Source organism: Lentimicrobiaceae bacterium (assembly GCA_020636745.1).
Classification (GTDB): Bacteria; Bacteroidota; Bacteroidia; order Bacteroidales; family Lentimicrobiaceae; genus Lentimicrobium.
Map to the genome: position 1 here is coordinate 1 of JACJXH010000008.1, position 57,671 is coordinate 57,671.

The 57,671-nt window shown below is 45.3% G+C and carries 46 protein-coding genes and 2 tRNA genes; 34 read left to right on the forward strand and 14 right to left on the reverse strand.

The window, feature by feature from the left end:
* Positions 1-192: 192 nt before the first annotated feature.
* From H6541_11930 to H6541_11955, 6 genes are all read left to right on the forward strand, one after another.
* Entirely contained in the window at positions 193-795 is a 603-nt protein-coding gene (locus tag H6541_11930; protein ID MCB9016499.1) for an archaeosortase/exosortase family protein, read from the forward strand.
* A 903-nt stretch (positions 796-1,698) separates the two neighbouring features.
* Positions 1,699-2,880, forward strand: coding sequence for a DegT/DnrJ/EryC1/StrS family aminotransferase (locus H6541_11935; GenBank protein ID MCB9016500.1), 1,182 nt, complete (start codon positions 1,699-1,701; stop codon positions 2,878-2,880).
* Positions 2,881-3,429: 549 nt separating this feature from the next.
* Positions 3,430-4,161 (forward strand): hypothetical protein, encoded by a 732-nt coding sequence (locus tag H6541_11940; protein MCB9016501.1) that lies wholly within the window; start codon positions 3,430-3,432, stop codon positions 4,159-4,161.
* A gap of 1,822 nt (positions 4,162-5,983) precedes the next feature.
* Positions 5,984-7,885, forward strand: a complete 1,902-nt coding sequence (locus tag H6541_11945) for a polysaccharide biosynthesis protein (GenBank protein MCB9016502.1) — start codon at positions 5,984-5,986, stop codon at positions 7,883-7,885.
* 378 nt (positions 7,886-8,263) lie between these two features.
* On the forward strand, positions 8,264-9,478 hold the full coding sequence (locus H6541_11950) for an ATP-binding protein (protein MCB9016503.1): 1,215 nt from the start codon (positions 8,264-8,266) through the stop codon (positions 9,476-9,478).
* 844 nt (positions 9,479-10,322) lie between these two features.
* Positions 10,323-11,924 (forward strand): hypothetical protein, encoded by a 1,602-nt coding sequence (locus tag H6541_11955; GenBank protein MCB9016504.1) that lies wholly within the window; start codon positions 10,323-10,325, stop codon positions 11,922-11,924.
* A gap of 96 nt (positions 11,925-12,020) precedes the next feature.
* Here the strand turns inward: H6541_11955 and H6541_11960 are convergent, their stop codons facing one another.
* The 3 genes from H6541_11960 to porU (H6541_11970) form a co-directional block, all read right to left on the reverse strand.
* Positions 12,021-12,485, reverse strand: a complete 465-nt coding sequence (locus H6541_11960; protein MCB9016505.1) for a DinB family protein — start codon at positions 12,483-12,485, stop codon at positions 12,021-12,023.
* A gap of 104 nt (positions 12,486-12,589) precedes the next feature.
* Entirely contained in the window at positions 12,590-16,405 is a 3,816-nt protein-coding gene (gene porU / locus H6541_11965; protein ID MCB9016506.1) for a type IX secretion system sortase PorU, read from the reverse strand.
* A gap of 28 nt (positions 16,406-16,433) precedes the next feature.
* On the reverse strand, positions 16,434-20,249 hold the full coding sequence (gene porU, locus H6541_11970) for a type IX secretion system sortase PorU (protein ID MCB9016507.1): 3,816 nt from the start codon (positions 20,247-20,249) through the stop codon (positions 16,434-16,436).
* A 440-nt stretch (positions 20,250-20,689) separates the two neighbouring features.
* Between porU (H6541_11970) and H6541_11975 the strand changes: the two genes are divergently transcribed.
* From H6541_11975 to H6541_12030, 12 genes are all read left to right on the forward strand, one after another.
* Positions 20,690-21,685 carry a type IX secretion system membrane protein PorP/SprF gene (locus H6541_11975; protein MCB9016508.1) on the forward strand — a complete coding sequence of 332 codons (996 nt, stop codon included), beginning with the start codon at positions 20,690-20,692 and terminating at the stop codon, positions 21,683-21,685.
* Positions 21,686-21,718: 33 nt separating this feature from the next.
* A complete protein-coding gene (gene gldJ, locus H6541_11980) occupies positions 21,719-23,209 on the forward strand; it encodes a gliding motility lipoprotein GldJ (protein ID MCB9016509.1) in 1,491 nt (496 codons plus the stop codon).
* Between the two features lie 210 nt (positions 23,210-23,419).
* Complete coding sequence (locus tag H6541_11985; GenBank protein ID MCB9016510.1) at positions 23,420-24,718, forward strand: UDP-N-acetylmuramoyl-tripeptide--D-alanyl-D-alanine ligase; 1,299 nt, start codon at positions 23,420-23,422, stop codon at positions 24,716-24,718.
* A 3-nt stretch (positions 24,719-24,721) separates the two neighbouring features.
* Positions 24,722-25,792 (forward strand): anhydro-N-acetylmuramic acid kinase, encoded by a 1,071-nt coding sequence (locus tag H6541_11990; GenBank protein ID MCB9016511.1) that lies wholly within the window; start codon positions 24,722-24,724, stop codon positions 25,790-25,792.
* Positions 25,793-26,149: 357 nt separating this feature from the next.
* Complete coding sequence (locus H6541_11995) at positions 26,150-26,566, forward strand: hypothetical protein (GenBank protein MCB9016512.1); 417 nt, start codon at positions 26,150-26,152, stop codon at positions 26,564-26,566.
* Positions 26,567-26,614: 48 nt separating this feature from the next.
* Positions 26,615-28,768: a TonB-dependent receptor gene (locus H6541_12000; protein ID MCB9016513.1), complete on the forward strand. Its 2,154-nt coding sequence runs from the start codon at positions 26,615-26,617 to the stop codon at positions 28,766-28,768.
* A 32-nt stretch (positions 28,769-28,800) separates the two neighbouring features.
* On the forward strand, positions 28,801-29,613 hold the full coding sequence (locus H6541_12005) for a hypothetical protein (GenBank protein MCB9016514.1): 813 nt from the start codon (positions 28,801-28,803) through the stop codon (positions 29,611-29,613).
* 203 nt (positions 29,614-29,816) lie between these two features.
* The gene (gene upp / locus H6541_12010; GenBank protein ID MCB9016515.1) at positions 29,817-30,467 is read left to right on the forward strand and encodes a uracil phosphoribosyltransferase; all 651 of its coding nucleotides are present in this window, start codon (positions 29,817-29,819) and stop codon (positions 30,465-30,467) included.
* A gap of 209 nt (positions 30,468-30,676) precedes the next feature.
* Entirely contained in the window at positions 30,677-31,918 is a 1,242-nt protein-coding gene (locus H6541_12015) for an ABC transporter permease (GenBank protein MCB9016516.1), read from the forward strand.
* Positions 31,919-31,939: 21 nt separating this feature from the next.
* On the forward strand, positions 31,940-33,262 hold the full coding sequence (locus tag H6541_12020) for a polysaccharide deacetylase family protein (GenBank protein MCB9016517.1): 1,323 nt from the start codon (positions 31,940-31,942) through the stop codon (positions 33,260-33,262).
* A 315-nt stretch (positions 33,263-33,577) separates the two neighbouring features.
* Complete coding sequence (locus H6541_12025) at positions 33,578-33,892, forward strand: acylphosphatase (GenBank protein MCB9016518.1); 315 nt, start codon at positions 33,578-33,580, stop codon at positions 33,890-33,892.
* A gap of 222 nt (positions 33,893-34,114) precedes the next feature.
* Positions 34,115-34,648 (forward strand): UpxY family transcription antiterminator, encoded by a 534-nt coding sequence (locus tag H6541_12030; GenBank protein MCB9016519.1) that lies wholly within the window; start codon positions 34,115-34,117, stop codon positions 34,646-34,648.
* A gap of 258 nt (positions 34,649-34,906) precedes the next feature.
* Here the strand turns inward: H6541_12030 and H6541_12035 are convergent, their stop codons facing one another.
* Positions 34,907-36,625: a M23 family metallopeptidase gene (locus tag H6541_12035; protein MCB9016520.1), complete on the reverse strand. Its 1,719-nt coding sequence runs from the start codon at positions 36,623-36,625 to the stop codon at positions 34,907-34,909.
* A gap of 256 nt (positions 36,626-36,881) precedes the next feature.
* Here H6541_12035 and H6541_12040 point away from each other — a divergent pair, with 256 nt between their 5' ends.
* Entirely contained in the window at positions 36,882-37,379 is a 498-nt protein-coding gene (locus H6541_12040; protein MCB9016521.1) for a hypothetical protein, read from the forward strand.
* A gap of 232 nt (positions 37,380-37,611) precedes the next feature.
* Positions 37,612-38,835, forward strand: coding sequence for a type IX secretion system outer membrane channel protein PorV (gene porV / locus H6541_12045; GenBank protein MCB9016522.1), 1,224 nt, complete (start codon positions 37,612-37,614; stop codon positions 38,833-38,835).
* A gap of 151 nt (positions 38,836-38,986) precedes the next feature.
* On the opposite strand, the gene H6541_12050 is transcribed toward porV, so the two are convergent.
* The 10 genes from H6541_12050 to H6541_12095 all read right to left on the reverse strand — a co-directional run bounded on the left by H6541_12050 (position 38,987) and on the right by H6541_12095 (position 44,411).
* Positions 38,987-39,955, reverse strand: coding sequence for a hypothetical protein (locus H6541_12050; protein ID MCB9016523.1), 969 nt, complete (start codon positions 39,953-39,955; stop codon positions 38,987-38,989).
* Positions 39,952-40,446 carry a 2-C-methyl-D-erythritol 2,4-cyclodiphosphate synthase gene (locus H6541_12055; protein MCB9016524.1) on the reverse strand — a complete coding sequence of 165 codons (495 nt, stop codon included), beginning with the start codon at positions 40,444-40,446 and terminating at the stop codon, positions 39,952-39,954. Before H6541_12055 ends, H6541_12050 begins: the two co-directional genes overlap by 4 nt.
* A gap of 546 nt (positions 40,447-40,992) precedes the next feature.
* A complete protein-coding gene (locus H6541_12060) occupies positions 40,993-41,268 on the reverse strand; it encodes a GIY-YIG nuclease family protein (protein ID MCB9016525.1) in 276 nt (91 codons plus the stop codon).
* A 248-nt stretch (positions 41,269-41,516) separates the two neighbouring features.
* The gene (locus H6541_12065) at positions 41,517-41,792 is read right to left on the reverse strand and encodes a GIY-YIG nuclease family protein (GenBank protein MCB9016526.1); all 276 of its coding nucleotides are present in this window, start codon (positions 41,790-41,792) and stop codon (positions 41,517-41,519) included.
* A 249-nt stretch (positions 41,793-42,041) separates the two neighbouring features.
* Complete coding sequence (locus tag H6541_12070) at positions 42,042-42,317, reverse strand: GIY-YIG nuclease family protein (GenBank protein MCB9016527.1); 276 nt, start codon at positions 42,315-42,317, stop codon at positions 42,042-42,044.
* Positions 42,318-42,421: 104 nt separating this feature from the next.
* Positions 42,422-42,697 (reverse strand): GIY-YIG nuclease family protein, encoded by a 276-nt coding sequence (locus tag H6541_12075; GenBank protein ID MCB9016528.1) that lies wholly within the window; start codon positions 42,695-42,697, stop codon positions 42,422-42,424.
* Between the two features lie 103 nt (positions 42,698-42,800).
* A complete protein-coding gene (locus H6541_12080) occupies positions 42,801-43,076 on the reverse strand; it encodes a GIY-YIG nuclease family protein (protein MCB9016529.1) in 276 nt (91 codons plus the stop codon).
* A 103-nt stretch (positions 43,077-43,179) separates the two neighbouring features.
* The gene (locus H6541_12085; GenBank protein MCB9016530.1) at positions 43,180-43,455 is read right to left on the reverse strand and encodes a GIY-YIG nuclease family protein; all 276 of its coding nucleotides are present in this window, start codon (positions 43,453-43,455) and stop codon (positions 43,180-43,182) included.
* Between the two features lie 104 nt (positions 43,456-43,559).
* Positions 43,560-43,835, reverse strand: coding sequence for a GIY-YIG nuclease family protein (locus tag H6541_12090; protein ID MCB9016531.1), 276 nt, complete (start codon positions 43,833-43,835; stop codon positions 43,560-43,562).
* A gap of 501 nt (positions 43,836-44,336) precedes the next feature.
* A tRNA-Val gene (locus H6541_12095) sits at positions 44,337-44,411 on the reverse strand.
* Positions 44,412-44,723: 312 nt separating this feature from the next.
* Between H6541_12095 and H6541_12100 the strand changes: the two genes are divergently transcribed.
* The 14 genes from H6541_12100 (at position 44,724) to H6541_12165 (ending at position 57,654) form a co-directional block, all read left to right on the forward strand.
* A complete protein-coding gene (locus H6541_12100; protein ID MCB9016532.1) occupies positions 44,724-47,102 on the forward strand; it encodes a BamA/TamA family outer membrane protein in 2,379 nt (792 codons plus the stop codon).
* A 15-nt stretch (positions 47,103-47,117) separates the two neighbouring features.
* Positions 47,118-48,566: an AAA family ATPase gene (locus H6541_12105; protein MCB9016533.1), complete on the forward strand. Its 1,449-nt coding sequence runs from the start codon at positions 47,118-47,120 to the stop codon at positions 48,564-48,566.
* A 123-nt stretch (positions 48,567-48,689) separates the two neighbouring features.
* A complete protein-coding gene (locus H6541_12110) occupies positions 48,690-49,709 on the forward strand; it encodes a D-glycero-beta-D-manno-heptose-7-phosphate kinase (protein ID MCB9016534.1) in 1,020 nt (339 codons plus the stop codon).
* Positions 49,710-49,795: 86 nt separating this feature from the next.
* Positions 49,796-50,566, forward strand: a complete 771-nt coding sequence (locus tag H6541_12115) for a PorT family protein (protein ID MCB9016535.1) — start codon at positions 49,796-49,798, stop codon at positions 50,564-50,566.
* A 92-nt stretch (positions 50,567-50,658) separates the two neighbouring features.
* On the forward strand, positions 50,659-52,218 hold the full coding sequence (locus H6541_12120) for an FAD-dependent oxidoreductase (GenBank protein ID MCB9016536.1): 1,560 nt from the start codon (positions 50,659-50,661) through the stop codon (positions 52,216-52,218).
* Positions 52,215-53,036, forward strand: coding sequence for a hypothetical protein (locus H6541_12125; GenBank protein MCB9016537.1), 822 nt, complete (start codon positions 52,215-52,217; stop codon positions 53,034-53,036). The genes H6541_12120 and H6541_12125 overlap by 4 nt, the downstream gene beginning before the upstream one ends.
* A 166-nt stretch (positions 53,037-53,202) precedes the next feature.
* A tRNA-Glu gene (locus H6541_12130) sits at positions 53,203-53,274 on the forward strand.
* Between the two features lie 19 nt (positions 53,275-53,293).
* Positions 53,294-53,548 (forward strand): 30S ribosomal protein S20, encoded by a 255-nt coding sequence (locus H6541_12135; GenBank protein MCB9016538.1) that lies wholly within the window; start codon positions 53,294-53,296, stop codon positions 53,546-53,548.
* A gap of 97 nt (positions 53,549-53,645) precedes the next feature.
* The gene (radC, locus tag H6541_12140; GenBank protein MCB9016539.1) at positions 53,646-54,344 is read left to right on the forward strand and encodes a DNA repair protein RadC; all 699 of its coding nucleotides are present in this window, start codon (positions 53,646-53,648) and stop codon (positions 54,342-54,344) included.
* A 22-nt stretch (positions 54,345-54,366) separates the two neighbouring features.
* Positions 54,367-55,518 carry a UDP-N-acetylglucosamine 2-epimerase (non-hydrolyzing) gene (wecB, locus tag H6541_12145; protein ID MCB9016540.1) on the forward strand — a complete coding sequence of 384 codons (1,152 nt, stop codon included), beginning with the start codon at positions 54,367-54,369 and terminating at the stop codon, positions 55,516-55,518.
* Between the two features lie 168 nt (positions 55,519-55,686).
* Complete coding sequence (locus tag H6541_12150) at positions 55,687-56,052, forward strand: 30S ribosomal protein S6 (protein ID MCB9016541.1); 366 nt, start codon at positions 55,687-55,689, stop codon at positions 56,050-56,052.
* A gap of 27 nt (positions 56,053-56,079) precedes the next feature.
* Positions 56,080-56,352 (forward strand): 30S ribosomal protein S18, encoded by a 273-nt coding sequence (locus H6541_12155; protein ID MCB9016542.1) that lies wholly within the window; start codon positions 56,080-56,082, stop codon positions 56,350-56,352.
* 13 nt (positions 56,353-56,365) lie between these two features.
* On the forward strand, positions 56,366-56,815 hold the full coding sequence (locus H6541_12160) for a 50S ribosomal protein L9 (GenBank protein ID MCB9016543.1): 450 nt from the start codon (positions 56,366-56,368) through the stop codon (positions 56,813-56,815).
* 68 nt (positions 56,816-56,883) lie between these two features.
* On the forward strand, positions 56,884-57,654 hold the full coding sequence (locus H6541_12165) for an RNA methyltransferase (protein MCB9016544.1): 771 nt from the start codon (positions 56,884-56,886) through the stop codon (positions 57,652-57,654).
* Positions 57,655-57,671 lie beyond the last annotated feature (17 nt).

The window sequence follows — 57,671 nt, forward strand, 5'->3', positions numbered from 1 at the left end:
CACCTATTTTCCCGAATACAGGGTGGTGATTGACGAATAAAGCGGCCACCTGACAGCCGGGCCGGACAACAAAAAAGAATATGAACGAACAGCATGGCAGCCTGTGGGTCGCGGGGCAGCGCCATGTGCAGTTGTTAACAGCAGCTTGCCGGTGAACCATAAAACCGTAAATTTGTCACAAACCCCGAAACGATGAAAGAAAGAGTAAGCCGGTTTTTGGCGCTGCGCCATCAAAAACGCTACCAGCCCCTGTTTGATGTGGGCATATTTGCCCTGTTGCTGATATTTGTGCACTACACCTATATCTGGTGGTCGTCGGCCGGATTTCCGCCTGTGCGGGCGCAGGTCGATCAACTGTTTGTATGGGCATCGTCGGTACTGTTCGACCAGAGTGTATGGGTATTGCAGCACATTTTCGGGGTAAATATAAGCACCGAAGGGCAAACAATATACGTTGCAAGCCGCGACGGTTCATTGGGTTATGTGGGGGTAGAGCCGGGCTGCACCAGTCTGAAGCAGTGGACACACTGGATAGTGCTGATGCTGCTGTTTCCGGGCCCGTGGCGGCACAAGCTGTGGTATGTACCACTGGGGGTGGTAGTCATCCACTTTGTTAACCTGATACGGGTAACAGGCCTGGCCCTCACCCTGATACCATGGCCGCATCACTTTGCCTTTTTCCATAACTATATATTTAAAACCTTTTTTTACTTTATGATATTTGTGATGTGGGTGGTTTGGGTGGAATATTTTAAAAACAGGGGAAACAGTGAACAGTTAACAGTTAACAGATAACAGATAACAGTGAACATTTATCGTTTGACCGTTCGGCGTTCGGCGTTTGGCGTTTGGCGTTCGGCGTTTGGCGTTTGGCGTTGCGCGTTGCGCGTTCAGCGTTCGGCGTTTGGCGTTTGGCGTTCATCGTTCATTGTTTGGCGTTTATCGTTGACCGTTAGGCGTTAGGCGTTTAGCGTTCATCGTTCATTGTTTGGCGTTTATCGTTGACCGTTCGGCGTTTGGCGTTTAGCGTTTAGCGTTCATCGTTCATCGTTCAGCGTTGGGCGTTCGCGCGTTGCGCGTTCATCGTTCATCGTTCATTGTTTGGCGTTTATCGTTTGGCGTTTAGCGTTTGGCGTTCGGCGTTCATTGTTCAGCGTTGGGCGTTCATCGTTCATTGTTTGGCGTTTGGCGTTTAGCGTTCATCGTTCATCGTTCGGCGTTCATCGTTCAGCGTTGGGCGTTCGTGCGTTGCGCGTTGCGCGTTCATTGTTTGGCGTTTATCGTTGACCGTTCGGCGTTGGGCGTTTATCGTTCATCGTTCATCGTTTATCGTTCATCGTTCATCGCTGGTTGGCTTTTCTCTTTCAGCTATGCCTCAGTTCTGTTCCTGTTGTTTTTTTTCTCTGTGAGCCTCTGTGACTCCTCAGTGAACCTCCGTGTAACTTCGCGCAAGCCGGGGAAGTCCCGAAACTTCGGGGAAGTCCCGAGCATTCGGGGTTGAATCCTTGTCCCGATAGCTATCGGGAAAGTCCCGAGAATTCGGGATGAACCCTTGAACGCGCGAAGCGCATTGAACCTTTGGAACGCCCGCAGGGCATTGAACTTTTTGAACGCGAAGCGCCTTGAATCCTTGAATCTTCCTACCTTTGCTGCCTGAAATATCATCAACGCAACTACGCGTCAAAAAAAAACATACAAATGAGCCATACAGCTAAAATCTGGTTATCGTCACCGCATATGGGCGGAGCCGAACAAAAATACGTTACCGAAGCATTTGATACCAACTGGGTATCGCCCTTAGGGCCGAATGTAAATGGTTTTGAGAAAGATTTGGTGCAGTACACCGGCTCGCCGCATGCTGCAGCCCTGAGTGCAGGCACAGCCGCCCTTCACCTGGCGCTGGTACTGCTCGGTGTAAAGCCCGGCGATTTTGTGATTTGCCAGAGTTTTACCTTCTCGGCTTCGGCCAACCCCATTGCCTACCAGGGAGCCATTCCAGTATTTGTCGACAGTGAAACGGCCACCTGGAATATGAGCCCTGCGCACCTCGAACAGGCGATAAAAGCGTGTATGTCGGGCCAAATCAGCTATAAAGGACAGCAAATGCCGGCAGCCAGGCCCAAAGCCATTATACCGGTGCACCTTTACGGGATGCCTTCGATGATGGGGGAGATTATGGCCATAGCCGATAAATATGAGATACCGGTAGTGGAAGATGCCGCAGAAGCGCTCGGATCTTCCATCAACGGCCGTAAGTGCGGCACCTTTGGCAGGCTGGGGGTGTTGAGCTTCAATGGCAATAAGATTATCACCACCAGCGGGGGAGGTGCCCTGCTGTCGGAAGACGAAGCCCTGATTGCCCAATCGAGGTTTCTGGCCACGCAGGCCCGCGACCAGGCGCCACATTACCAGCACAGCCACATAGGATACAACTACCGCATGAGCAACATAGTGGCAGGGGTAGGCCGCGGACAGATGGAGGTATTGCCGCAGCGGGTAGAAGCACGCCGGGCCAACTATGCGCGTTACCGCGATTACTTTGCCACCCTGGGCAGCCGCGGATACGAAGTGCATCTGCAGCCCGAGCCGGAGGGGCACTATTCCAACCGCTGGCTAACGGCCATTGCGCTTAATCCGGCGCGCAACCGGGGCATCAGCCGCGAAACGCTGCGCCTGGCATTTGAGGCAGAGAATATTGAAACGCGGCCCTTGTGGAAACCCATGCATTTGCAGCCTGTATTTGCGGGGTCGCCGTTCTTTGGCGATGGCAGCAGTGAGCGGTTGTTTGACGAGGGCTTGTGTTTGCCCTCAGGCTCCAACCTGACAGAGGCTGATTTTGAAAGGATCTTTGCCGTGCTGGATAGGGTGTTTGGCGTTTAGCGTTCGCGCGTTGCGCGTTTGGCGTTTGCGCGTTGCGCGTTTGGCGTTTGGCGTTTGCGCGTTCGCGCGTTCATCGTTCGGCGTTTGGCGTTTGGCGTTTAGCGTTTGGCGTTTGGCGTTTGGCGTTCGGCGTTTGGCGTTCATCGTTCATTGTTTGGCGTTTATCGTTGACCGTTCGGCGTTGGGCGTCGCTTTATTTTTTCCTCTGTGAGCCTCTGTGACTTCTCAGTGAACCTCTCCCGAATGCCCGGGATGCACGTGTAACTTCGCGCAAGCCGGGAAGGTCCCGAGACTTCGGGAACGTCCCGAGTATTCGGGATTGAACCCTTTGGAACGCCCGCAGGGCATTGAACTTTTTGAACGCGAAGCGCCTTGTATCTATCAGGCTGCGGGGATGCATCGGGTTCGTTGATTTTTTACATTTGGGCTGGTTTTAAAAAAAGTTTAACTTTACACACCGCACACTCATCACATCAAGTGTACAGGAACGTGCAGTTAAATCAAAATGTTCCAACAAATTAAGATTAGGACTAACGTAAAACAGAAACTATGGAATATGCAGTACTCAAGGTAGAATCGAAATTGTTTGGCCGCAAGGTATTGGTGCTTGACGCTGAAACCACACCTGAAGAATATGTGGCAGGGCTCGATAAACTGATAGCCGATGAGCAACCCTGGTACATGAACCGTTTGTGTGAAGCCAACGATTTAAGCACCATTCACGCCTTTGAAGATCTGGGATTTCGTTTTGTGGAGTTGCGTATGTTTCGCGATTTGCGGATAGAGAACATGCAGATGGGATCTCATTCGTTTTTCCCTTATGAAGCCGTGTTGCTTGATGAGGAATCGTTGCCGGCCATTTATGAAATCATCAGGGGCTATCCTGCCGACGATCGCTTTTCGCGCGATCCGCTGATACCGGCAGGCACCTCGCTCAAAAGGCTGGAGCTGTATATGAAAAAGTCGATCACCAACACCCGCAATGAGTTTATTTACGGGTTGGTGAATCATCACACCGGTGAGTTGGCCGGTTTCCGCAACGGAGAATTTACCTCTAAAAAAACGGTGCGTTACTTCTATCGTTTTATGGCGCCCACACACAACACCCCTGCCTATGCTTCAATGCTGGAAGCGGCGGTGATCGATGCCCTCGTAAAGCGCGGTGCAGGTATGGTGGAGGCCATTACCAGTGGTTTGAATGTTGAGGAGATCAACGAGGCATTCAGTACACTTGGATTCAGGGCCCAGAAAACCATGGTGCTGCTCCGTAAAATTTTCTGAATATAGCTGATGCATAGCAGTTTGCTGACTTCACTATGGGTGAAGCAGTTTGCGCGTTCGCGCGTTCATCGTTCAGCGTTTGGCGTTGCGCGTTGCGCGTTCATCGTTCATCGTTCGGCGTGTAGCGTTCATTGTTTGGCGTTTATCGTTGCGCTTTGCGCGTTGCGCGTTTGGCGTTTGGCGTTTATCGTTCATCGTTCAGCGTTCGGCGTTTGGCGTTCGGCGTTTAGCGTTCATTGTTTTGCGTTTATCGTTGACCGTTCATCGTTTGGCGTCGCTTTATTTTTACCTCTGTGAGCCTCTGTGACTCCTCAGTGAACCTCTCCCGAATGCCCGGGATGCACGTGTAACTCCGCGCAAGCCGGGGAAGTCCCGGGAATTCGGGAACGTCCCGAGACTTCGGGAAAGTCCCGGGCGCAGCAGATTCAACTGAGCCCATCAAAAAATCCATATCGTTTTACAAATCTTAAATCGTGGCAGGAGCGTTTGGCGTTCGCGCGTTGCGCGTTGCGCGTTTATCGTTCGGCGTTTGGCGTTCATCGTTCATCGTTCATTGTTTGGCGTTTATCGTTGACCGTTCATCGTTTGGCGTCGCTTTATTTTTCTCTTTCAGCTATACCTCAGTTCTGTATCTTTTGTTTTTCACCCCTTGGGGGTTGCCGCACATTTTGGGTTGGGTGATGTTCTTTCGTTTTAACCGTCCATCGCCTGCTATCTTCTCTCTTTCAGCCAGGCTTTGGTTCTGTTTCTTTTACTTTTCACCCCTTGGGGGTTGCCTTACTTTTTGCTTGATCAAAAAGTAACAACTAGCGGAGCGATTTCAAGCGCACCTTTAAAAACAAGAGAGTTTGCGCTTAAAAAATCAAGGCTTACTAAAAAAGGCTAAAAACCAGCGCGCGATCTTGGTAGAAAATAAACGAGGTTGACTCATTTTTCCTCTGCTTTACTCTTTTGTACACTTATTACCCGAGCGCTGCTACGCTTCGTCGGTTGCGTTTCTTCTTTCGTTTCCCGATAGGGAATCTGGTTTTTCCTGTGTTGGAGGTTTAATGTTTCCCATCGGGATTGGTGTAAGTAATAAATCATTTCGCAAACTCATGATTTATAACTTACACTCATCATGCGGCTGGTTTTCTTAACGCCTTTTTTAGTAGGCCGGTCCGCTCAGGGTTCGGGTTTATTTGTGGCTTTGGGTTGGGTGATGTGCATGCGTTTTGTCGTTAACCGTTCATCGTTCAGCGTCGCTTTGTCTTTCTCTTTCAGCTATACCTCGCTTCTGTTCCTGTTGTTTTTTTTCTCTGTGAGCCTCTGTGACTCCTCAGTGAACCTCTGTGTAACTTCTCAGTGAACCTCTGTATAATTGTGCTTTAGCCATGGGAGGACGATAGTTAACCGGAAAGTCCCGAGACTTCGGGAAAGTCCCGAGTATTCGGGAAAGTCCCGAGTATTCGGGATTGAACCTTTGGAACGCGCGCAGCGCCTGTCCCGCCTTTTTTGCCGGAGAAAGCAGCAGAGCTCCTCAATTCCTGCACGGGAACCCCGCCATGAAAGTAAAATAATTATACACCACCTCAACATCAATTCAGGCCACGGCGCGCCATCTTATTGGTTTTGCCTGTTTTAAATAAGCATCTTTCCATAGAAAGCGGACTCAGGTTTTTAAAAAAGATTAAAAATAAGGCAATCCCTATCTTTCTGAAAAATAGCTCATTCTTTAAAAGTTACAAAGCTTTTTAACTGACATTAATTGTATCTTTGTTTCCTTTTTGAAGGTATAGGATAGTCGCTTATTAAAATCAGGATTCAGCACATGATACATAAAATATTTTTATCCTTCTCACATCGTTTTGTTTCGCGCAGGGTTATCTTTCTTAAAGATCTTATTTTTCTGATTATTGCGCTGGTGGTGGCTTATTTGCTCCGCTTTAACTTTGCCCTTACCCCCGACTTGCGCGAAAACTTATTTCACCATATCATCGGCAGCACCCTGGTAGCAGCTGTCAGTTTCCTCATATTTAAACCCTATGCAGGCATCATCAGGCATACCGGCATTGAAGATGTATTGCGTCTGGCAAAAAGCTTTTTGTTGATATTGGTGTTGCTCCTGGCTTTAAACTGGGTGAGCAGTGTTTATCCCACTGACTATTATCCTGTGATACCCTTGTCGGTGCTGATTATATACCTGATGGTAGGGGCGTTTATGCTGCTGGTTACACGTTTGGCCGTGAAGCTGCTTTTTATGACGATGTCGCGCAGTGGCGAACCCCGCGAAAACATTTTGATTTTTGGCGCCGGGCAGGCTGGCATTACCACCTGTAATGTAATTTCCAATGACAAAAACTCTACCCTCAAGGTGGTGGGCTTTATTGATGAAAACCCTTTGTTGATTGGCAAAGTACTGATGGGGGCCAAGGTGTATAAGCCTTCAGATATCAACGAAGATTTTCTGAATAACCTGAAGGTAAAAGACATCATTTTTTCGGTACAGAACATCGATGCTGATGATAAACGCAACCTGATTGAGGATCTGATTGCCCGTGCCCCTGTGGTGGTGCGCGAGATTCCGCCGGTAGGCAGCTGGATAAACGGCGAACTTACCGTCAAACAGATCAATAAGGTAAAGATTGAAGATTTGCTGCAGCGCCAGCCCATTCAGCTCGACAAAGCACCTGTGCTTGAAGAAATCAGGAATAAAGTGGTGCTGGTAACCGGTGCTGCAGGCAGTATTGGCAGCGAACTGTCGCGGCAGTTATGCCGGCTGGGCGCCGCCCGCCTGGTGTTTCTCGATCAGGCTGAATCTCCTTTGTACGATTTGCAGCAGGAGCTCAAGGTGTCGTACCCGTCGCAGGCTTCCAAATTTGAATTTGTGATAGGCGATGTGAGCAATGCCGAAACTGTTGAGCGCGTGTTTCGCATTCACAAACCACACCTGGTATACCATGCAGCAGCCTACAAGCATGTGCCCCTGATGGAGCAAAACCCGTTTGAAGCGGTGCGTGTAAATGTGTTTGGAACCAGGCTGGTAGCCAACACGGCCTCGAAATACAGGGTGCAGAAGTTTGTGATGATCTCCACCGACAAAGCAGTTAACCCTTCCAATGTGATGGGGGCTTCCAAAAGGGTTGCTGAAATCTACATTCAGAGTTTGAACCTTAAAAAAGACAACCGGACCGCCTTTATAACCACCCGTTTTGGCAATGTGCTGGGGTCGAACGGTTCGGTTATCCCCTTGTTTGAGCGGCAGATAGCCAAGGGCGGGCCGGTAACGGTTACCCATCCCGACATAATCCGCTATTTTATGACCATTCCCGAAGCCTGTTCGCTGGTATTTGATGCCGGTGCCATGGGGATGGGGGGCGAAATATTTTTGTTCGACATGGGCAATCCTGTAAAGATTAACGATTTGGCTATCAATATGATCAGGCTGTCGGGACTTAAGCCGGGCAAAGACATCAAAATAGAATACACCGGTTTGCGTCCGGGCGAAAAGCTGTATGAAGAGCTGCTCAACGATGGTGAAAACAACCTGCCCACGCACAACAAGAAAATCACCATAGCGCAGGTGCGGCATTATCCGCCTTATGAGGTAGATGCCATGTTTCTCGATTTGGAAGATTCGTTCAATACCTACGACAGGGTAGAGGTGGTGGCGCAACTCAAGCGCATCGTACCTGAATTCCGCAGCAATAATTCTGAATATCAGTTACTCGACCGTACAGCGTAAATAACGGGGCGTTCGCGCGTTCGCGCGTTCATCGTTTGGCGTTTAGCGTTTGGCGTTCGGCGTTCAGCGTTTATCGTTTATCGTTCATTGTTTAGCGTTTGGCGTTTGGCGTTCGCGCGTTCGGTGTTCAGCGTTTGGCGTTCATCGTTTGGCGTTCAGCGTTCGGTGTTTAGCGTTCGGCGTTTGGCGTTCGGCGTTTGGCGTTTGGCGTTCGCGCGTTTAGCGTTCAGCGTTCAACAAATCAGAGAAAATTCCGGCTGAAAAACCGCAGTAAAAAAATAAATCATCCAACCGGGCGCAGCGGAGCTTAGCTTTTTATGTTTATAACCCTAAAAACATGCGAATATTTATTATATTTGTGGTTATACTCCTAAAAAAATGATTGCACGCCCCATATACACAGAGCAGCTTAAGCCATTCATCAACAAGCCGCAAATAAAGATCATAACCGGCATCAGGCGATCGGGTAAATCAACAGTTTTACAATTGTTGAAAGAAGAGTTGTTGAAAGCCGGAGTTAGTGCAGAGCGCATTATTTCGGTAAATTTTGAAAGTTTTGCCTTCTCTGAGTTTACCACAGCACAGAAACTGTATGAATATATAAGGGGAAAAATACAGCAGGGTCAAAAATACTATCTGATACTGGACGAAGTTCAGGAAGTAATTGGATGGGAAAAGGCTGTCAACTCTTTTTTGGCCGATTTCGATACAGATATCTATATTACCGGTTCCAATTCTCATTTACTCTCCTCCGAACTGGCCACATATCTGGCAGGCCGGTATGTTGAAATTCCGGTATTTACACTTTCCTACCGTGAATATCTGAACTTCAGAAAGCACTACTTTCCTGAAGAGCAGATCCAAGCCAACTCTTTTACAACCTATCTTCGCAAAGGAGGTTTCCCGGTCATACATACGGTAAACTACGACGAAGAAACAGCATACAAAGTAGTCAGGGATATATATTCTTCGGTTATATTGCGCGACACTGTTCAGCGTTACAAAATAAGGGAGGTGGAATTGCTTGAGCGTGTGATTCGCTATGCATTTGACAATATCGGGAACACATTTTCGGGCAAAAATGTGGCCGATTATTTCAAAAATCAACAACGCAAAACGGACATCAACACCATTTACAACTATCTGTATGCGCTTGAAGGGGCGTTTATCTTATATCGTGTTCCGCGTTATGATATCAAAGGCAGGGAAATACTGAAAACACAGGAAAAGTTTTATGCAAGCGACGTTTCACTGATTTATGCAACAATGGGTTTCAGAGATCGGATGATTGCGGGCATATTGGAGAATGTTGTTTTTCTGGAGTTAAAAAGGAGAGGATACCAGGTATATATAGGAAAGCTGGATAACAAAGAGATAGACTTTATTGCCGAAAGGCAGGGCGAAAAGATTTATATACAGGTGGCTTATAAGCTGGAAAATAAACAAACCCTTGAACGGGAGTTTGCGCCTCTTTTATCAGTGGATGATCAGTATCCCAAATATGTGGTCACGATGGATGATTTCTGGAGAGATTCAATTGAAGGGGTAAAGCATTTATATATTGCTGACTTTTTGCTCTCCGATAAATGGTAGTTCTGTTGTTTACTTTTTGCTTCATCATTATGTGTCATCCGCAAGCTTTAAAACCCCGGTAATTTCTATGTTTACCTTCGCGGTAATTGTGGCAGGCTGTGTAGTATTTCTCTTAACCCCCGAGGTGGGATGTGATGAACGCAGCAGATTCAACTGAGCCCATCAAAAAATCCACATCGTTTTACAAATCTTAAATCGTGGCAGGAGCGTTGGGCGTTTAGCGTTCGCGCGTTCGGCGTTTGGCGTTTATCGTTCATCGTTTAGCGTTCAGCGTTTGGCGTTTATCGTTTTGCGTTCATCGTTCGGCGTTTGGCGTTTATCGTTCATCGTTTAGCGTTCAGCGTTTGGCGTTTATCGTTTTGCGTTCATCGTTCGGCGTTTGGCGTTATTCGTTCGCGCGTTCGGCGTTTAGCGTTTGGCGTTTGGCGTTCGGCGTTTAGCGTTCATTGTTTGGCGTTTATCGTTGACCGTTCATCGTTTGGCGCCGCTTTGCTTTTCTCTTTCAGCTATACCCCGGTTCTGTTTTTTTTGTTTTTACCTGTGTGTAACTCCGCGCAAGCCGGGAACGTCCCGAGAATTCGGGAACGTCCCGAGACTTCGGGAAAGTCCCGAGACTTCGGGAAAGTCCCGAGACTTCGGGAAAGTCCCGAGACTTCGGGAAAGTCCCGAGACTTCGGGATGAATCCATGTCCCGATACTATCGGGGAACGTCCTGATAATTCGGAGTGAATCTTTGAATCAGCGCAGCGCATTGAATCTTTGAATCAAAATGGAGAAAAGATGTTATTTTTGAAGCTGCATTTATTTTTACCCATCTCACTACGTATTAATCAGCCTGTTTGATATGAATCAAAATCTACCCCGTTTTTTCCTGCTCTTTGTAATAACCATCACTGGCTTAACGCTGAAGGCGCAGCCACAGGCACTATATTTTGAACAGGGCCTCAGGTTGCAAACCGAACAGGCACTGCTCAGCAGTGGAACACTGCACTCTGTTTGGCCATACACGGCCCATGATTCGGCCACCAGCCGGCTTTACGCCGATATAAAACCCCTGCAGGGCAGGTTTCCGTCAACCTGGGTTGGCCGAAAACTTTTAAGCGAATCGCTGATTAAGGTCAATACCAATGACTTTAGCCTGAGACTCGACCCGCTGGTAAACTTTGAGGCGGGGCGGCAAACCTCGCGCGACCGCAACACCTGGGTAAATACACGTGGCTTCAGGGCCGATGGTACCATTGGCCGCGATTTTTCATTTCATACCGCTTTTTACGAAAGCCAGGCCGTGTTTCCCACCTGGGTCGACAGTGTTTCGCGCCAGCTGGCAGTAGTGCCCGGACAAGCTTATTACAAGCCTTTTCAGGAGGGTAAGGGCTTCGACTATGCCTTTGCCGAAGGCCATATCAACTGGGCGCCTTCAAAGTATTTCAACTTCAGGTTCGGGCATGGCAAAAACTTTATCGGCGACGGTTATCGCTCGCTTTTTCTGTCCGATGCAGCCTTCAACTATCCTTACCTCATGATCAATACCAACATCTGGCACATTCAGTACACCAACCTGTATGCTCAGTTTCAGGACCTGAGCAGGCCTGCCGGCGGCGGATCGTGGACACCCTGGAATAAGAAATATGCCACCATGCACCACCTGAGCTGGAATGTAACGCCCTGGTTCAATGTATCGTTTTTCGAAGCCATAGTATGGAAAGCAGCCGACAGTACCGGTCAGCGCGGCTTCGATGTCAATTACCTCAATCCGGTGATTTTTTACCGGCCGGTGGAGTTTTCGCTGGGTTCGCCCGACAATGCGCTGCTGGGAGGAAGTGTGCGTTTTACCATCCGCAAAAAGTATATGTTGTATGCCCAGCTGTTGCTCGATGAGTTTAAGCTGGAGCACGTGGTAAAGGGCGATGGCTGGTGGGCCAACAAGCATGGTTTTCAGCTGGGTGCCAAAGCCTGGGATTTGTTCAACGTGCCCCATTTGTTTGTGCAGGCCGAATACAACCATGTGCGCCCCTACACCTATGCCCACAACGAATCGCTGCAAAATTACGGGCACTACAATCAGCCTCTGGCACATCCGCAGGGCGCCAACTTTCGCGAGGGTAACCTGCTGGCCTCCTACAGGCTGCAACGCTGGCAGGTGGGCTATAAGCTGGTGTACTGTACCTATGGCGCCGATACCGCGGAGCTGAATTTCGGCAAGGACATTTATAAATCCTATTACACCTATGTAAATGAGTTTGGCAACGAAATAGGGCAGGGGCTGAAAACTACACTTATTCAGCATGATTTGAATGTTTCGTGGCTGGTGAATCCCGCAACCAACCTGCAGATTAGGGCTGGTATTACCGCACGTTCACTAAACAATGCCGTAGCCGGTAAGTCGGAAATGCTGGTGTGGTTTGGCTTGCGCTCCGCCTTGTTTAATCAGTATTACGATTGGTAGAAGATGATGAGGGTGGAGGACTTATGTTTTTGAAACGAATGATTACAGCGCTTCGTGTGTGATGATAGCGGTTTGGGTGTATCTGCCATCATGATTCTACTGGTCAGTTAATTCCTGAATCTCGTTAAAATGCAACTCCATATGTTCTGAATATCCCTCAATCATTTGCCGAAGAGTTACGCTGATGTTCCCGAAACTTTGCCACGAATTGTCAAGTTTAGTTTTGTCGACCGATTTTATCACCTGTATCATGTGCAAATTATAATATTTCCACAGCTGAATCGTGGTGTTCCAGTCGGCATGCTGATAATCCTGCAGGGCAATCCACAGGTCGTTATCTTGCTGATAATCGGGGAAGTCAAGTTTATCATTATACTGCAATCGAATCATACGTTGATGATTGTTGGCAGCAGAATCAATCAGATGTCCGAGAATCTGTTTGATGGTTCTGTTTTGTTTATTTCTCTTGTTTGTAATTGTATCAACAGGTAAATCAATCAGTTTCTGCTCCCATGTATCCACGTACATGAGAATTCTGTTTGTAACATTTGAAAAATCCATTTTAACCCGCCTTTAGACTGTGATACGGTTTCGTTTTGCATGCAGCCCGGCCTCAAGGCATAACCTCAAGGCTTAACTTTAATCCTGACGCTTGCGCGCTTATCTTACCGGGCAAGAATAACCTTCACCGTATTGCTGGTGGTGTTGTTGTTGCGGTCGCGTACTCTCAGTTTGCACAGATACAGTCCGTTGCGTGCCACTTCGCCGCCTGCCGTTCTGCCGTCCCATTTAATATTTCCGGCCATATAGCCTTCTGAGGTAACAGTGAGCGGCCCTATGGTTCTGACCAGCATGCCCGACAGGGCGTAAATTTCCATATCCACCGTAAACACCCCGTCAAACTGGTTGTGGCCGAATGAGAACCACACATCGCCCGATGAAGGGTTGGGGGCAGCTTTTACTTCATCAACCGACAGTTGAATATTGCGTTTTACATTGAATGTGATACTGGCACTTGCCGAGTTGTTAAACACGTCCCATGCCTTCAGGGTAAGGGTGTGCTCACCATCAGAAAGGTTGAAGTACTGGTAATTGACCACACCGCCCTGGTAACTGTCAAGGTTGGCTACATAGTAATCGTTGAGCACAACCGACGAATAGCTGTCGCCGTCGATGGTAGCCACAATGTCGTGTCCGATGCCATTGCCTACGGTATTGATGCCGTCCTTGTCGAAAAGATGGGCAATCAGTTTGGGGTTTTCGTTGGTAAAGTCACCGTCAACAAAAGAGGTATCGTTGACAAACAGGCTGATTTGCGGCCCTTCCTGGTCGGGATCGTCAGGGGCTACCGAGCCGCCGATGATAATATTGCTGTAATATCCGTGGGCATCTTCGGTGCCATTGGTGGCATAATAGCTTATTTTGCCCCTGCCAAAACTATAGTCAATGTCGCGTGGCACCGGGAAGGTAAAGGTGAACAAACCATTGTTTACCGAAGCTTTGCCCTGATAGATGATGCTCTTCTGCACCATAAAATCTACCGCGTAACTTTCGTTATCCTGTCCCAGGGTGCGCACTTTCGAGGGTTTATCGTACACCTTGATATAGATGGTGCCGTTGAAGTCGTGAATAACCTGATCGTTGGCTCCGCGTACTTCGCCCTGGACAGTTACTTTGCTGTTGGCATACAGGGTGTCGGAGGGTTGGCCATTGGCCATGATATTTACCGAAGTGGTTGCTACCTGATGTTTGGGATAGGGCAGGCTGATAGACGGGTCGCCAAACAGGGTGATGTGCCGGTTGTTGGGCGAAAGCTGGTTGTCGTTTTTGGTATAGCGCAATACATCGCCCAGCTTGGGATAAACTCCTTCTTTTGATTTCAGTACGGTATCAATAAAACTGAGATTAATGGCTGCATTATACGAAGCAAAGGCCAGTCGGGTAGTGGTAATCATCGACATGGCACCGCCCTTTGGATTCAGAAAAACAAGCTCGCCGGCCGAAGTATGGGCGGGGTTGTCGAAGCGCGAAAACTCGCAGGTAGCGGTAAAAAACATCCCCATGCGATCGTAGTTGGTCCAGTTCTGTATGTCCTGAATCTCCAGCACCCTTTCGTCGGCCCAGCCTACCTCACCACCGTGTCCTACATAATTGGTAATCAATGCTCCCTTCTCAACGCGCGTAACAATTTCGCGGTTTACATCGGGGTAGCGGCTTCCACCGGGTGTTGAAATTTGCTTATAGGCATCAAAATATATTTTTTCAATATTATACACCGGAAACATTCTTCCGCTTCCGTTGATAAGACCTTCGGCCTGGTCGAGGTGCAGGTTTTTGTTTTCGTCGTCGGCAATTATCAGCAGTGTATTGCGCCAGTCGCCCTGTGTGGCAGCGGGATTGTTGAGATAATGCTCAATTTTGTCAACAACTGTTTTGGCCTGTTCGACTGTCCTTACCGGGAAACGGCCCGAAGCCACATCTACCAGCCCGCTTACATCGTTGGTGCCTTCGCCGTCGTCAAGCAGTCCGAAATAATCATCGGAAAGGAAAGAGTTGACCAGACTGATGGAGTTGTCGCTCTGGTAGGTCGGCACAAAGTTGGAATTGCCGGTAATGCGGTCTTTCACATCGTATGAAGCATTGCCAAACATCAGCATATACTGAGGTTTGCCCTGTTCCATGCCACGGTCGTACAGCATCTTCATAAAGTCGCGGATGGCCGTAATGTCCTGAATGCCTGATGAGAATTCATTGTAAATTTCGGGCAGCGAAATAACGGTGGCCGATATGTCGCCCTTGTTGTTGTGCAGCATGGCCAGGCGTTGGGCTTCATCGGCAAATACAGGGGGCGCAATGATAATCAAATCGTAGTTGCCGGTGGCATGCAGGTTTTGATTGGCTACTTTTTCGCCGGGTGTAACCTGCATAAATGAGGTGCCGTCAAATGCCACAAATTCTTTCAACACAGGGGTCGCTACCTTAAACGTAAACTGATCGCCGTTTTTAACCACAGGCACCATGCTTACATTGGTAAAATCGGTTACATCCCATATTTCGGTGTTGTCGGAGGCATTGGTCATGGTAAAACCGGTAATCTTACCGGGGCCGGCCGAACGAGGATCGGCAAAAGCCATTTGCCCGCCTTTAAAGCGCAGGTTGCAGCGCACGTTCAGGGCAATATAGTCGAGCCATAACAGGGCTGTATTGTTGGGCGGGTTAAATTTTACCTGAACATTCAGCGTGTTTGAAGTGGCTGTGTATGATGCCGAGGTGTATAGTTCGCGGGCATAATTGTTTGAACCCGAAGGGATGCCGGCCATCGTGTTGGTGGTTACGGTTTCGCCGTTGATAAGCAGATTGTAGGATAATTGCGAAGTGGCCCGGCCTGCAAACCCATAACGGATTTGGACTGGTTGCGACAAATCCATGTCGGGAAATTCATAAACCGGTAAATTGAGTGTACGCGTGTAATAATCAAACTTGCTGGTGTACCATTTGCGGCCACTCTTTATCAGGTTCAGATTGTCTTCTTCATACACGGTTCTGTCAGAATAGGAGGATGAAGTGTAATTGGCTGCTTCGGCTGGCGGGGTGGCCTGCTGAATTCTTTTGCCGGGCTCGGGGCCAATGGTGATAAAATAGCAGGCATCGTCGGCATAGTAATGCTTGGTGTGATCGAGCCTGACAATCAGCGGGTTCAAAGTCCACTTGATGGTTCCCTTGCCGTAAAACAGAAAATAGTCGCCGGGTGCAAATACGCCTGCATTAGCTGTTACCACTTTGATGGCATTTTCGGCCAGGTCGTCAATTCTGTCGGCGCCGGCCGATTCGCTCAGCACATTTCCACCATTGCCAAAAACACGAATCATATCAGGGTTCAGCCCGGTCATATTGATGCCCAGGTTGCGCAAATCGTCATAAGTTACTTTGTAAATTCCCGATTCCCTGATATAGACTTTATACCAGTCGCCCGATGCAAGTACTGAATTGGATGCATAGGTATGTTCGGTTTTCAGGTTGGCTGTTTGGGCGGTATAATCTATATAAAAGGTAAAGGATGCAATTTTGGAAAGCTGGCCGGTTGCAGGGTCGGTGCCGAAAGGTGTAAGGGTGAAAACAGCCTGAGGTTTACCCCGCTCAAGCATAACCTGCACGGCAGGCACTGCTTCCTGTGGAATGGGGGTAGTGCCCAGCAGCAGGCGATCGGTGGCGGTTAACGGGGTATATACTATTTGGTCAATGCGCACTTCGGCAGTTTTAACGCCGGCAGGCAGCGCCATGCGCTGAAAATAGGACGGCAGTATGTTTTCGGGAAGCCCGTTGAATTGCGCACCGGCAAACGAGGGCGCTTTTACAGCGGAATCGTTGCCCATGGCAAGCGCAGCCGGAGCTCCCCAGTTAAGATTTACCTTTTGCTGTATCTGGGCAAATGTAACAGAGGTAATAAAACTGAATAATAGTGCAAAAATTGAATAGCGCATTTTCATGGATGAGTTGTGTAGTTGATATCTAACGGGTAATCAAAATTTTAACAGATTTATCAGCCTGAAGTCCGGCAGAAGTGCTGATTTTAAGCCTGCCGATGTAAAAGCCTGACGTAAGTAAATGACCATCGCTTCCGCGACCGTCCCAGTCAAACAGGATGGTACGGAATCCTGATGCAAAGATATGCTTGTTCAGGCTTGCAACCCTGTTTCCGGCCAGAGAATAAATATCGAGTTGCGCATCAAGCTCCTGTCCGGCCTGGTTGTGGTCAAAAGCAAAGGTGGTTTTGTCGCGCATGGGGTTGGGCCATGCCATCAGGTTTTCAAGCAGCAATTCGTCGGAACTGGCTACCACAAAGGTGGTGGATGCTTCTGATGAATTGTTGTTTACGTCCCACACTTTCAGCCTCAGGGTATGAAGCCCCGGCGACAGATTGTGAAACGGGAAGGTGATGACCCCGCTTTTGTAAGTGTTGAGGTCCGACAGGTAAGAGTCGTTCAGGATATAAGGGCTGTCGGTTTGCTCGTCGAGGATAGCCACAATATCATGTCCGATGCTGTTCCCGATGGTGTTGATGCCGCTTTCGTCGTGCAGGTAGGCCAGCATAACGGGGTTTTCATCGGTAAAGCCGCCACTGCGGAAGTTTTCGTCGTTCATATACAAATCAATCTGCGGGCCATTGTGGTCTTCAATCTGTTTCTGGCTGAAGCCTCCTACCACCAGGTTGTCGTAATAACCGGCCGCATCTGTCACGCCATCGGTGGCGTAATAGCTTATTTTGCCCTGTCCGTATTGATAGGAAATGTCGAGGGGTACAATAAATGAAGCGGTGAAACCTCCGTTTTCTACCTTTACCTTGCCCTTGTATATGATGCTGCGGCGAAGTCCGAAGGTCATAGGCGATGAGCCGTCAGAGCCAAAGGTTTTGATGCTGCTTTCCTTGTCAAAAACAATCACACTCACCTCACCGTTAAATTGGTTTAATGGGTTGTTGTTTTCATCGGCAATGAGGCCGGTGATGGTAATTTCGCTGAGTGCTTTCAGGGTGTCGGCAGTCTTGCTGATTTCAAAGCCGTTGATGCTGCTGGTGATGACTTTGTATTGCGGATAAGCCATTTTTAAAGCAGGATCGCCCAGCAGTACAAACTTTTTGCTGTTGTTGTCGGTGCCCGATACTCTTTTAGAGATGCGGATAAGGTCGCCCAGGCGCGGCATTTCGCCATTGAGCGGGCTCAGGGCAATGTTGTAGAAGCTGCGTGCCAGGCTGAAGTTGGGAATGCCAAAGGTAGGGCGTGCGGTGGTAAACAGGGCAATGCCCCCGCCTTTGGGGTTGAGAAATACCAGCTCGCCGGCCGAAACCCTGAGCGGATCGTCAAAACGGCTGAACTCGCAGGTGGCGGTCATAAATACCGGCAGGCGGTCGTAGTTGCTCCAGTTGTTGATGTCGCTGGTTTCAAGCACCCGCTCATGCGCCCAGCCAACCTCACCACCGTGCCCGGTGTAGTTCACAATAAGGGCGCCCTTGTCGAGCCGCTGATTGATGGCCCGTGTGGCATCGGGGATACGCTGTCCGCCGGGGGTGGAAATCTGTTCGTAAGCGTCGAAATATATCTTATCAATATTGTAATTCCTGTAGGTGGTGTCAATCATGGTGGCTATCATGTCGGCCTGTTCCATGTGGTCGTTGCCATCCTCATCATCGGCCACAAAGGCAATTATATTGCGCCAGTCGCCATTCACTTTGTCGGTGGCGGTGGCGTAATGTATCATTTTATCAACTGCCATTACCGCTTCTTCATGAGTTTGAACAGGCAGGCGTCCTACGCCGATGTCAAGCACATCCGACGATTGTCCGCCTTCGTTGTCGTCAATACAGCCGAAAAAGTCGTCGGTAGCATAGGAATTGACCGGGTGCAGCGACTCCACCGACTGAAAAACAGGGATAAAGTTGCTGTTTCCGCTGATGCGTTCCATGGGGTCGTAGGAGGCATCGCCAAACAGCAGCAGATAGCGGGGCTGGCTGCCGGGGCCTGAGCGGTGCCACATCATTTTTACAAAATCCCTGATGGCGCTGATGTCCTGTGTGCCCGAGCTGAATTCATTATATATGGTCTGGGGTTGTACCACCAGCACACTCATATTGTCGTGCTGCGCATGGAAAGTGGCCAGCCGTTCGGCCTGGTCGGCAAACAACGGATGGGTCACAATAATCATGGTGTAAGGTTGCAGGCCATGCAGGTTCTGATTGGCTGTTTTTTCAACAAAAACAGGCTTATAGTAAGCTCCGGCTTCACAAAGGGTGTATTCGCGCAGCTCGTCGGCTAAGGCTTTAAATTTCAGATTCCCCGAAACTGCTGAAGCCTGAATATAACCTGTATTCAGCGGGTCGGTCACATCCCACAGCTGCACGCTGCTGTTTACCTGGCCTATGTGGTATTCAACCACTCCCTGCTGCCCGGTGCGCCTGAAGCCAAATTGTCCGCCCGGAAAGTTCAGTTTGCCCGTGGCATTGACTTCTATAAAGTTTAGCCATCCTTTGGATGAGCCTGTGGTTTGGTTGTACCTGAGTGTAAACTCAAGTGGAAGGGATGGTTGGCCAATGGTGAAAATATCGTTGCCGGCCACAGCAAAGGCGGTGTTCGACTGGGATGAAATAGCCGAAACAGATCGGGTAAAGGTTTGTCCGGCGCCTGTAAGGGTAAAACTGCTGGCTACTGCTGAACGTGCAGCTACACTCAGCCTTACATTAACCGGGGCGCTGAGGTCGGCGTCAAAATTGCTGAAATCATATTTGCGCGAATCAATCACGTCAAAAACGTCGCCATACCATTCCTTGCCCGAAATAATCAGGCTGTACTCATTGGGCTCGTAAGCATCATACCAGTTATAGGTATTAATTACAGCCGGATTGCTGCTGACTGGTTGCGGGAATTCCTGCATACGTTTACCGCTCTGCCCTGGTGAGCCGGAGGTGACAAAATAATAGGACTTTTCTGAATAAAGATGATCTTCATGTTTGAAGATATCGGCCTGTGCATCAAAACTCCATTTACGGGGGCCTTTGGCGTAAAAAAGGAGGTAGTCGCCGGCATCAAATTGTCCGTCGCCACCATCGCTGACCATCACAGATAATTCGGGGATATCGTCGTATCTGACATCGCCGGCTCTTTCGGGCAGCATGCCGCCCCCGTAGCCATGCACCCTTAATTGCGAAGAGCTGAGGCCCTGCACATTCATGCCCATCGCTGCCAAATCGTTGTAAGTGAGCTGGTAAATGCCATCTTTTTCAATAGCCAGTCTGTACCAGTCGCCGGTGCTGAGCACCGAAGCCGTAGCATAAGTGGGGGCGTCGCCTGATTTCAGCAAGCGCTCACTGCTGTAAAGGATGTTGATTTTGCACGAAACAAGTTTTTCAATCAGGCCGGTGACCGGATTTTTTCTGAGCGGTACAAAAGAAATGCTTGCCCGGGCTTCACCTCTGTCGTAAACTGTTTCTGTAACAGGAACAATCATTTCGGGAAGGCTGCCGGCTGCTATGGGCAGTGCCCTGGTTTCGGTTTCGCTCAGTGGCTGGTATACCGCTTGTAAAAGGCTGGCCTGCTGTATTTCATGATTAGCCGCTTCGGTATAGCTGTACATGGGAAGACCGGTAGAGGCATCGGTATAACATCCTTCGCAGTGGAGCCAGGTTTGAGTGGAGCCATCGCTGTTTGTTTGAACGTAGGGCGGTAACCATTTCAGCACAAGAGGCTGCTGGGCAAAAGCCTGTCCCGCGCCTGAAAAAAGAATGGCCAAAATAGCGGTGCAAAATATGCTGTAGGGTCTGTTTTCAGACATCATATTGATCAGTATTATGGATTACAGCCGGCAAAATAACCGGAAGCAAGGTAAAAAAGCAAACAGTAAAACGGACTAATTCAGAAATATCAACATAAATAACACACAATAGGTTCAAATATTGTATCTTTGCCCATGGATATCAGATTCTCCGGTATTCTTAGCTGTATAATAACGGCGGCATTTTATCGTTATTGCAGTTAAATTACAATTTATAATAACTTTTGAAGCGCAATAATCTGTTTTTTGTTTGAGGTTGATAAGCCTGCATCTATCGGGATTTTAACATGCAGTGTTTAGGCAAGTTGTTGTTTAGTAAACCGGTAAGTGACGGCAAGGTATGTAAAAGTGGTTGGTTGTTGAAAAATAATTGACTGACTTTTGCAGGGATACAACCTGAAATAAAAAATATTCGTAATATTGGCTGCTTAAAATCCTTTTACATGAAGCTTAAGATTAGCCTGGTACTGCTACTGATATCGCTTGTTTGTTTTGTGCGTGCACAGGATGCATCCTTCTCACAGTATTATGGTAATCCCATGTACCTGAACCCTGCGCTGGCCGGTTCAAAGATATGTCCCAGGCTCACCCTCAACTACCGCAATCAATGGCCATCCATCCCCGGAAATTTTGTGACCTATGCGGTGGGCTTCGACCGTTTTGTAGATGCCGTTTCGGGTGGTGTAGGCCTGATGGTGATGAGCGAAAATATGGCTGATGGTATCCTTACCAATACATCGGTAAGCGGAATGTACTCTTACAGGGTTAATCTGAGCAAACTGGTTACCATGAATGCAGGGATTGAAGCCACCTATATGCAGAATAAACTGAACTGGGGCAAATTGATATTTGCTGACCAGCTGAATAACTGGGACGGAACAGCCAATAACCTGCCTCCAACCAGTGAAACCCCGCCAGACCGGCTCAGCCTTGGCCTTGTTGATTTTTCGGCCGGCCTGCTTTTGGGTTACCGTGAAAGAGTGTATGGAGGTGTGGCCGTGAATCATCTTACACAGCCCGATAACTCATTTTACAGTAACGGAGCCAGCAAATTGGATATGAAAATGACGGTACATGCCGGAGCCCTTATTGATATGCGCGACGGAATCCGCTCGGGCGATGTGGAAGATTTAAGTATCTCCCCCAATATTATGTATCAGCAGCAAGGGCAGTTTCATCAGCTGAACCTAGGTTTGTATTTAAATGTATACCCCTTCGTTATCGGAGGCTGGTTCAGGCATAACTTCGAAAATCCCGACGCCGTAATTGCATTGGTGGGCTTTCAGCATGAAAAATTTAAAATCGGATACAGTTACGATTACACAGTTTCGCGATTAACCAATATTACAGGTGGTGCTCACGAGGTGTCATTTGCATGGCAATTTGACTGTGGTCAAAAAACCATTAAACAAAGGGCAATAAAATGCCCCCGTTTTTAGTTAATATAAATCAATAAACAATAAATCCCAGAAATGATCAGCTACAGCAACATCTATCTGAAAATTGCACTTTTTGCTTCCGTTGCATTCCTCCTTGCTTCCTGCTCCAAAGAGTCATCGCGCACTACCGGATGGGAATACAACAATCCGAAAAACGGAGGATTCCAGGTAAACACCAAATACGCCGGACAGAACATCGGGCCGGGTCTCGTGATGATCGAGGGTGGTACCTTTACCATGGGACGTACTTCTGACAATCCGATGTATGACTGGGACAATATCCCCCGCAGGGTGACCGTGCCTTCATTCTACATCGACCAGACTGAAGTAGCCAACATCGACTATGTGGAGTATCTTTACTGGATTAGCCGCGTTTTTGGTACCGATTATCCTCAGGTGTACCGCAAAGCCCTGCCCGATACCCTCGTATGGCGTGAGAAACTGGCTTACAACGAGCCCCTCGTTGAAACCTATTTCAGGCATCCTGCTTACCGCAATTACCCTGTGGTAGGTGTGAGCTGGGTACAGGCCAATGAATACTGCCTGTGGCGTACCGACCGCGTGAACGAAATGATGTTAATCCGTGAAGGTATCCTCGATTTTGACCCTGACCAGAGAAACGAAAATAACTTCAACTCCGAAGCATATCTGGCCGGTCAGTACGAAGGTCTGGTTAATAAACCGCTGAAAGACCTTAACCCCAGTGGTACCGGCGAACGCCGTGCCCGCCTCGAAGATGGTATCCTCGTACCTAAGTACAGGCTCCCAACCGAAGCCGAATGGGAATTTGCTGCCCTCGGTCTTGTTGGAAATACCCTGTATGAACGCGTAGTTGAACGCCGCGTTTATCCATGGAACGGTACCATTGTTCGTTCTGATCAGAAAAAATATTATGGACAATTCCTTGCCAACTTCAAACGCGGACGCGGCGACTATATGGGCGTTGCCGGCAGCCTTAACGATGGCGCCGACCTGCCCGCCGAAGTGGCTTCATACTGGCCTAACGATTATGGCTTGTATAACATGGCCGGAAACGTGGCCGAATGGGTTCTCGACGTATATCGCCCCCTCTCTTTCGAAGATATGGCCGACTATTCGCCATACCGTGGCAATATCTTTACAACCAAAGTAACCGACGAAGAAGGATTCCTCGCTACCAAAGACAGCCTCGGCCGTATCCGTTACCGCGAAGTAACCCCCGAAGAAAGCAAAGACCGTTTCAATTACCGCAGTGCCAATCAGGTGAATTATGTGGACGGCGACTACCAGTCAACCATTAACCCCGACTGGACAACCGCTCCTGCTGATACCATCAATACCACCAATATGATGTATGAGTATGGTAAAACCTCACTTATCAGCGATAAATCAAGAGTTTACAAAGGTGGTTCGTGGAGAGACCCCTCATACTACCTGAGCCCTGCTGCCCGTCGTTATCTCGACGAAAACCAGGCAACCAACTTTATTGGTTTCCGCTGTGCCATGGGCAGAGTAGGTGGTGCCTATTCAGGCAAAAGAAAATAACAGTCAGTTTCTGTAGTGGCAAACCCCGTTTGAGTATTCAAACGGGGTTTGTTGTTTGATAGCGTAAATATTTTCAGGACAGTGACCGGTGGGCGCCCGCTGGCCCTGATTCTTCCATAAGCATGAAAGATTGTGTGCTATCTGGTATAAATTATGTAAATTCGGATTTCCTATTTTTAAACTTTATTTACCTCTTATTTCAGGTTTATTATGCAGAAAATCAGTCCGGAAGAGCTATACAGAAAATTCTGTCTGCATCCGTATATCAGCACCGATTCGCGCAAGGCACTGGCAGGTAGTCTGTTTTTTGCGCTTAAGGGCGAAAATTTTAATGCCAATATGTATGCTGCGCAGGCCCTGGAAAATGGGGCAGCTTATGCTGTGATTGACGATGAGGCTTTCTTTACAGGGGAGCAAACGCTGCTGGTTGATAATGTTTTACAGGCCTTGCAGCAACTGGCTTCCGATTATCGGGCACAAATCCGGATTCCTGTGATTGGCATTACAGGTACCAATGGAAAAACAACCACCAAAGAATTAATGGCTACTGCCTTGTCGGCGCGCTTTCACACCCATGCAACCGTTGGAAACCTGAATAACCATATTGGAGTGCCTATCACTATTCTCAATATCAAACCCGAAACTGAAATTGCCGTAATTGAAATGGGCGCCAATCATATCGGCGAAATTGCAGCACTTTGTCAGATTGCCAGACCAACACACGGTCTGATAACCAATATCGGCAAAGCGCACCTCGAAGGTTTCGGAAGTGCCGAAGGGGTGATAAAAGCCAAAAGCGAGCTGTATGATTATCTGCGCAATCATGGCGGACGGGTTTTTGTAAATGCGGATAATGCGCTGCTGATGTCGCTTACCGAAGGCATGGAACGTATTTTATACGGAAGTTCGTCTGAAGCGGATTTGCACGGATTTGTTTCAGGTAAAGGGCCAATGCTTGAAGTGGTGCTCGATACAGAAAATGATTTGCATGTGAAAACCCGTCTGGCCGGGAATTATAATTTTGAGAACCTGATGGCTGCGATGTGTATTGCCGGCCATTTCAGGGTTGATTTGGGCGAAGCTGTAAAAGCGGTTGAAAACTATGAGCCTCGCATGAATCGTTCACAGATAATTGAAAACGGACGGAACACCATTATTATGGATGCCTACAATGCCAATCCCTCCAGTATGCGGGTGGCACTGGCCAACTTTGCTACCGTGGAGAGTGCTCAAAAGGTACTGATACTGGGCGATATGTTTGAGCTGGGCAACGAAGCACCCGCCGAACATACAGCCGTGCTGCAGCAGGCAGTGGAGTTTGGTTTTGATGTCATACTTACTGCCGGTCCTTTGTTTGAAACAGCCGCAACAGAATTTGGCAGGGTGCGCGCTTTCAGCGATGTGCCTGAGCTGAAGGCTTATCTTGAACAAGCGGATATCACAGGGGCGCATATTCTGGTGAAAGGTTCAAGAGGAATGAAACTGGAAACTATCACCGACAGTATCTGATATATGAAAGCCGATTATGAAGCATTGGGTTTGATGTCGGGCACTTCGCTGGATGGTCTGGATGTGGCACTTTGCCGGTTTGAGGTTGAAAACGGCCAATGGGCCTACTCTATTGCCGCTGCCGAAACCATCAGCTATTCCGAATCATGGACGCAACTGCTTTCGTCACTGCCTCAGGCTGGTGCGCTTGAAATATCGCTGGCTCACCATGATTATGGTAAATGGATGGGTCAGGTGTGCAGGGACTTTATTGCCAGGCACAAAGCCCGGCCTTCGCTCATTGCCAGCCACGGTCATACCATTTTTCACCGGCCCGAAAAAGGGACAACCCTGCAGATAGGCAGTGGTGCGGCCATTGCAGCTGAAACCGGATTAACCACTGTGTGCGATTTCCGAAGCCTGGATGTGGCCTTGCACGGACAGGGAGCCCCGCTGGTGCCGGTGGGCGACCGCCTCTTGTTTGGCTCTTATAATGCCTGTGTGAATATTGGTGGGTTTGCCAATATCTCATTTGAATCGGATAACAGAAGACATGCTTTTGATATTGGCCCGGCCAATATTTTGCTCAACCGGCTGGCAGCCCTCCTGGGGAAGCCATACGACGAATCGGGCAGCTTTGCCGGTAGCGGAAAGGTAATTCCTTCGCTGCTGGCCCGACTCAATCATCTTGACTATTACAGCCAACCGGCTCCCAAATCGCTGGGGCGCGAATGGGTTGAAAAACAGGTGCTGCCCTTGATTCAAACTGAGTTATATGAAATTACCGATTTGCTGGCCACCATTACCGAGCATGTGGCTGTTCAGATTAGCCATGTTTTGCCGGCCGGTAAACAGGCCACTGCCCTGCTAACGGGTGGCGGCGCCCACAATCTTTATCTTACCGATAGAATAAAAGCACTGTCGTCATGTCAAATCGTTATTCCTGATAAACTTACCATCGATTTTAAAGAGGCACTGATTTTTGCTTTACTGGGGGTGCTGAGGATCAGAGGTGAAGTCAATTGCCTGGCCGAAGTAACAGGAGCTGTGAGAGATAACTGTGGCGGCGCTGTGTATCAGGGAGCTAAGCTTTAACACAAACACTGCAAAGCTGCCTTTTTAATGATGGGCTGTTTGCAAATGCTGATTTTATACCCGTGTTTTCTGCCAGCACAAATTACATTGAACAGATGGTTAAATAAGATTAAACCATTGGTTTTAATCCTGATAGCTGATAATAAACAAGGGGTAAAATGTAAGTAAGGCTGTTGTTTTTTGTAACTTTGTAAAAATGGCAGAGTTCAGGTCAGGTTGGCGATGAAGGGTAGATGCTGAAAAACAAAATTTATTTACTGATGGCCTTAAAACGCAGGATGCACCTTACTGTATAAACATACCACAAGCCTGATGCGCAATTCCTGACAATTGTTTAACGTTTAAAAATTGTTCATCATGAAAACAGCTATTCCGAGTAACGACGGCGAAAATATTTCTGTAAATTTTGAAAGAAGCAGGGGGTTTATTATTTTTGAAACACATGGAGGTGCTATTCTGAAGGAGGAGTTTCGCGACAATAACACACTGGGTATTACCATTGGCCATTTTAAACGCGTTGCGGGGAACGAAGATTGTAAGGAATATGCACGCCGGCCATTGCCTTCAGCCCTGAGCGATTGCGACGCAGTGGTTACAAGTGGTTTAGGGCAATGTGCTATTACCCATCTTCGTTCGGCTGGCAAAAAAGTGTTCTTTACCAGTGAACGGAATGCGCGGAAGGCATTGGAGCTCTTGACAAAAGGGCATCTGAATTGCAATGAAGATTTTAGAATGCGAAGCAAAAAACGGAAAAATACCGGTGAAAACATATAGTGCTATCGGCATCCTGGTTATATAGTGTTTACGGATAAATAAAATGTAATGATTGTCAGATTAAAAACAAATGTGCTGGCATTGCTGGCTGTAACTTTTTTATTAGCTTCTCCCAAAACCGGAAAATCGCAGAATCTTCACGATACCATCATCAGGCTTCCGGCAGTTGAAATCCGCGATAGCCTGCTTATGCGCATGACCCCGCGGAGTACCATCGAAACAGAAATGCTTGAGCGTTCATCTTCCGCAGATCTGGGCGAAATCCTCCGTACAGAACCCAACATCAGTGGAATCCGCAAAGGTGGATATGCTGTTGACCCGGTTGTGAGGGGCTTCAGGTATTCGCAGGTGAATATCCACCTGGACGAAGGTATCCATATTGAAGGAGGCTGCCCCAACCGCATGGATCCTGTTCTTTCTCATGTTGAACCTGAGGAAATTCAGCGGATTGAAATCATCAGGGGGCCTTATATGCTCCAATACGGGCCTTCGCCAGCGGCCAGCATCAGGGTAATTACCCGTCAGGATAACCCTTTTGGTGCAAAAAAACTGAGTGTCCTCTCGTTAACCGGCTACGATGCCAACCGCAATGGCATCCGACAGCATCTGGCAGTTTCAGGCTCCGGTAAAAATGTATATTACCGCCTGGCAGGCAGTTTGAAGGATTTTGGCAATTATACCGATGGCAACGGAAAGGAGTGGGCTTCTTCATATAAAAAACGGTCGGCATCGGCTGATGTGGGATATAAGTTAAGTGCAACGGAAACGCTTAACATTTCATACAAGGGCACTTTTGGCCGCGATGTTTTGTTTCCGGCCTTGCCAATGGATGAAGTGGCCGATAATACCCATATTTTTTCAGCTTTATATACACTCCTGAATCCTGAGAAGCCGGGTAGCCGGTTTGAGTTCTCGGCATTTCACTCCCGTGTATATCACGAAATGGATAACCATAACCGCCCGCAGTATTCGGCAGTGGTGGCACCATATACTGGTCTGATGCAGGCGGTGGCCAAAGTAAATACCCAAACCACCGGCACCAGGCTGCACTGGACACACCGGGCCGGAGAGCTTCGTTTAAATGCTGGTATCGATGGTGAATATGCCTGGAAGGATGGCACCAGGAGCACCCGTATGGTGATGCAGATGGACGGGCAGGAGTTCGTTTCTCAAAAGCAGTTCAATCTTTGGAAAGATGCTTTTGTGATGAATGGCGGCATGTATGCCGGACTGTCGTCGGAAAAAGGGAACTGGAATTATGCGGCCACCCTGCGCCTGGATGTAAATCACAGCGATTCGGGCGATACACTCAGCCTGGTAAAGGAAAATGTGGTTTGGTTTAAGGTGGAGCCTTCTACAAGGGCTCTCTGGAGTATGTCGGCCAGCACTTCGTACCGTATCAGCAACATGGCTTCGGTTACCCTGGGCCTGGCGCGCGGCTCCCGATCGCCCGACCTGCAGGAAAGGTACATTAAATTCCTGGCTACCGGCTACGATCGGTACGACTATCTGGGCAATCCTGAGTTGAAACCTGAAATTAACTACCAGGCAGATTTGATGCTCGACCTGCAGTTTAACAGCGTGAAAGCCTATGTAAACCTGTTTAGGTCTGATGTCAGAAACTTCATCACCGGCACGTTGGTGCCTCCGGTGGTAGCCCGTCCCGTGAGTATGGGTGCGCCGGGTGTTAAACAGTTTAACAACATCGATCAGGCCCTTCTTTATGGATTTGAAACAGGGTTCACTTCGCGGCTTACCAACCGGCTGGCCCTTGCCTTTTCAGCAGGCTATACGTATGCTTTTTTCCCCGAAATGGAGAAAATTGTGCTTGAAAATAACCAGGCAGTCAGCACCGTTTTGTTGAAAAACGACCCGATTGCCGAAATACCGGCGCTGGATGCCATGCTCAGGACGAGTTTCTCGTTTTTCAATAACCGCCTTGTGCCCTCTGTTGAAATCAGGGCAGTAGCAGATCAGAAACATGTTTCTGAGGCCTCTTATGAAGAATCTACACCGGGATATGTGCTGGCCAACGTTCTTGTTGATTATACCTTCTGTAAACATGCCGGTGTAACACTGGGCGTGAACAATATTTTTGACAAGGCTTATTACGACCATCTGAACCGGAAACTTTTAGGCTCTGCCGGTAAACTATATGAGCCCGGCCGATCGTTATACATCAACCTGAAGATTAAGATTTAGTCTGCAGTATACCTTTAATCCCTTGCTATCAGATGACAAAACCGCGAATTGCTTATTTATTGCTTGTTTTTACTTTTTCTTTTTTCTTTTCGGGTTGCAGCGACGAAAAGGAAAAACCTGCCGATGCCATGCTGGAGTTTGATTTTCAGCATCTGGTCAACAGCCTGCCTGTAGTAACCGACAGCCTGATGTATGTGAATGCAGCCGGTAATCCTTTTGAAGTTACGGAAGTGATGTATTTTATATCTGATGTGAAGCTTTACAGGTCTGATGGGGTAGTGGTTGATCCGGCTTCCTGGGACAATATTTTTTATATCGATTCCAATATTCCCTCGAGCCTGCATCAGGTTATTGGTCATGCTGTGCCACCGGGAAATTACGATAGCCTTACTTTTGTGCTGGGTATCTCAGAAGCACAAAACCAGTCATTTATGTATGTAAATCCTCCTGAGGTAAATATGGCCTGGCCCGAAATACTCGGTGGCGGCTATCATTATCTGATGCTGAATGGCTGGTGGAAAGACCTTTCGGGAGTGCGCCGGCCTTACAATTTTCACCTTGGCATCGGGCAGATTTATGCCAATAATTCAGGTCAGGTTGCTGATATCACCGGCTTTGTGCACAATGCATTCAAGGTAAACCCCGGTGGAGGGCCTTTTTCCATAGTAAGCGGAAAAACTACAGCAGCTGTTCTTTCAATGCATATCGAAAGCTGGTTTGATTCACCTGAAGTGTTTGATTTTAACTATTTCGGTGGTGCCATCATGCAAAATCAGGAAGCCATGCATATGGGTTGTTTAAATGGTGCCGATGCCTTTCGTCTGAGCTGGCACGACCCGCAATGAAAATATAAAGTAGCCTGAATGCTTTAAAGGTATGTTTTTGCTGCTGTCAGGTGAAATGATTGACATGATGGACGGGAGAACCGGCAGAGTTTATTCACAGCAAATAATATTGAGTTGAAAATCTGAGCCATTTCGCTCAGAATAACTATATTTGCCTGATTTATCAGTATAAAGGTTTTTATACATCACCAAGCTCTAATCCTATGGTCAGAAATCTGGGTGCCCAGTCTTCAATTTTCAATCAGTTTATATCCGAAATCAGAGATGCTGTAATTCAGCAGGATAGCTTACGCTTTCGTAACAATATGGAGCGGATGGGCGCTATTTTTGCCTATGAAATCAGTAAGCAGCTTCAGTATGAAACCCGCGAAGTGGTTACGCCTCTCGGTAGTGCCGAAGTGCCGGTGTTAAAGGAGTATCCTGTACTGGCCACCATTCTCAGGGCAGGGCTGCCTGTTCATCAGGGATTGCTCAGTGTTTTTGATAAGTCTGAAAACGCTTTTGTTTCTGCCTATCGCAAGCACAGTAAAGATGGTCGCTTTGATATTCAGGTAGAATATGTGTCGAGTCCTGACCTTACCGGCAAAGTACTGATTCTTGCCGATCCGATGCTTGCTACAGGAGCATCATTGCTGCTGACCTACAAGGCATTACTTGCCAAAGGAAAACCCATGCACACCCATCTGGTTACGCTTATTTCAAGTACACAAGGGGTTGAATATATCAAACGAAACCTGTCGGCCGGTGAGGTTACATTGTGGGTAGGTGCTATTGATGATGAGCTTACAGCTCAGGCTTACATTGTACCCGGCCTGGGCGATGCCGGCGATTTGGCTTTCGGTACTAAAATTTAGCAGCTGTTCCCTTTTCTTTCTTTTACTCAAAACACGCGGTTTACTCAGGTGTTATAAGGGGTGTTATCATGCATGGCGCATGGTATGCATAATCGGATTCATATACTGAGCTTGTTTGTTGCGCCCCTGCCGCCAGGATTCAGCTGGCGGTAGTTTGAAACCAACTTTCAATTTATCCGAAAATAATGTAAGTTTGTAAAAAAAAACCTATGACCGGACTGGTAAAGGAGAATATCAGGATATCACTCGATTCAATACGCAGCCATCTTCTCCGAAGTATACTTACTGTGATGATCATCGCCTTCGGTATTATGGCCCTGGTGGGGATTCTTACTTCCATCGATTCCATTAAGTATTACCTTAATGAGAACTTTACCATGATGGGCGCCAATACGTTTACCATCCGAAACCGCAGTATGCGGGTGACCATGGGCAATAAGACTTCACTGCCGCGCAACTACAGAGCCATAACCTGGGATGAAGCCATGGATTTTAAGGCTGCTTACGAGTTTCCGGCCTTTACTTCTGTTTTTACGTTTGCCACCCATACGGCCACGGTCAAGTATGGCTCTGAAAAAACCAACCCCAATGTGCCGGTGGTGGGCTCTGATGAGAATTATGTGATTACTTCAGGTAATGAAATTGAAAAAGGACGAAATATCTCTCCCGGTGAAGTTTTTACAGGTGCCCATGTAGCCGTGCTGGGCGCTGATATTGTCAATAAGATTTTTGGAGCAGGTGTCGATCCTGTCGACAGGGTTGTCAGTATCGGTTCGGGCAAATACAGGGTAATTGGTGTATTGAAAGCAAAAGGTTCAAGCATGGGCTTCAATCCCGATAACATATGCATTCTGCCCATTACCAATGTAAAACAGGCCTTTTCGCGCCCCAATATGTCATTTTCTGTCAATGTAATGGCTACCGATGCCATGCGTCTTGATGCGGCCATTGGTGAAGCTACCGGGCTTTTCAGGGTCATCAGAAAGGTAAGGGTTGAGGATGAGGATAATTTTGACCTGGCTAAAAGTGATAATCTCTCCGAAATGTTGTTTGATAATCTGAAGTATTTGCGACTAGCAGCTACCATTATCGGAGCAATTACCCTGATGGGGGCCGCTATTGGCCTGATGAACATCATGCTGGTGTCGGTAACTGAACGTACCCGCGAAATTGGTGTAAGAATGGCACTGGGGGCAACCCGCAAAACCATCCGCAATCAGTTTCTGACCGAAGCTATTGTTATTGGTCAGATTGGCGGGGCTGTCGGAATTGTTTTAGGTATTTCTATCGGAAATATACTTTCGCTGATCATCGGCTCTAGTTTTATTGTACCATGGGCATGGATAATTTTGGGCGTAGTACTCTGCTTTCTGGTAGCTGTACTTTCAGGCTATATTCCTGCCACCAAAGCTGCCAGGCTTGACCCTGTGGAGTCTTTACGTTATGAATAGGACCCGTATTTTCTGAAACTTATGCAACCCGAACTGCTTGTTTACGCTCCGAATCTGTCAACACGATTTCAGTATATCTGCAGTCTCGTATTTGGCAAGCTGCTGGGCCTGAATTTTAATACAACCGACGACATTTCTCAGTACACCTTGCATTCAGGGGCCAGGCTTTGTTACAACACCCAGTCAGTTTGCCCGGGCGAAGAGGTGCTGATTGTTCCGTGTGGTTTGTTGTCGGAGAAAGGTATCAATAGTCATCAGTTGAGTTTTATTGATTTTGAGGGGAGCAAGGCGTTTTTTCCGGTATACAGCAGGCAGGCTTCCATGCCTTTTGATGTGCTTGCGGCTTCTTTTTATATGGTAAGCCGTTACGAAGAATATCTGCCATATATGCGCGACGAACATGGCCGCTTTTCGGCTAAATCAGCGGTAGCGGTTCAACAGGATTTTGCACATATTCCTGTGGTCAATAAGTGGGCCTTGTTCCTGGGCAAATTGCTGGTAAAGTCATTTCCTGATCTGATACTGAAGCCTGAGAAATATCAGTTTATCCCAACCATTGATGTGGATGCAGCCTGGGCATACCGCAATAAAGGATTGATCAGAACCTTAGGAGGTTACATGAAGGATATTTCCCGGTTTGATGTCAATGAGTTTAAAGTCAGAACCCGGGTGATGCTGAAAATGCAGAAAGACCCGTTTGATACATTTGATCTGCTGCTTTCGCTGCATCAGCAGTATAACCTCAAGCCCTGGTATTTTATACTTTTTGCCGGTTATGGCCCGTTCGACAAAAATATACCGGTGAGCAACAGCAGTTTTCAAACCCTTGTCAAATCATTGGCCGATTATGCCAAAGTGGGCATTCATCCTTCATATGCCTCGCATACCAATCCTTCGCTTTTATCAGTTGAAATAGACAGGTTGTCAAAAGTATTGCGCGCTGAAATTACCGGAAGCCGTCAGCATTTTCTTAAACTCAGTCTTCCTGATACTTACCGGAATCTGATTCAACTTGATATAACGGATGATTTTACGATGGGTTTTGCCTCTCATCCCGGTTTCAGAGCCGGCATTTGTTCTTCCTTTAAATGGTATGATCTTGAAGCCGAAACGGCAACAGATTTGACGATTCATCCTTTTGCCCTGATGGATGGTACCCTGCGCGACTATATGAAAACTGATATCGCTACTTCTCTGGAAATTATCAGAATGCTGGTTGATCAGGTAAAGGCGGTTAACGGCACTTTTATCAGTTTATGGCACAATGAATCGCTTTCAGGCGAAAAACGTTGGAAAGGCTGGATTGAGGTTTATAAAGAGATGCTGGCCTGTGCGGCTGTTTAGCGCTGGTTTTGTAATGTGCTGTATATGATTGCAATATATTGATATTTAAAGCTACTTTCTCCTGGTTTTCCTCGTTTTTTTGGGTTTGATATCTATGCAGGTATATATATATGGAATATCTGCATAAGGAAGGTTCATTTTACTACGTTTGATAAATATTTCCCTACGCTGGATAAAAAAGTCCTGACACTTATACCCAAAACGTCACAAAACCCGATCCGGCGTTTTTATCTGCCTTGTGTTTGATGTAAATTTGTCACCGATAAAAGATTGTTCTATGTCTGTTTAAAAATTGATTTTCAAAGGCATTATAATATGATAACAAAGAGATATCAGATTTTAATAAAAGGAAATGTACAGAGAGTCGGATTCAGACATATGGCGCTGGAGCTGGCAAAAATGTTATACCTGACAGGAAAAGCTTTGTACATTGATGATGCTATTCTGATTGAAGTAGAAGGCTCGGTTGAGGCAATTGCCGATTTTATTGGCTGGTGCCATACAGGGCCAAAAGGTTGTATTATTGAGTCGTTTAAGATAAAGGAGATAGATCCTGTATTTAACAACAAATTTGAAATTGTTCATGGCGTACTTTCTTCAAAATCATTTGCAGAATCTATGCTGAATTAGAGTAAACTAGCAGTATAAACTTAGGGTTTTATAAGATTAGAGTGCAGAAACCGGCATTGAATGATGCCGGTTTTTTTTACCTGATGATAAAATAATGTGCTGTATCTGCTTTTAAACCTTGCGGCTTTTTTTTCGTTTATTCAATCATCCATTCATTGTTTCAAAGCCCCCGGATAAATTACATTTCTGTTCTTATCTTTGTGCTTTCATTTGATTTTGATTATGAAGCAAAATACCCTGTTACCCTCCCTGATAGCATCACCTGAAGTGCACTGGTATGCATGTTATACCCGCCCGCGTGCCGAAAAAATGGTGGAGAAACGCATGAGAGAGGCCGGTGTTGAATGCTATCTCCCCCTGCAGCGTACCCGGCGTCGCTGGAGCGACAGAATTAAGTGGGTTGATGAACCTTTAATCAGATCGTACATATTTGTGAGGGTGAATAACCGCAATTTTTTCAAAGCCCAGTTTATTGAAGGGTTTCTTCGGTTTGTTACTTTTGAAAGCAGGGCTGTGCCTATTCCTGATGAGCAGATTGAGGCTGTCAGGATTTTGCTTGCCCAGGGTGTTGAACTGGAAGTGACTGCCGAAAATTTTAAACCCGGAGAACCTATCGAGGTAATCGCCGGGCCTTTGATTGGTATTAAAGGCGAACTGGTTGAAACCCGCGGAAATAAAAGAGTATTGGTACGCCTCGGTCAGATAGGGCAGGGGGTGCTCGTTACCATTCAATCTGCCTTGCTATCAAGAATTTAGTCTTTTTAAGATGCCCGGTTACGAATTATGGAAAACTTCAGGCCCGGGAAGTGTTTGTGTTGCGTGTTTATTACATAAGCACGGAAGCTGGCATCAATGGGGTTGAAGTGGCTGAAGGTTCAACAGTTTTCTGATAAACACATTGTCCGGTGCATGGATGCAGATCATTCTTACATCGCGCCGTTCGGTTATAAATATGAAGCGATGGCCGGCATTACATTTGTAATTCGCTTATGGCTGTTCGGCCAGAACAAAGGGTCAATTTATCAGGTTGGCTTTGTAGGTATTTGAATTGCCGCAGCCATCTTCCACAGTCAGTATAAATTCATTTTTACCCTTTATCAGCCTGTCGTCAAACTGGTATTCAAGTAAACGATTTTTGGCATCATAGTCCATCAATATCCATTGGCCATTGAGCGTTCCCCTGTAAGTTTGAATTCCTGAAAAATTATCGCTGATGGCCATTCTGATACTCTTCTGAGATGAAATATTTTTTCCATCGCTTATGTTAAGAGCGATAATCACCGGGGCAGTGGTGTCGGCCATAACGGTATATTGTCCGAACTCTCTGATGCGGCCGTTTATTTTTCCGTTTTCAAATTTGCCTCCTACGGATACAGGCTTTTTACCCTGCTTTACATTTGCAATCACCAGTTTGTTGCCCAAATACCTGAAGGCCGAGTCAACGGTAACAGAGATGTCAGCATAATCGTGCAAAGGAACGTCTGGTGAGTGGAGCTGATGCAGGGCTGAGCAGGATGCAGGTAAGCGCTTTAAGACTTTGTAAGTAAAATTCAGGTCTTCATACAGGCCGTTGGCCGGAATTCTCAGTTGAATGCCTTTCTCCTGAAAAGTATTCGCCTTCTTGCAACTGAACAGGGGTCTGCTGTCAGGTGCCATGGCAGTTGTTTTGCCTTTTTCCTCTCCTTTTACAACAAAGCGCATCACCGACTCGTTTTTTTGGGCATCGCTGACAACCATTTTAATTGAAGCCTGAACTCCGGGTTTAACCTCAAAAATTCCGTGTTGCCCGGCGTACTTGTACATGCTTAGCTGACTGTTGGGCAGAATTTTCGTTCTGATAAAACGCTGGCCGTTTTTAATGTATTGTGCATAATCAATCAGGCTGTTGATGTATCTGGTTTCCGGGAAGCTGAATGTTTCTGCTTCCCAGCTAAACCGGAGCACCGAGTCAACATATACGGCTATGCTGCTGATTCCGTTTTTATTATTGCTGCCGCTTTGCAGGTCGTGAGCCTGCAGCCCCAGCGAGAAGCTTCCTGAAATGCGGATGGTGTCCTGATTTTTAAGTCTGTACACCGGGCCCCAGCCGGCTGTTTCAAAATCGAGTGGTGTTATTTTGCCATTCACTGCACTGGTTTCACCTTCGGGGTAGAGCCTCACAGTGGTGATAACAGGTCTCACAAAATCTTTGACCGGTATTCCGAAAAGGAGAGGGTCAACGGGCCATTCATTACCTGAATGGCGAATTTCGAAATGCAGGTGAGGGCCCTGAGAAGAACCTGAATTGCCCGAATAACAGATGAGCTCACCCTGTTTAACAGTAAGCAGATTCTTGGGTGGAAATAAATCCACGTCAAATTGTTCAAGCCGGTATTGCTCAGATTTTACCCAGGCATCAATGGTCGGATTATATGAACGCAAGTGCCCGTAAACCGTTGTAAACCCGTTGGGGTGAGTGATATATAAAGCCTTCCCAAAACCATATGGCGAAACTTTAATGCGCGATACATATCCGTCGGCACAAGCCACAATTTTTTTGCCTTCTGCACCCTGGGTTCGGATATCAATGCCTGAATGAAAATGATTGGAACGCAATTCGGCAAAGGTGCCCGAAAGTGAAATGGGGAAATCAACAGGTGAAATAAAATAGCCGGAGGGGTAGCTCTGCTGAGCTGCCGATCTGAATCCGGTTATGACAAAGAATACAAATAAGGCAAGAAGTGGTTTACGCATATCAGAAATAAAAATGAATACAATAGTTCAAAGGTAATTGATTTTTCAGGAATAAGCCCTGTTAAAGGCTTGGGCTTAACCTGAGCAGTCGGCCATGCAAGAATCTTTCATGAAAGTAAAACACTAACGAAGAAATATTGTTATTATGACTGTCTAAATAAAATAAATTCAGCAAAACGGAGTTACCTTATTGAGTCTGAGAGATTAATAATTAAAGCCGAACGAGCTGGCTGAAACTCAAACTGCTGCCATTGCTATGATTTTAGAAGGAGCCCTGATTAAACAACTTGGGATATTGTTGATAAGTGCAGTCAAATTTTTAGTGGCTGCCCCCGTATCCTATCTTTTCGGATATTCATATCTGCATACACTCATCAATACCAGTATTGGTGGTTTGTTAGGCGTGATAGTTTTCTTTTTTCTGAGCCGCATGCTGATTCGTTTTTATCTCAGGCATTTTCCTTTGATTTTCAGGGCTATAGAGCAGGTGTCAGGAGTCAGGCTTGGCAAAAACAATATCACTGAACGGCCCAAGGCACGTGTATTTAACAGACGAAACCGACTGATAATTAAAATTCGCAACAGCTATGGTTTTGCGGGCATTATTATTCTTACACCCGTGTTGTTGTCCATTCCAATCGGAACATTTCTGGCATTGAAATATTATTCAAAAAAACGCAATCTGCTGCCCATGCTCAGTCTCTCAGTAATATTTTGGTCAGTAGTATTAACAACCTTTATTGAATTGCTGTAAAACAATACGATAGAAAAACTGTTTAGAAAATAAAGCATTTTATAACCAACCCATCTGCTATTTGAATATTTTTACCACGGAAAAAGGCAATAATTATTTTACTCTTGAGTTAATTGCTTGAAAATACTGTTCATTGGACTTTTCAGGCAATAAACAAGATGTAGATCCGTTTGTAATGCATTATTTACAATAATTATCAATAACTTTGTACCCTTCAATTAAAAAGTACTGTATGCGATTTAACTCATTGATGCGTATCTGCCTTATTTCGGGGCTGGTAGCAATGTCTGCTGCAACTGCTGTTGCACAATCCACAACTTATATCGGGCAGGATTTAAACACTATTACTACTGCTGTTCCATTTTTGCAGATTGGCCCTGATGCCAGAGCAGGTGGTATGGGCGAAGCCGGCGTGTCAAGCGCTCCTGATGCCAACTCAATGCACTGGAATCCTGCCAAGTATACTTATCTTGAGAGTGATATGGGATTTTCCATGTCATACAGTCCATGGTTAAGATCGTTGGTGAGCGATATCAATCTGGCTTACCTTACCGGTTACAAAAAATTAAGTGACGATCAGGTGATTGCCGGTTCATTGCTATATTTTTCTTTGGGTGATATTACTTTTACCGATATTCAGGGAGAACTGATTGGAAACTATCGCCCCAATGAATTTGCATTAAGTGGTGCATATTCACGAAAACTTACCAAGAATTTATCAGGAGCTATCAGTGCACGCTATATTCATTCCAATCTGACCCAGGGGCAAAGTGTTGGTGGCGCCAGTACCAAGCCTGGAAATTCAATTGCAGCTGATATCGCAGTGTATTCGCAGCATGAACTGGAATTGAAAAATATGGAAGGCTTTTTTGCCTGGGGTGTCAATATTTCAAATATTGGTTCAAAGATTTCTTATTCTGATGATAATACCCAGCGTGATTTTATTCCTACCAATCTTAGGTTTGGCCCTTCATTAACCCTTGATGTTGATGATTTTAACAGGCTCACTTTTATGGTTGATGTGAATAAGCTGCTCATCCCTACACCTCCGGTATACCTGCTCGATGAGGAAACAGGAAATCCTGTTCTGGATGACAATAACAATCCTGTTATTTTTAAAGGCAAAGATCCTGATGTTTCTGTACCGGTTGGTATGTTCCAGTCGTTTTATGATGCCCCGGGAGGGTTTAGTGAAGAAATGCGTGAGCTTGCTTTTGCTGTTGGCGTTGAATACTGGTACGACAAACAGTTTGCCATTCGTGGAGGCTATTTTTACGAAGATAAAACAAAGGGCAACAGAAAATTCTTTACCCTTGGTGCAGGCCTCAGGTATAACGTTTTCGGGCTCGACTTTTCTTACCTCATTCCTACCGATCAGCGCAACCCGCTTGAAAATACACTCAGGTTTACCCTTCACTTTGATTTTGATGCATTTCAAAAACAAGGAAGTAAGTAATATGCTGTATAATAAAATAAAAAAGGGCCTCGATGGCCCTTTTTTATTTTATTGTTTGTCAATTATCAGAAATGCATGGCTTAAAGAAGTGATGGTTTAAAAATTAGATGTGCTGATGTGTGCGCATTCTAAATAAAACAATGATCTTGTTTTAAAATTTGGTTGATGTATTTTTGGTGAGCTTGCCGCGCAGGGCTTTGGCCATTTTAATGCCAAAGCGGATAATTGACGGAAAATTATTTAATCTTATCGAAGGGTATGTTACACGTGTGGAGCCAAAGCTGCTGTAAAACCTGGCCAGATTTGCGTCATTGGACCCTTCGAAGTCGAGGGTCAGATGGTTGCCTGAGAAATTTTTAATAAAATGATCGATAAGGAGTGACATGGCTCCGTTATTGCGCGCAATTTCGTTGGTTCCTGAAAAGAGGAATATAGCCTTCCGGTGACTGAAAACGATAATCGCCCCAGCACACAAGGTGTTCTCCTTTGTAAAAGCACCATAACAAATAGCCTTGCGATTGTGAAGGCACTCATAAATTAACCTTATCAGCCGTTTATAGTCATTGTCGGTAATGTGTTTAAATTTTCGGCCAGTGTTGTTCCTGAATAAGCTTACAATGTCTTCTGGCTGGGCATTGCCTGCAATACTTACCTGGTTTCGCCGGGCTCTGTTAATGTTACGGATGGTGTTTTGTGCATAATTTAACCGTAAATTCTCATATGGCTCAATTAAATCAAGCTCGAAATTCTGATTTTCAATCAGGTTGTATTTGAACGCTGATGGTCGGTTAAAGGTATTCAGATTGATTTCTACCAACAGGTATTTACGGGGAATGGCCTCAAGAAATGCATCAACAATACCGGGGGTTAAATGGCGAATAGAGAAAATGCCCAGTTGCTGTGTGAAAAAGGGCTGATAGAGATAATTTATTCCAAATTTTTTTCGGTGCGGCAGAGGGAAAATTATTTCATATTCTCCTTCAACCAATGCATCCCAGCTGTCGCACACCAAATCAAGATACCACGAATAGGCATAAATTGTCCCGTTGACTGATTGGCTTACACACTGATCCCATGCCGCTCTGTCAATCAGGTTGTTGGGGACAAGCCTTATGCTCATTGTTCTTTGTTGTTTTTGTAAATCAGCGCAACAGCCCATGCTGCAACTCCTTCTTCACGGCCTGTAAATCCCAGATGTTCAGTTGTTGTGGCCTTTACTGATATGCTTCCATTGCCTGAAAGGGTAATTTTCTCAATTTCTGTTTGCATCAGTGGTATATAAGCAGAAATTTTCGGGTTTTGAAGGGCAATGGTACAATCGATGTTTCCAACCTGCCAGTTGTGTGCAGTTAATAAGTTTATTGTCTCTTTAAGCAAAATGCGGCTGTCAATGCCTTTATAGTCGGCAGAGCTGTCGGGAAAATGAAAACCAATGTCGCGTAAGGCTGCGGCACCCAGCAAGGCATCGCAAATAGCGTGGAGCAATACATCGGCATCAGAGTGTCCGACAGCACCTTTGGTGTGCTCAATTTTTACGCCTCCAAGCATAAATGGCAGGTGGTCGGAAAGCTGGTGAACATCATAACCTAACCCGATTCGGATGGGATGCATAGTTTTTTATTCGTTTTGGTGTGTTAAATGCCTTATTCGCTTTTAGACTGTAAAACTAAATAAAACAGCAACAGCACCGGTATTTGATCGAAAAAAAGGTTTTGGGCAAGTTCACAAATGTTAATACAAATCAGTCATAGCCAATAAATGCAGTTAGTTACTGAAAAGAGACGGAAAAGTAGGGTAGGGCAGGCGGGAGAAAATTGTGTTAGTAAGTCCTGAGCTCCGGCAAGTCTTTTGCTCCCCAACATAGAATCGGTTGAGTTGATTTGAAAAAAGGATATAGCAGCAAGGCATATCAGAAGGGCGAATGGCTAAAAGCAAAAAACCACCTACAGATATCGTAAGTGGTTGTTTATTTGTGTGGGAGCAACAGGGTTCGAACCTGTGACCCTCCCGACTATAGGTCGGGATGCACTGAACCAGCATATTTTCATTGGTAAATCAGCATGTCAAATGGTTAAAACAAAAAACCACCTACGATTTAAGTAAGTGGTTGTTTATTTGTGTGGGAGCAACAGGGTTCGAACCTGTGACCCTCCCGACTTACAGGTCGGGATGCGCTGAACCATGCCCGCTCACATTGATTAATTTTTCAATCATTATTCTGCTTTTCCAGGCTTTAATTTGTTTTTCTCTGGACAGCGCGTCTTTGAATTCCTGAAAGGTTTCTACGTAAACAACGCACCAATCATTGGCAGCAGCCGTAAACCCCTTGTGTTTGTGGTTGTGTTTATAGGTTCTTTTATCAACTACATCTCTCGATGCGCCAACATAGTATCGGTTGAGTTGATTTGAAAAAAGGATATAGCAGCAAGGCATATCAGCATGTCAAATGGTTAAAACAAAAAACCACCTACGATTTAAGTAAGTGGTTGTTTATTTGTGTGGGAGCAACAGGGTTCGAACCTGTGACCCTCCCGACTATAGGTCGGGATGCACTGAACCAGCATATTTTCATTGGTAAATCAGCATGTCAAATGGTTAAAACAAAAAACCACCTACGATTTAAGTAAGTGGTTGTTTATTTGTGTGGGAGCAACAGGGTTCGAACCTGTGACCCTCCCGACTTACAGGTCGGGATGCGCTGAACCATGCCCGCTCACATTGATTAATTTTTCAATCATTATTCTGCTTTTCCAGGCTTTAATTTGTTTTTCTCTGGACAGCGCGTCTTTGAATTCCTGAAAGGTTTCTACGTAAACAACGCACCAATCATTGGCAGCAGCCGTAAACCCCTTGTGTTTGTGGTTGTGTTTATAGGTTCTTTTATCAACCACATCTCTCGATGCGCCAACATAGTATCGGTTGAGTTGATTTGAAAAAAGGATATAGCAGCAAGGCATATCAGAAGGGCGAATGGCTAAAAGCAAAAAACCACCTACAGATATCGTAAGTGGTTGTTTATTTGTGTGGGAGCAACAGGGTTCGAACCTGTGACCCTCCCGACTATAGGTCGGGATGCACTGAACCAGCATATTTTCATTGGTAAATCAGCATGTCAAATGGTTAAAACAAAAAACCACCTACGATTTAAGTAAGTGGTTGTTTATTTGTGTGGGAGCAACAGGGTTCGAACCTGTGACCCTCCCGACTTACAGGTCGGGATGCGCTGAACCATGCCCGCTCACATTGATTAATTTTTCAATCATTATTCTGCTTTTCCAGGCTTTAATTTGTTTTTCTCTGGACAGCGCGTCTTTGAATTCCTGAAAGGTTTCTACGTAAACAACGCACCAATCATTGGCAGCAGCCGTAAACCCCTTGTGTTTGTGGTTGTGTTTATAGGTTCTTTTATCAACCACATCTCTCGATGCGCCAACATAGTATCGGTTGAGTTGATTTGAAAAAAGGATATAGCAGCAAGGCATATCAGAAGGGCGAATGGCTAAAAGCAAAAAACCACCTACAGATATCGTAAGTGGTTGTTTATTTGTGTGGGAGCAACAGGGTTCGAACCTGTGACCCTCCCGACTTACAGGTCGGGATGCGCTGAACCATGCCCGCTCACATTGATTAATTTTTCAATCATTATTCTGCTTTTCCAGGCTTTAATTTGTTTTTCTCTGGACAGCGCGTCTTTGAATTCCTGAAAGGTTTCTACGTAAACAACGCACCAATCATTGGCAGCAGCCGTAAACCCCTTGTGTTTGTGGTTGTGTTTATAGGTTCTTTTATCAACTACATCTCTCGATGCGCCAACATAGTATCGGTTGAGTTGATTTGAAAAAAGGATATAGCAGCAAGGCATATCAGCATGTCAAATGGTTAAAACAAAAAACCACCTACGATTTAAGTAAGTGGTTGTTTATTTGTGTGGGAGCAACAGGGTTCGAACCTGTGACCCTCCCGACTTACAGGTCGGGATGCGCTGAACCATGCCCGCTCACATTGATTAATTTTTCAATCATTATTCTGCTTTTCCAGGCTTTAATTTGTTTTTCTCTGGACAGCGCGTCTTTGAATTCCTGAAAGGTTTCTACGTAAACAACGCACCAATCATTGGCAGCAGCCGTAAACCCCTTGTGTTTGTGGTTGTGTTTATAAGTTCTTTTATCAACCACATCTCTCGATGCGCCAACATAGTATCGGTTGAGTTGATTCGAAAAAAGGATATAGCAGCAAGGCATATCAGCATGTCAAATGGTTAAAACAAAAAACCACCTACGATTTAAGTAAGTGGTTGTTTATTTGTGTGGGAGCAACAGGGTTCGAACCTGTGACCCTCCCGACTTACAGGTCGGGATGCGCTGAACCATGCCCGCTCACATTGATTAATTTTTCAATCATTATTCTGCTTTTCCAGGCTTTAATTTGTTTTTCTCTGGACAGCGCGTCTTTGAATTCCTGAAAGGTTTCTACGTAAACAACGCACCAATCATTGGCAGCAGCCGTAAACCCCTTGTGTTTGTGGTTGTGTTTATAGGTTCTTTTATCAACCACATCTCTCGATGCGCCAACATAGTATCGGTTGAGTTGATTTGAAAAAAGGATATAGCAGCAAGGCATATCAGAAGGGCGAATGGCTAAAAGCAAAAAACCACCTACAGATATCGTAAGTGGTTGTTTATTTGTGTGGGAGCAACAGGGTTCGAACCTGTGACCCTCCCGACTTACAGGTCGGGATGCGCTGAACCATGCCCGCTCACATTGATTAATTTTTCAATCATTATTCTGCTTTTCCAGGCTTTAATTTGTTTTTCTCTGGACAGCGCGTCTTTGAATTCCTGAAAGGTTTCTACGTAAACAACGCACCAATCATTGGCAGCAGCCGTAAACCCCTTGTGTTTGTGGTTGTGTTTATAGGTTCTTTTATCAACTACATCTCTCGATGCGCCAACATAGTATCGGTTGAGTTGATTTGAAAAAAGGATATAGCAGCAAGGCATATCAGCATGTCAAATGGTTAAAACAAAAAACCACCTACGATTTAAGTAAGTGGTTGTTTATTTGTGTGGGAGCAACAGGGTTCGAACCTGTGACCCTCCCGACTATAGGTCGGGATGCACTGAACCAGCATATTTTCATTGGTAAATCAGCATGTCAAATGGTTAAAACAAAAAACCACCTACGATTTAAGTAAGTGGTTGTTTATTTGTGTGGGAGCAACAGGGTTCGAACCTGTGACCCTCCCGACTATAGGTCGGGATGCACTGAACCAGCATATTTTCATTGGTAAATCAGCATGTCAAATGGTTAAAACAAAAAACCACCTACGATTTAAGTAAGTGGTTGTTTATTTGTGTGGGAGCAACAGGGTTCGAACCTGTGACCCTCCCGACTATAGGTCGGGATGCACTGAACCAGCATATTTTCATTGGTAAATCAGCATGTCAAATGGTTAAAACAAAAAACCACCTACGATTTAAGTAAGTGGTTGTTTATTTGTGTGGGAGCAACAGGGTTCGAACCTGTGACCCCCTGCTTGTAAGGCAGGTGCTCTGAACCAGCTGAGCTATGCTCCCATTATTTCAATTTTTTGTTCTTACCCGGAACCGCTGTTGTTCCGAATGAGGCTGCAAATTTAAGCACTTATTTTAATCCTGCAAGGGTTTTGATAAAAAAATATGATAATTTTTTGAATTATTTTTTTGTTGTCTGATTTTCATGGAGATATATTATAGCATAAAAATTTGGGATGAAAGATAATCTCCAAAAATTGTTTTGCAGCATCTTTTTAGCAATCTGATGGCCTTTTAGGTGCCTTTTGGTCTAAATGTGATAAATATGAGGGTCACTATGCAAGATTGCATTAAATTTGCATGTTTTTCACCATTATGTTGTACTCTTTTCTCAAAAAAATCAGTTTTTTCGCTTGGGCAGCTATCATATTGCTGCTTGTTGCATCATGCAGCACCAAGTCTAAGCTTGAGAAAAGGGGAGGTTACCTGATGGACAGGCATGTGGTAAAAACTGACCGTCCCGGAATATCAAAGTATGATCTTGAAAATTTTGCCCAGCCTAAACCAAACAGAAAGTTTTTAGGCTTGTTCCGACAAGGTGTTTGGATTTATGACGCCTTTTCAGGCGGAAGAGAGAGCCGGTTTAAACATTGGGTGCGTACCCGGCTCGGGGCAGCTCCGGTTTTGCTGGATTCGGCACTGGTTGATAATTCAATGAACTCTATGCGGGTCTACTTGAACAATAAAGGATACTTCGGAGCGCATTTAACCCGGCAAATTCATTATAGAAGAACAAAAGCATCCGTAACTTATAATACAATTACACCGGCTCCTTTTATTTTCGGAAATATTACATACGATATTGCAGATGATAGCCTGCAATACTTTGTCAATAAAATGCAGGCCAATTCATTGCTGAAACAGGGCGGGCAATATGACGCATATTTGCTGCGCGACGAAAGGGAGCGTATTACAAAAGAACTGAAGGATATCGGGTATTATGCATTTTCAAGAGAATTTATCTTTTTTGAAATTGACACTTCTCAGGTTCAGCGAAAAGCTGATGTGAAGATTTATATTCAAAATCGGAGAATCCAGGGTGCTTCTGCTACCGATTCACTGAATGAAATGCCTCATATTCGCTATTTTATCAACAATGTATATATTTACTCCAATCAAACCGGAATGACATCTGATTCGTCTTTCGTGCTTGATACCCTTGCCTACAGGCCTTCTTATGACACATCGGGTCAATCCAACCCTTTGTTCTATCAGATATACCGCGAACGGATTAGAGTCAGGCCAGAGGCAATTGCCAGAGCTGTTTTTGTAAAGCCCGGAGAGCCTTTCAGTCAGCAAAATATCAATCTTACCTATAACAGAATCCAGAACCTGGGTCTTTCAAGGTACGTGTCAGTTGCTGTTTCTCCAGCAAATTCGGCGGTACATGGAAATATTCCGGTATCTTCTTTGCTCGATTGCGATGTGCGTATGATTCGTACACCGGTTAATATGTATACCATTGAAGCTGAAGGAACCAATGCAGGCGGATTTGTTGGTTTGGGCGGTAGTTTCAATTACCGAAACCGAAATATTTTCAGAGGCGCTGAAATCCTGCGATTGAAAATTTATGGGGCTTTTGAAATTCAACCTGATTTGGTGGGTGACGGCGGAACCAACAATAACCTCTTTAACTCGCTGGAGGGTGGGTTTGAAACCGGACTTGACTTTCCCGGATTGCTCACTCCGTTCAGAAGCAGGCAGTTGTATCAAAATGCAAGGGCCAAAACCAGTGTTCAGATTGGTTTTAACTATCAGGAACGTGACGAGTATATGCGCTATCTTTCTTCTTTGTCAATGGGTTATGAATGGAATTCATCCCTTACCCAAAAGCATTTGTTCTCGCCACTTGATGTCAGTTCGGTCAGTATTTCGCGCGACAGCACATTTTCAGAGTATCTGAATGCACTTGAAGACCCCCGTTTTCTGATTCAGTATACCGACCATCTGGTAATGGCCATGAAGTATTCGTATATATTTAACAACCAGAATGTTTCGAAGCGAAAGAATTTTTTCTATTTCAGACTAAATCTTGAATCTGCCGGAAATGTGCTCAATTTATACAGCAATATCAGTAATAGTAATAAAGACGAGGGTGGTTATTATTCACTTTTTGGAATCAGGTACGCTCAATATTTGAGGGGCGACATTGATTTCAGATACTTCAGAGTATTGGATGAGCGAAGTCAATTTGTTTACAGGGCTGCTTTTGGCATAGGTGTGCCTTATGGTAATTCTGTTGCCCTGCCTTTTGAAAAAGGCTTTTTTGCTGGTGGTGCCAATGGGTTGAGAGGCTGGCCTGTTAAATCACTTGGCCCCGGCACTTATTCTTCGGCTGATGGCAAAAATTTTGAAAGCGTTGGCGATTTGTGGATCGAAGCGAATGTTGAATACCGCTTCCCTATGTATAGTTTTCTCAATGGGGCCTTATTCAGCGATATTGGAAATGTATGGTTGTTGAAAGAAAATCAGGATTTTCCAGGCGGAAATATTGTATCCCGGGGTTTTTTTGAGTCGCTCGCTTTGGATGCCGGTTTGGGTTTCAGGTTGGACTTTAGCTTTTTTATTTTCAGGATTGATGCAGGGCTTCCTGTTTACGATCCCGGAAATGAAATTGGTAAGCGATGGGTTAACTTTCCAAAATTTCAAATGAGCAACTTAAACTGGAATTTTGGGATTGGTTACCCATTCTGATAATATATTTTAATTATGATAGAGTTAAACAGTAGTCAGATTGCCTCTTATATTCACACCGAACTGGGCCATGAGCCCACGCCGGGGCAGCTTACTCTTATTGAAAAACTTGGCGATTTTGTTGCCAGGCCCCTGCAGCCACGCCAGCAACCTGCTTTTTTGATAAAAGGTTATGCAGGAACAGGTAAAACAACGCTGGTTAGTGCCCTTGTAAGAGTCCTGCCTTTGATAGGTATGCAGTCGGTCTTAATGGCGCCTACAGGCAGAGCAGCCAAGGTGCTGGCAGGATATTCGCGTAAACTGGCATTAACAATTCATCGTAAAATATACAGGGCTTCTCCGGGAGCTGACGGGAAACTCAGGATGGGACTTGCGCCTAATCCGCATAAATACACCCTCTTTATTGTTGATGAGGCGTCAATGATTCCCGGCTCAGGTGGTTCTTCTGAGCAGGGTATATATGCTTACCGCGATTTGCTTGAGGATTTGATCAATTACGTATATAGCAGTGAAGGCTGCAAATTACTGTTGATTGGCGATAGTGCTCAGTTGCCTCCCGTGGGACTTGAAGTTAGTCCCGCAATGGACGTGGAGATTCTGACTAAAAACTATCATCTTGATATTGCCTCGTTTGAATTGCGCGAAGTCGTCCGCCAGTCGCTTGAAAGCGGAATTCTGGCCAATGCCACTCATCTTCGGAATCAGGCCGGTGCTGAAGCCCCTGTTCTGCCCTTTTTTAATCTGAAAGGTTTTTCTGATATCCGCCGTATTGATGGCACCATGTTTGAAGATGCCCTCAATTCATGCTATTCGCGGTTTGGTGTTGAAAATACGGTGATTATTACCCGGTCAAATAAGCGGGCTAATTTGTTTAATAACGAGGTTCGCAGCCGCATGCTCTTTCGAGAAACCGAACTTTCGGCCGGCGATATTATTATGATTACCCGTAATAATTACTTCTGGCTGCCTTCTGGCGCTAAAGCTGGATTTATTGCCAATGGCGATATGGCTGAAGTCAGACGCATCCTTAAAACCGGCGAAATGTATGGTTATCATTTTGCTGATGTCAGTATTCAACTGGTCGATTATCCTGAACAGGAAGTGATTGAAGTCAAACTTTTACTCGATTCCATGACCATCGATACCCCTTCGATGCCACAGGAGGAACTGCAAAAGTTGTTTGATGAAATTATGCTCGATTACAGCGAAATTTCGTCAAAACAGGAACGTATAGCACAGGTAAAACACAGCCCGTTTTATAATGCGGTTCAGGCTAAGTTTGCTTACGCGCTTACTTGTCACAAAACACAAGGCGGCCAGTGGGATGCCGTTTTTATCGACCACGGTTATCTTACAGGCGAAATGATTGACAGCAGTTTTGTAAGATGGCTTTATACTGCCGTTACACGTTCAACAACAGAGGTTTACCTGGTTAATTTTAATGAAAACTTTTTTGTAGAATAAACCGTGCCATTACAGCCGGAAATTAACTGTTGCCAAATCACGGATGCATTACTGTATTCACTTTAATTTCCAAATCATTAACTTTGCACCGTTTTTTAATTGTGGTCATTAAGTATATTGCTGATGAAAGTAGACCGAACCCAGATAGAAACTCTTTTTAATGATTTTACAGGTAAACATGTGTTGATCCTTGGCGATGTCATGATCGATTCATATTTATGGGGGAAAGTTGATCGCATTTCTCCTGAGGCTCCGGTGCCGGTTGTTTCTGTTAAACGCCGCGAAAATCTACTCGGAGGGGCAGCCAATGTTGCGCTCAATATTAAGGCACTGAGTGCTGTACCTGTATTGTGCTCGGTTATTGGTGCTGATATCAAAGGTGATGAATTTAATGAGCTGTTGCATCAGGATGGAATTATGACTGATGGAATTGTGCGCAGCCCAAGCCGGATTACTACTACCAAATTCAGAATAATTGGCAATAAAGCCCAGATGCTTCGGGTTGACGAAGAAATGGATTCTGACTTGCTGCCACAGGATGAGATTGCTTTACTGGAAAGAGTGTCAGAAATATTTCAACGATTTCCAATCGGAGTCGTAATTCTGCAGGACTACAACAAAGGCGTCCTTACAAAAAATGTGATTGAAAGTGTGATTGCACTCTCTGCAGCTAAAGGTATTCCGGTGGTTGTTGATCCCAAAAAGAAAAACTTTGATGCATACAAGAAGGTAGATCTTTTTAAACCCAATCTCAAGGAATTGAGCGAGGGATTGAAAATTGATCTTGATTTGAATGATATTGCAAGTATAAAATCAGCCGCCATAGCCTGGCAAACCAATCAATCTATTACGGCAATGATGGTTACTTTGTCTGAAGCGGGTGTGTTTATCCGCGATACTTCAAATGGTCAGGTGAGTGAGTTTCATATTCCGGCGCATGTCCGCAATATTGCTGATGTGTCAGGAGCAGGCGATACTGTTATCAGTGTTGCATCCCTGTGCCGGGCTATGGGTGTTTCTCCCTTTCTGACAGCCAGTTTGTCTAATCTTGCCGGAGGCCTTGTTTGTGAATTCGTTGGAGTGGCCCCGGTTAACCGCGAACGTCTCCTGAGTGAAGCAATTGAACTCATAGCGGTTAAATAATTCATCCATGTCCGTTGATAATTTGTTCTTCAGTGAACCGGTAAAATAAATTTATTATTCTTTCGTTAGAAGCTAAAACTATATTTGTGCGACTTACTCTTATAAAAATTTCTGTCTTTTTTGTTCTGTTTGGCTTGTTTCACCCATTTGCAAATGCGCAAAAAGCCAAAGTCCGCAATTTGCCTAATTATGATAACTCTCCTTATCATTTTGGATTTGTGCTGGGAATGAATCAGATGCTGTTTAGTGTCAAAACCAATCCCGGGTTTCAGGATATAAGCTATTATGCGTTGCAAACACCCGATTTGTTTGCCGATTCGTCTAAGCTATATGGTCTTGAGCATAAACCTGCCTACGGTTTTACTATTGGTATTGTTTCCAATCTGCGCATAGGAGATTATCTTGACTTGCGGTTTATCCCTTCCTTGTCATTCGGTGAAAGAGATTTGCAGTATTCCGTACTCACCTATTTTCAGGACGAAGTGTCTCAGTCAGTCATCAGTAAAAAGATTCAATCAACTTTTATTGAATTCCCGCTGCAGATTAAATATAAGGGCAACCGCCTGAATAATATACGTCCATACTGGCTGGTAGGAGCAAAATATGCACTGGATTTGGCCAGCGATTCTAAAAAGAAGGAAGAGAGTAATAACATTTATGTTGCACTTGAGCGAAATGATGTTTATGCCGACCTGGGAGGTGGTATCGATATCTACACTACATTCTTTAAATTCGGAATTGAACTGAAGATGTCGTACGGCCTGCGCGATATTCTGAAAAGACAGGGAAATATTTATACCTTGCCCGTCGACAGGATTAATTCCAAGCTTTTCCTGCTTTCTTTTACTTTTGAATAAAACATTCCCGTTTTTTTCTGTTTATTAAGTTGTATCTCATTAAGCAGGTCATGAAAACGTGATCTGCTCATTTTATTTTTAATTGCCTTACAATGCGCAAAGAAATTGAATTAAGACTTACTCCTGCCGAAGCCAACGACCCTGTAAGGTGGAAACAGATTGCCTCGTCGTTATTGGGCGTACCGCAGGGGCGGATTTATCATATTAGACCTGTTAAAAGGTCGATTGATGCCAGGCAGAAGATTATTTACAGACTGAAGGCCGAAATTTTTATTGGCGAGCACTTGCCGCCATCAGAAAAAATCATGCTCCCTTCATATCCTGATGTATCGCGTCGTAATCCTGTTATTGTGGTCGGAGCAGGCCCGGCAGGGCTGTTTGCTGCTTTAACATTGATTGAGCAAGGCTTCAAACCTGTGGTGATTGAAAGGGGAAAAGATGTAAAAGCCCGTAAATACGATATTTCATCACTCAACCGGGGCGAACGAGTTCATCCTGATTCCAATTACTGCTTTGGAGAAGGAGGTGCCGGAACCTATTCTGATGGTAAACTTTATACCCGGTCAACAAAAAGAGGAAATGTAAGTGATATCCTCAAAACATTGGTTGCTCATGGTGCGCCTGATGATATTCTGATTGACGCACATCCACATATTGGAACTGATAAGCTTCCGGGAATTATTGCAGCCATCAGGCGCTCAATTCTAGAAGCAGGTGGCGAAGTTTACTTTAATAAAAGGGTAACAGGCCTGATTACAAAAAACGGGAAGGTAAAAGGAGTTATTGATGAGACCGGAAATGAATATCAGGCTGCTTCAGTTATTCTTGCAACAGGGCATTCGGCCCGCGATATTTTTACCATGTTGCCCGAATATGGGGTATTTCCTGAAGCTAAGCCTTTTGCATTGGGTGTGCGAATTGAACACCCGCAGCAATTGATTGACAGTATTCAATACCGCATGCCTGAGCGTGGCCCGCATTTGCCGGCAGCAACCTATAATTTGGTTACTCAGGCCGATGGCAGAGGCGTTTTTTCTTTTTGTATGTGCCCCGGCGGAATCATTGTGCCTGCTTCTACGGGCGAAGGAGAGCTTGTGGTGAATGGAATGTCAAACTCGCAACGCAATTCTCCTTATGCGAATGCAGGAATAGCAGTTGCCGTTGAATCTGCCGACTGGCAGGAATATGCTGAATACGGGCCTCTGGCTGCCCTGCATTTCCAAAAAATGATTGAACAGCGTGCCTGGGAAGCTGCCGGCAAGTCGCTGAAAGCCCCGGCACAGCGCCTGACAGATTTCCTTGATGACCGGCTCTCAAGCAGTCTGCCCGATTGCTCTTATAACCCGGGTCTTGTAAGTGCTAGAATGGATGAAATTCTTCCTGACTTTCTCAACAGGCGTCTTAAAATGGCTTTCCGCGATTTTGATGCAAAAATGAAAGGATACCTTACCAATGAAGCAGTATTGGTAGGGGTTGAGTCGCGTACATCTTCTCCTGTGAGGATTCCACGGGATGAAAGATCACTTCAAAGTATTCATCTGGCTGGGCTTTACCCTTGTGGCGAAGGCGCCGGATATGCCGGAGGAATTGTTTCATCAGCGATTGACGGTGTCAGATGCGCTCTGGCTGTTGCCGGAAAAAATCATGAATGATTTCAGACTCCTCTATTGCGGTAAGGCATGGTAAATATTTTTGTGAAATTGCTGTTGCATTGCCCGATATTTCATACGTTTGCACTAAACGCTGTGCTCAAATAATCAGCATAAAGTATCCGGTTATGGAAGAAAATCAGGGAAAAACTCCGCTTTTTGAAGCCCTTCGTACTAAAGCATTGCTTAAGCAGGATGTGTATAAAAATACATTTACCTCATTCAGGCTGTTTAAAAGCATAGTACTGGAAATGGTCAATGAATATCAGGAGAAGTACAATGGAAACCAGGTGTCCGTTCCATTCGAATTTCGCGATAGAAGCGAATTTGAATTTGAATTGAAGTTTGGGGGCGATGTGCTGATTTTTGTCATGCATTCAAATATCTTTGAATTCTCACGCCTGCACGAGGTGATGAAAACAGTTTATATCAAGGAAGACATGGATAGATCCTACTGCGGGGTCATCAATATCTATAATTTCCTGGCCGATTCATTTAAATATAACCGGATGAACGATGTGGGTTATATGATTGGCAGAGTGTTCATCAACAAGGATTTGCATTACTTTATTGAAGGAAAACGCGAAATCGGGCTGTTGTTTAATAATTTTGCCTCATCGGTACTTACCAAAGAATCAGCTACGCAAATTATTGAATCCTCTATCGCTTATACTGTTAATTTTGACTTGTTAACGCCTCCATATGAGGAAGTTAAGCAGGTTTCGGTGTATGAAATGCAAACTTCGTTAGACAATATGAAGCTGCCCACCGGCAAGCGGCTCGGGTTTCGGTTCCAGGGAGACCATGAAGATTTTAAATAATTTAATTTTTTTTTGAGCTGGTTTATTTGCTGTAAACCAATTAATTGTATTTGATTTTTTGTAGTTATAACAAGGATTTGCGAAAAAAAAGCAAAAAAAAATCAACGGAGATTTGGAGGATAAAAAAATAGTTGTACATTTGCAGTCCTTAATCAAATGACCAAATGGTCCGTTCGTCTAACGGTTAGGACGCCAGGTTTTCATCCTGGTAATAGGGGTTCGATTCCCCTACGGACTACTAACAAAGAAGTAAAAAAATGGCAAATCACAAATCGTCAATAAAGAGAATTAAAACCAACGATGCACGTCGCGTTCGTAACAGGTATTATGCAAAAACCATGCGCAATGCAGTTCGTAAATTCCGTGCACTGGATAACAAAACTGAAGCAGCTGAAAAACTTCCCAAGTTAGTTTCCATGATTGATAAACTTGCCAAAAAAACTGTTATTCATAAGAATAAAGCTGGCAATCTTAAATCAAAACTTACCCGTCTGGTAAATAAAATGGCTTAATATTTTTTAAATTATATCTCACCCTCGTACTTTTGTACGGGGGTTTTTTTATTTATGGAAATAGCCTAATTTAGCAGGAATTATTAACAATTGTTCAATGGATGATTCATTGGTAAGGGTGCCAATCAGGCAGTGGGCAGAAGGAGATAAACCCCGCGAGAAGCTGATTAAAAACGGAAAAGGTGTTCTGAGCGACGCTGAACTGATTGCCATTCTGCTCCGCTCCGGTTCGCGCGATAAGTCAGCGGTTGAGCTGGCCCGGCATATGCTGCAGCAGTGTAACAATGATCTTACAGTTTTGTCAAAACTCAGTGTTGATGATTTGATGAAATTTAAAGGAATAGGAGAGGCCAAAGCCTTAAGCATATTGGCTGCGCTTGAACTGGGCTTGCGCCGGCGCATTGCCGAAGTGCCGGTTAAGCAGGTCATCTCTTCTAGCCGCGATGCCTTCGAGCTCTTTTACCCAAACCTGGCCGACAGTTTATATGAGAGTTTCTGGATTTTGCTGTTGAACAGAGCTAACCGGAAAATCGCCATACAGAATATATCTGAAGGCGGACAGGCAGGCACCGTGGCCGATCCTAAAAAGATTTTTAAATTGGCGCTTGACCAAAATGCAGCTTCCATTATTTTATGTCACAACCATCCTTCGGGCAACCTTCAACCCAGTGATGCCGACAAGCAACTTACCCGCAAGCTTAAAGATGCAGGTTTAATGCTTGATTTGCCGGTATTGGATCATCTGATCATTGGTGACGACAAATATTTCAGCTTTGCTGATGAAGGGATTTTGTGAAATATTTGCTTAAAATTTAATTATGATAAAGATTGTTACCATAATCGGGGCAAGGCCTCAGATTATCAAAGCTGCTGCACTTAGCCGCGCCATATCAGGGCATTTTGCCGATAAAATGAATGAAATAATTGTGCACACAGGGCAGCACTATGATGCCAATATGTCGCAGGTGTTTTTTGATGAGCTGGGTATTCCTGCTCCACATTATAATCTGGGCGTGGGAAGCGGCCTGCATGGACGGCAAACTGCGCTGATGATCGAAGGGATTGAGAAAATTCTGCTTGAAGAGAAGCCTGATTTTCTTGTGCTTTATGGCGACACCAATTCAACTTTAGCCGGCGCTATAGCAGCATCTAAAATCCATGTTCCTATTGCCCATATTGAAGCAGGATTGCGTTCGTTTAACAAAAGTATGCCGGAAGAGATTAACAGGATTATGTGCGATCATGCTTCATCTTTGCTTTTTAGCCCTACTGAAACCGGCTTTCATAACCTGCTGAGGGAAGGCTTTATAAATAATCAGCTTCCGCCATTTTCAAGCGATCGCCCCGGGGTCTTTCATTGCGGCGATATTATGTACGATAACAGCCTGCACTTTGCTGCTCTGGCTCAAAAAAAATCTAAAATCCTCGAGAACTCCGGTTTGAAGGATGGGAAATATATATTGGCTACTATTCACCGCGATCATAATACCGATTTTCCTCAGCGGCTGAATGCCATTTTCAGCGCATTGGACCAAATCAGCCGGATGCATCAGGTTGAAATTGCCATGCCGCTTCATCCCCGTACATCAGCTTTACTTGATAAAAATCTGAACCATGGTGTGCTGACCTCCGTGCGGCAAAATAAGCTCATGAAAATTATGCCGCCTGTTTCTTTTCTGGATATGATTCAGCTTGAAAAAAACTCAGCCCTGGTTATGACAGATTCGGGTGGTGTGCAGAAAGAGGCCTACTTTTTTGGTAAGGCATGCGTTATTGCTCGTCCTGAAACGGAATGGACGGAGATTGTATCTGCTGGTGCCGGAGTAATTGCAGATGCAGATGAGAAATTACTGGTAGATTCCATTGCATTTTTCCTGAAAAACCCTCCTGTGCATTTCCCTGAGGTGTTTGGCGATGGAAATGCTGCCGGGTTTATTTGCAGTACAATTTTAAAAGCTGCTTCTGCATGAGCTGAAAGTGAAAACTTATAGTGCAGGCCTGAAGCCTTTGTCATTCACATGGATGTGGTAATCTTTTTGTAAAAAAAAGCCCGCCATGGCTTTTGAATTCAAAATAAAGTTGTACTTTTGCAGTCCGTTTTAAAATTCATATTGAATTAATAATCAAACCTTAAAACCATGTTGAAAAACTATGAAACCGTTTTCATTATGACTCCCGTTTTGTCTGATGAACAGATGAAGGAAGCGGTTGGAAAATTTCAGAAATTACTGAAAGACAAGGGGGCTGAGATAGTCCACGAAGATCATTGGGGCTTACGTAAGTTTGCTTATCCTATTCAGAAAAAGACCTCAGGTTTTTATCATCTGATTGAATTTAAGTCAGAAGGTAGTGTAATCAATGATCTTGAAGTAGCCTTCAAGCGTGACGAGCGCATTTTACGCTTTTTAACTGTAGCCCTCGACAAACATGCCGTTGCCTACAACGAAAAGAAACGCGTGAACAAAGCTGCTGCAGCCGTGGCCGAAACCAATACTGAAGCCTAATCAGGTAAAATTTTAATTCATTAAACAATGGCAAATCAACCTAATTCCGAAATAAAATACTTAACTCCGATTGCGGTCGATGTTAAGAAAAAGAAATACTGCCGTTTTAAAAAGAGCGGTATCAAGTATATCGACTATAAAGATGCTGACTTCCTTATGAAGTTTGTAAATGAGCAGGGTAAAATTCTTCCCCGTCGTATTACAGGTACATCAACCAAATACCAGCGCAAGGTTGCGCAGGCGGTAAAAAGGGCCCGTCATATTGCCCTGATGCCTTACGTGGCTGATTTATTAAAATAAGGAGGAAAACACAATGGAAGTCATTCTCAAAAAAGATATACCCAATCTGGGATACGCCACCGATATCATCAAGGTTCGTGATGGCTATGGTCGCAACTATCTTATTCCTCAGGGTCTTGCTATTCTTGCAACTGAGCCGAACAAGAAAATGAATGCTGAAACTTTGAAACAAAAAGCATTTAAAGAAGAAAAGATTCGCAAAGAAGCTGAAGCAATGGTTAAACTGTTGGAAAACATTACAGTTAAAATCGGCGCTAAAGTTGCTTCTACTGGTAAAATCTTTGGTTCAGTTAACTCATTGCAAATTGCTGAAGCCCTTAAAGCTCAATTTAATTACGATGTTGATCGTAAGAAAATTCATCTTGATGGCGATTCAGTAAAAGAAGTTGGCGAATACAAAGCAAAAGTAATGCTCCACAAAGGTGTTAGTGTTTTGGTTAACTTCGAAGTTTTTGCTGAATAGTTCCCCAAAATCTAAAATTCTTTATAATTTTAATCCCGGTTTATGACCGGGATTTTTTATGCTGAAAAATGATTTCTAAAAACCAGTTAAAGTTTGTGAATGCGCTGAAACTTCATAAATTTCGTGAAGCAGAAGGGCTTTTTATTGCTGAAGGTATTAAACTTGTGGATGAATTGCTTCAAAGCAATTTTCAGATCAAACAAATTTTTGCTACCAGGCAATGGCTAGACGACGGTCATCTTCATGCTCAACGAAACCAAATTCAAGCGCAGGAGATTACTGATGCTGAACTGGAGCGGATAAGTTTGCTTAATTCACCCAATCAGGTACTGGCTGTTGCCGTAAAACCTGAGTATTTGCCCCTGCCCGATGTGCGTAAGGAATGGGTGTTATTGCTCGACCAGATAAAAGATCCGGGAAACCTGGGCACCATCATCAGAACTGCTGACTGGTTTGGTTTTCACAGGATTATTGCTTCACCCAATAGTGTTGAGGTTTGGAATCCTAAAGTTGTACAGGCCAGTATGGGCTCTGTTTTCAGATTGCCCGTTCACTACCACGACTTAACTGAACTGCTGATGGAGTATAATGGTAAAGTGCCTGTTTATGGAACTTTGCTCGAAGGAGTTGCGCCGGCAAGTGTAGCAATAAGCAAATATGGTATGGTTGTAGTGGGAAATGAATCTCATGGTATCTCTGAGGCTATCTTGCCTTTTATTACAACTAAGATTTCTATTCCGGCAGCTGCCGTGAGCAGTCAGGGTAGAGCCGAATCTTTAAATGCCTCTATCGCTACAGCTATTATTTGTTATGAAATCAGAAGACAGCATCCGGTTTAATGAATCAATTTGTTTGT

Bases quoted from the DNA above. Each gene is read 5' to 3' on its own strand.
- H6541_11930 (MCB9016499.1), top strand. From the start codon at position 193: ATGAAAGAAAGAGTAAGCCGGTTTTTGGCGCTGCGCCATCAAAAACGC.
- H6541_11935 (MCB9016500.1), top strand. From the start codon at position 1,699: ATGAGCCATACAGCTAAAATCTGGTTATCGTCACCGCATATGGGCGGA.
- H6541_11940 (MCB9016501.1), top strand. From the start codon at position 3,430: ATGGAATATGCAGTACTCAAGGTAGAATCGAAATTGTTTGGCCGCAAG.
- H6541_11950 (MCB9016503.1), top strand. From the start codon at position 8,264: ATGATTGCACGCCCCATATACACAGAGCAGCTTAAGCCATTCATCAAC.
- H6541_11955 (MCB9016504.1), top strand. From the start codon at position 10,323: ATGAATCAAAATCTACCCCGTTTTTTCCTGCTCTTTGTAATAACCATC.
- H6541_11960 (MCB9016505.1), bottom strand. From the start codon at position 12,485: ATGGATTTTTCAAATGTTACAAACAGAATTCTCATGTACGTGGATACA.
- porU (MCB9016506.1), bottom strand. From the start codon at position 16,405: ATGCGCTATTCAATTTTTGCACTATTATTCAGTTTTATTACCTCTGTT.
- porU (MCB9016507.1), bottom strand. From the start codon at position 20,249: ATGATGTCTGAAAACAGACCCTACAGCATATTTTGCACCGCTATTTTG.
- H6541_11975 (MCB9016508.1), top strand. From the start codon at position 20,690: ATGAAGCTTAAGATTAGCCTGGTACTGCTACTGATATCGCTTGTTTGT.
- gldJ (MCB9016509.1), top strand. From the start codon at position 21,719: ATGATCAGCTACAGCAACATCTATCTGAAAATTGCACTTTTTGCTTCC.
- H6541_11985 (MCB9016510.1), top strand. From the start codon at position 23,420: ATGCAGAAAATCAGTCCGGAAGAGCTATACAGAAAATTCTGTCTGCAT.
- H6541_11990 (MCB9016511.1), top strand. From the start codon at position 24,722: ATGAAAGCCGATTATGAAGCATTGGGTTTGATGTCGGGCACTTCGCTG.
- H6541_11995 (MCB9016512.1), top strand. From the start codon at position 26,150: ATGAAAACAGCTATTCCGAGTAACGACGGCGAAAATATTTCTGTAAAT.
- H6541_12000 (MCB9016513.1), top strand. From the start codon at position 26,615: ATGATTGTCAGATTAAAAACAAATGTGCTGGCATTGCTGGCTGTAACT.
- H6541_12005 (MCB9016514.1), top strand. From the start codon at position 28,801: ATGACAAAACCGCGAATTGCTTATTTATTGCTTGTTTTTACTTTTTCT.
- upp (MCB9016515.1), top strand. From the start codon at position 29,817: ATGGTCAGAAATCTGGGTGCCCAGTCTTCAATTTTCAATCAGTTTATA.
- H6541_12015 (MCB9016516.1), top strand. From the start codon at position 30,677: ATGACCGGACTGGTAAAGGAGAATATCAGGATATCACTCGATTCAATA.
- H6541_12020 (MCB9016517.1), top strand. From the start codon at position 31,940: ATGCAACCCGAACTGCTTGTTTACGCTCCGAATCTGTCAACACGATTT.
- H6541_12025 (MCB9016518.1), top strand. From the start codon at position 33,578: ATGATAACAAAGAGATATCAGATTTTAATAAAAGGAAATGTACAGAGA.
- H6541_12030 (MCB9016519.1), top strand. From the start codon at position 34,115: ATGAAGCAAAATACCCTGTTACCCTCCCTGATAGCATCACCTGAAGTG.
- H6541_12035 (MCB9016520.1), bottom strand. From the start codon at position 36,625: ATGCGTAAACCACTTCTTGCCTTATTTGTATTCTTTGTCATAACCGGA.
- H6541_12040 (MCB9016521.1), top strand. From the start codon at position 36,882: ATGATTTTAGAAGGAGCCCTGATTAAACAACTTGGGATATTGTTGATA.
- porV (MCB9016522.1), top strand. From the start codon at position 37,612: ATGCGATTTAACTCATTGATGCGTATCTGCCTTATTTCGGGGCTGGTA.
- H6541_12050 (MCB9016523.1), bottom strand. From the start codon at position 39,955: ATGAGCATAAGGCTTGTCCCCAACAACCTGATTGACAGAGCGGCATGG.
- H6541_12055 (MCB9016524.1), bottom strand. From the start codon at position 40,446: ATGCATCCCATCCGAATCGGGTTAGGTTATGATGTTCACCAGCTTTCC.
- H6541_12060 (MCB9016525.1), bottom strand. From the start codon at position 41,268: ATGCCTTGCTGCTATATCCTTTTTTCAAATCAACTCAACCGATACTAT.
- H6541_12065 (MCB9016526.1), bottom strand. From the start codon at position 41,792: ATGCCTTGCTGCTATATCCTTTTTTCAAATCAACTCAACCGATACTAT.
- H6541_12070 (MCB9016527.1), bottom strand. From the start codon at position 42,317: ATGCCTTGCTGCTATATCCTTTTTTCAAATCAACTCAACCGATACTAT.
- H6541_12075 (MCB9016528.1), bottom strand. From the start codon at position 42,697: ATGCCTTGCTGCTATATCCTTTTTTCAAATCAACTCAACCGATACTAT.
- H6541_12080 (MCB9016529.1), bottom strand. From the start codon at position 43,076: ATGCCTTGCTGCTATATCCTTTTTTCGAATCAACTCAACCGATACTAT.
- H6541_12085 (MCB9016530.1), bottom strand. From the start codon at position 43,455: ATGCCTTGCTGCTATATCCTTTTTTCAAATCAACTCAACCGATACTAT.
- H6541_12090 (MCB9016531.1), bottom strand. From the start codon at position 43,835: ATGCCTTGCTGCTATATCCTTTTTTCAAATCAACTCAACCGATACTAT.
- H6541_12100 (MCB9016532.1), top strand. From the start codon at position 44,724: ATGTTGTACTCTTTTCTCAAAAAAATCAGTTTTTTCGCTTGGGCAGCT.
- H6541_12105 (MCB9016533.1), top strand. From the start codon at position 47,118: ATGATAGAGTTAAACAGTAGTCAGATTGCCTCTTATATTCACACCGAA.
- H6541_12110 (MCB9016534.1), top strand. From the start codon at position 48,690: ATGAAAGTAGACCGAACCCAGATAGAAACTCTTTTTAATGATTTTACA.
- H6541_12120 (MCB9016536.1), top strand. From the start codon at position 50,659: ATGCGCAAAGAAATTGAATTAAGACTTACTCCTGCCGAAGCCAACGAC.
- H6541_12125 (MCB9016537.1), top strand. From the start codon at position 52,215: ATGATTTCAGACTCCTCTATTGCGGTAAGGCATGGTAAATATTTTTGT.
- H6541_12135 (MCB9016538.1), top strand. From the start codon at position 53,294: ATGGCAAATCACAAATCGTCAATAAAGAGAATTAAAACCAACGATGCA.
- radC (MCB9016539.1), top strand. From the start codon at position 53,646: ATGGATGATTCATTGGTAAGGGTGCCAATCAGGCAGTGGGCAGAAGGA.
- wecB (MCB9016540.1), top strand. From the start codon at position 54,367: ATGATAAAGATTGTTACCATAATCGGGGCAAGGCCTCAGATTATCAAA.
- H6541_12150 (MCB9016541.1), top strand. From the start codon at position 55,687: ATGTTGAAAAACTATGAAACCGTTTTCATTATGACTCCCGTTTTGTCT.
- H6541_12155 (MCB9016542.1), top strand. From the start codon at position 56,080: ATGGCAAATCAACCTAATTCCGAAATAAAATACTTAACTCCGATTGCG.
- H6541_12160 (MCB9016543.1), top strand. From the start codon at position 56,366: ATGGAAGTCATTCTCAAAAAAGATATACCCAATCTGGGATACGCCACC.
- H6541_12165 (MCB9016544.1), top strand. From the start codon at position 56,884: ATGATTTCTAAAAACCAGTTAAAGTTTGTGAATGCGCTGAAACTTCAT.